This is a genomic window from Flavobacterium sp. HSC-32F16, from assembly GCF_024171645.1.
GTDB lineage: Bacteria > Bacteroidota > Bacteroidia > Flavobacteriales > Flavobacteriaceae > Flavobacterium.
Genome location: NZ_JALKAC010000007.1, coordinates 230,686 through 284,805, shown reverse-complemented (window position 1 = coordinate 284,805; position 54,120 = coordinate 230,686). Strand labels below are relative to the sequence as shown.

39 protein-coding genes (1 of these 39 only partly in view) are annotated in these 54,120 nt (G+C 34.1%); 14 read left to right on the top strand and 25 right to left on the bottom strand.

Features of this window, described 5'->3' with window-relative positions:
• Positions 1-530: 530 nt before the first annotated feature.
• The 11 genes from L1276_RS18850 to L1276_RS18800 form a co-directional block, all read right to left on the bottom strand.
• Positions 531-1,274: a rhamnogalacturonan acetylesterase gene (locus tag L1276_RS18850; protein ID WP_253790563.1), complete on the bottom strand. Its 744-nt coding sequence runs from the start codon at positions 1,272-1,274 to the stop codon at positions 531-533.
• A gap of 93 nt (positions 1,275-1,367) precedes the next feature.
• Positions 1,368-2,714, bottom strand: a complete 1,347-nt coding sequence (locus L1276_RS18845; protein WP_253790561.1) for a glycoside hydrolase family 28 protein — start codon at positions 2,712-2,714, stop codon at positions 1,368-1,370.
• 153 nt (positions 2,715-2,867) lie between these two features.
• Positions 2,868-4,868 (bottom strand): pectate lyase, encoded by a 2,001-nt coding sequence (gene pelA, locus L1276_RS18840; RefSeq protein ID WP_253790559.1) that lies wholly within the window; start codon positions 4,866-4,868, stop codon positions 2,868-2,870.
• Positions 4,869-4,877: 9 nt separating this feature from the next.
• The gene (locus tag L1276_RS18835; RefSeq protein ID WP_253790557.1) at positions 4,878-6,479 is read right to left on the bottom strand and encodes a glycoside hydrolase 43 family protein; all 1,602 of its coding nucleotides are present in this window, start codon (positions 6,477-6,479) and stop codon (positions 4,878-4,880) included.
• 190 nt (positions 6,480-6,669) lie between these two features.
• Positions 6,670-7,890, bottom strand: coding sequence for a glycoside hydrolase family 105 protein (locus L1276_RS18830; RefSeq protein WP_253790555.1), 1,221 nt, complete (start codon positions 7,888-7,890; stop codon positions 6,670-6,672).
• 22 nt (positions 7,891-7,912) lie between these two features.
• Positions 7,913-9,118, bottom strand: coding sequence for a glycoside hydrolase family 105 protein (locus tag L1276_RS18825; protein WP_253790554.1), 1,206 nt, complete (start codon positions 9,116-9,118; stop codon positions 7,913-7,915).
• A 13-nt stretch (positions 9,119-9,131) separates the two neighbouring features.
• Positions 9,132-10,277 (bottom strand): glycoside hydrolase family 105 protein, encoded by a 1,146-nt coding sequence (locus L1276_RS18820; RefSeq protein WP_371924208.1) that lies wholly within the window; start codon positions 10,275-10,277, stop codon positions 9,132-9,134.
• 175 nt (positions 10,278-10,452) lie between these two features.
• On the bottom strand, positions 10,453-11,388 hold the full coding sequence (locus L1276_RS18815) for an alpha/beta hydrolase (protein WP_253790550.1): 936 nt from the start codon (positions 11,386-11,388) through the stop codon (positions 10,453-10,455).
• Positions 11,389-11,492: 104 nt separating this feature from the next.
• Entirely contained in the window at positions 11,493-13,166 is a 1,674-nt protein-coding gene (locus L1276_RS18810; protein ID WP_253790548.1) for a RagB/SusD family nutrient uptake outer membrane protein, read from the bottom strand.
• A 12-nt stretch (positions 13,167-13,178) separates the two neighbouring features.
• Positions 13,179-16,310: a TonB-dependent receptor gene (locus tag L1276_RS18805; protein WP_253790546.1), complete on the bottom strand. Its 3,132-nt coding sequence runs from the start codon at positions 16,308-16,310 to the stop codon at positions 13,179-13,181.
• Between the two features lie 44 nt (positions 16,311-16,354).
• The gene (locus L1276_RS18800; protein ID WP_253790544.1) at positions 16,355-17,782 is read right to left on the bottom strand and encodes a glycoside hydrolase family 28 protein; all 1,428 of its coding nucleotides are present in this window, start codon (positions 17,780-17,782) and stop codon (positions 16,355-16,357) included.
• A gap of 289 nt (positions 17,783-18,071) precedes the next feature.
• On the opposite strand from L1276_RS18800, the gene L1276_RS18795 reads away from it, so the two are divergent.
• Entirely contained in the window at positions 18,072-19,100 is a 1,029-nt protein-coding gene (locus L1276_RS18795) for a LacI family DNA-binding transcriptional regulator (protein WP_253790542.1), read from the top strand.
• Between the two features lie 221 nt (positions 19,101-19,321).
• Here L1276_RS18795 and L1276_RS18790 read toward each other — a convergent pair whose 3' ends face one another.
• From L1276_RS18790 to L1276_RS18755, 8 genes are all read right to left on the bottom strand, one after another.
• Positions 19,322-20,944, bottom strand: coding sequence for a UxaA family hydrolase (locus tag L1276_RS18790; RefSeq protein WP_253790540.1), 1,623 nt, complete (start codon positions 20,942-20,944; stop codon positions 19,322-19,324).
• Positions 20,945-20,980: 36 nt separating this feature from the next.
• Entirely contained in the window at positions 20,981-22,426 is a 1,446-nt protein-coding gene (locus tag L1276_RS18785) for a tagaturonate reductase (RefSeq protein WP_253790538.1), read from the bottom strand.
• A gap of 219 nt (positions 22,427-22,645) precedes the next feature.
• The gene (locus L1276_RS18780) at positions 22,646-23,314 is read right to left on the bottom strand and encodes a bifunctional 4-hydroxy-2-oxoglutarate aldolase/2-dehydro-3-deoxy-phosphogluconate aldolase (protein WP_253790536.1); all 669 of its coding nucleotides are present in this window, start codon (positions 23,312-23,314) and stop codon (positions 22,646-22,648) included.
• A gap of 12 nt (positions 23,315-23,326) precedes the next feature.
• Positions 23,327-24,349, bottom strand: a complete 1,023-nt coding sequence (locus L1276_RS18775) for a sugar kinase (protein WP_253790534.1) — start codon at positions 24,347-24,349, stop codon at positions 23,327-23,329.
• A gap of 115 nt (positions 24,350-24,464) precedes the next feature.
• A complete protein-coding gene (uxaC, locus tag L1276_RS18770; RefSeq protein WP_253790532.1) occupies positions 24,465-25,868 on the bottom strand; it encodes a glucuronate isomerase in 1,404 nt (467 codons plus the stop codon).
• A gap of 24 nt (positions 25,869-25,892) precedes the next feature.
• Positions 25,893-26,684, bottom strand: coding sequence for a gluconate 5-dehydrogenase (locus L1276_RS18765; protein ID WP_253790530.1), 792 nt, complete (start codon positions 26,682-26,684; stop codon positions 25,893-25,895).
• Between the two features lie 5 nt (positions 26,685-26,689).
• Complete coding sequence (gene kduI, locus L1276_RS18760; protein ID WP_253790528.1) at positions 26,690-27,529, bottom strand: 5-dehydro-4-deoxy-D-glucuronate isomerase; 840 nt, start codon at positions 27,527-27,529, stop codon at positions 26,690-26,692.
• Between the two features lie 99 nt (positions 27,530-27,628).
• Positions 27,629-29,098, bottom strand: a complete 1,470-nt coding sequence (locus L1276_RS18755) for an MFS transporter (protein ID WP_253790526.1) — start codon at positions 29,096-29,098, stop codon at positions 27,629-27,631.
• A gap of 396 nt (positions 29,099-29,494) precedes the next feature.
• On the opposite strand from L1276_RS18755, the gene L1276_RS18750 reads away from it, so the two are divergent.
• The gene (locus L1276_RS18750) at positions 29,495-30,424 is read left to right on the top strand and encodes an alpha/beta hydrolase (protein ID WP_253790524.1); all 930 of its coding nucleotides are present in this window, start codon (positions 29,495-29,497) and stop codon (positions 30,422-30,424) included.
• Between the two features lie 87 nt (positions 30,425-30,511).
• Here L1276_RS18750 and L1276_RS18745 read toward each other — a convergent pair whose 3' ends face one another.
• The 3 genes from L1276_RS18745 to L1276_RS18735 all read right to left on the bottom strand — a co-directional run bounded on the left by L1276_RS18745 (position 30,512) and on the right by L1276_RS18735 (position 35,672).
• On the bottom strand, positions 30,512-31,942 hold the full coding sequence (locus L1276_RS18745; protein WP_253790522.1) for a PepSY domain-containing protein: 1,431 nt from the start codon (positions 31,940-31,942) through the stop codon (positions 30,512-30,514).
• A 74-nt stretch (positions 31,943-32,016) separates the two neighbouring features.
• The gene (locus tag L1276_RS18740; RefSeq protein ID WP_253790520.1) at positions 32,017-33,255 is read right to left on the bottom strand and encodes a DUF4374 domain-containing protein; all 1,239 of its coding nucleotides are present in this window, start codon (positions 33,253-33,255) and stop codon (positions 32,017-32,019) included.
• Positions 33,256-33,278: 23 nt separating this feature from the next.
• Positions 33,279-35,672, bottom strand: a complete 2,394-nt coding sequence (locus L1276_RS18735) for a TonB-dependent receptor (protein ID WP_253790518.1) — start codon at positions 35,670-35,672, stop codon at positions 33,279-33,281.
• A gap of 107 nt (positions 35,673-35,779) precedes the next feature.
• Between L1276_RS18735 and L1276_RS18730 the strand changes: the two genes are divergently transcribed.
• The 10 genes from L1276_RS18730 (at position 35,780) to L1276_RS18685 (ending at position 48,866) form a co-directional block, all read left to right on the top strand.
• A complete protein-coding gene (locus tag L1276_RS18730; protein ID WP_253790515.1) occupies positions 35,780-36,811 on the top strand; it encodes an AraC family transcriptional regulator in 1,032 nt (343 codons plus the stop codon).
• A 1,520-nt stretch (positions 36,812-38,331) separates the two neighbouring features.
• Positions 38,332-38,646, top strand: coding sequence for a hypothetical protein (locus L1276_RS18725; protein ID WP_253790513.1), 315 nt, complete (start codon positions 38,332-38,334; stop codon positions 38,644-38,646).
• A 227-nt stretch (positions 38,647-38,873) separates the two neighbouring features.
• A complete protein-coding gene (locus tag L1276_RS18720; RefSeq protein ID WP_253790511.1) occupies positions 38,874-39,563 on the top strand; it encodes a hydrolase in 690 nt (229 codons plus the stop codon).
• A 152-nt stretch (positions 39,564-39,715) separates the two neighbouring features.
• Positions 39,716-41,503: an amidohydrolase gene (locus tag L1276_RS18715; RefSeq protein WP_253790509.1), complete on the top strand. Its 1,788-nt coding sequence runs from the start codon at positions 39,716-39,718 to the stop codon at positions 41,501-41,503.
• Between the two features lie 5 nt (positions 41,504-41,508).
• Entirely contained in the window at positions 41,509-42,879 is a 1,371-nt protein-coding gene (locus tag L1276_RS18710; protein WP_253790507.1) for an alginate export family protein, read from the top strand.
• 94 nt (positions 42,880-42,973) lie between these two features.
• The gene (locus tag L1276_RS18705) at positions 42,974-45,235 is read left to right on the top strand and encodes a CocE/NonD family hydrolase (protein WP_253790505.1); all 2,262 of its coding nucleotides are present in this window, start codon (positions 42,974-42,976) and stop codon (positions 45,233-45,235) included.
• Positions 45,236-45,250: 15 nt separating this feature from the next.
• A complete protein-coding gene (locus L1276_RS18700; RefSeq protein WP_253790503.1) occupies positions 45,251-45,808 on the top strand; it encodes a 2'-5' RNA ligase family protein in 558 nt (185 codons plus the stop codon).
• A gap of 142 nt (positions 45,809-45,950) precedes the next feature.
• Positions 45,951-46,874 carry an AraC family transcriptional regulator gene (locus tag L1276_RS18695; protein WP_253790501.1) on the top strand — a complete coding sequence of 308 codons (924 nt, stop codon included), beginning with the start codon at positions 45,951-45,953 and terminating at the stop codon, positions 46,872-46,874.
• A 223-nt stretch (positions 46,875-47,097) separates the two neighbouring features.
• Complete coding sequence (locus L1276_RS18690; protein ID WP_253790499.1) at positions 47,098-47,823, top strand: SDR family oxidoreductase; 726 nt, start codon at positions 47,098-47,100, stop codon at positions 47,821-47,823.
• Between the two features lie 278 nt (positions 47,824-48,101).
• Positions 48,102-48,866 (top strand): SDR family oxidoreductase, encoded by a 765-nt coding sequence (locus tag L1276_RS18685; RefSeq protein WP_253790497.1) that lies wholly within the window; start codon positions 48,102-48,104, stop codon positions 48,864-48,866.
• A 266-nt stretch (positions 48,867-49,132) separates the two neighbouring features.
• On the opposite strand, the gene L1276_RS18680 is transcribed toward L1276_RS18685, so the two are convergent.
• From L1276_RS18680 to L1276_RS18670, 3 genes are all read right to left on the bottom strand, one after another.
• Entirely contained in the window at positions 49,133-49,591 is a 459-nt protein-coding gene (locus L1276_RS18680) for a hypothetical protein (RefSeq protein ID WP_253790495.1), read from the bottom strand.
• Between the two features lie 90 nt (positions 49,592-49,681).
• Entirely contained in the window at positions 49,682-50,380 is a 699-nt protein-coding gene (locus L1276_RS18675; RefSeq protein WP_253790493.1) for a LytTR family DNA-binding domain-containing protein, read from the bottom strand.
• Positions 50,367-51,413: a sensor histidine kinase gene (locus L1276_RS18670; RefSeq protein WP_253790492.1), complete on the bottom strand. Its 1,047-nt coding sequence runs from the start codon at positions 51,411-51,413 to the stop codon at positions 50,367-50,369. The genes L1276_RS18675 and L1276_RS18670 overlap by 14 nt, the downstream gene beginning before the upstream one ends.
• 174 nt (positions 51,414-51,587) lie before the next feature.
• Between L1276_RS18670 and L1276_RS18665 the strand changes: the two genes are divergently transcribed.
• Together L1276_RS18665 and L1276_RS18660 are read left to right on the top strand one after the other, a co-directional pair.
• Positions 51,588-52,970: a TolC family protein gene (locus L1276_RS18665; protein ID WP_253790491.1), complete on the top strand. Its 1,383-nt coding sequence runs from the start codon at positions 51,588-51,590 to the stop codon at positions 52,968-52,970.
• 12 nt (positions 52,971-52,982) lie between these two features.
• A protein-coding gene (locus L1276_RS18660; protein WP_253790489.1) for an efflux RND transporter permease subunit crosses the window boundary here: on the top strand, positions 52,983-54,120 show its 5' portion. Its footprint extends 2,153 nt past the window's final position; the window shows 1,138 of its 3,291 coding nt (coding positions 1-1,138); it begins with the start codon at positions 52,983-52,985; its stop codon lies beyond the right edge, outside the window.

Here is a 54,120-nt window from a genome sequence, read left to right as displayed (position 1 = left end):
AATTCTTTTTGTTTCCTGCAAGAAAAATTTAAAGTTTTTTTTGAAATTTTTTCAATCTCATTTTCTCTAATTTTCCTTCCAATCTCTCAATGAACCTTCCGTGTTTTGCGGGGTGCAAATGTAAAAAGCATTTTCAAATCTCACAAGCTTTTTCTAATCTTTTTTCTGAAAAAAATTTTCAGTTTTGATCTCTTTTCTTGTCAGCATTTCAGTGAACGTCTCTCGTTGTTGCGGGTGCAAAAGTACCACCTTTATTCAGTTAAACAAGACTTTTTGCAGAGTTTTTTTTAAGTTTTTCTAAACTTTTCCTTAACATTCTGATAACGTCATATTTAACTTTTGAGTCATTTCTGTATTTCATAAGAATTTACCACAAATTCAACTTTTTTTGTTCTTTAAAGTTCTTTGAAAAATTTATTTCCCTTTGTAATTCCTCATAATTCCTGACTTATCTCTCCTTATTATATACTAATCTCTGTAAAATAACCGCTCATGATTCAAGGTATCCTGGGAAAAAACAGCACTCAATCCTATTTGAGTGCTTTTTTTAGCTTTAATAAAGAAGCATCTTCTGTAGTTTTAATAGTATTGACTACAATTTGTGCTATTGCTTTCGCTCCTTCAAGCGAAAGATGAGTATCATCGGCTTTGTCTTTCTCATAGTAAGGATTCTCACCTGCTTTAAAATGCAGATGGAGTTTTTTTGATTTTTCAGGACCGTATGACTGTTCCAATAATTCAGTATAATATTCTAAATCTATAAAAGGAACTTTATATTCCTGAGAAACTAAACGGGTTTCTAAAGGGTAATCGCCATGCGTAGGAACTAAAACTCCTTTTTCATTAAAATTACGTCTGGCAATAGAAGTCAATAAAACTGGAACTGCCCCTTTCTCTCGGCTCTCTTTTACAAAACGTATCAAGTTATACCTATATACAGTATGCGGATTGGTATAACGTGTTGAATCTTCTATTTTTTCGTCGTTGTGACCAAACTCTATAAAAACGTAATCTCCTTTTTTCAGTTTCTTATAAATAGAATCCCAGAGTTTTTCATTAATAAAGCTTTTGGTGCTTCTTCCATTTACAGCTTTATTTACTACTATAACATCATTGTTAAAAAAAGGCTGAAGAACCTGAGCCCATCCATGCTCTGGATTTCGGTCTGGATCTTTCTTATTGGCCATTGTAGAATCACCTATAGTATATAAGGTTGTTTTTTGTGCAAAACAGGTTGTAGAGATTAACAAGAGGGTTACAATATATTTTTTCATGTTCTTTATTTATAATTGCAGAATATCATTATTGTGAGTCCTTCAACTTCGTTTAGGAGGACAACTATTTTTGGTATGGATTGCTTCAATAAATTAATGTTTAGAAACCGCTGTTGGCACGGTTGCTTTTTTACCTATAAAAACATCGGTCATAACTACATTCTCAGCATTTTCGTTAGAGAGGGCATTTTTTGCTTCTTTTATTTCTATGTTATTTAAAGATATGTTTCTGATTTTTTTTTCGGGGAAACCCTGAATCACAATTCCGGATTCTGATGCTTTATTACAAGTAATGTTTGAAAAATGTATATTCGAAATATCAGATTGATAGCCATTTCCTTCTCCATGATAATTAGCTGTCATATAAAGACAGTCTTCAACCTCATCTAATTGTATGTTGCGAACAAAAACATTTTTGATGTAACCGCCACGGTCGGCATTGGTTTTTAAATAAATTCCTCTTTTTAAATATCCGATTGTTTTACAGTTTTCTACAAATACATTCTGTACTCCTGCCGACATTTCGCTGCCTATTACAACCCCATGGAGCCCCTTAAAATTACAGTTCCTAATTACGATGTTCTCGCTTGGCGTTGCTGTATTGGCTCTTCCTTCATGATCTCTTCCGGCTTTAATTGCAACGTTGTCATCACCATTATTAAAATTTACATTTTCGATCAAAACATCTTTTGCATATTCAGGATCAATTCCGTCATTATTATAGTTTAATGATTTGTAGCTGATACCTCGAACTGTAATACTTTGTGATTTTAAAAGGTGCAGACACCAAAACGGCGAGTTCTCTATTCTGACATTCTCAACAAGCACATTTTTACAATTCAAAAACTGAATCATCTGCGGGCGCAAAAAATATCCTTCACCAAATTTTCGATCTTTTAACGGCACATTATTATGGTTCATGTCACGGCTTAAATTTTTTCCGGGGCTTTCTTTTGCTTTAAAGCTCTTCCAAATCTTCCCTCCTTCTCCGTCAATTGTACCTTCACCTGTTAATGCAATATTAGTACAGTCAGCAGCATAAATAAGCGGACTGTAATTATAAAGCATTGTACCTTCCCAGCTTGTTAAGACCAAAGGATAATCCTGAGGGTTGTCGCTGAATTTTATTTTGGCTCCTTTTTCTATTTTCAAATTTACATTACTGACGAAATGAATCGGGCCGTTTACTTTATAAGTTCCTTTTGGAACAATAATAGTTCCTCCACCTTTCTTTTTACAAAGTGCCATTGCTTTATCAAAAACAGCTTTATTGTTTGTAATAGAATCTCCTTTTGCTCCTATTTTGACAATATTAACTTCATAAGCCGGAAATACAGGAAGCTGAATTCTATTTACTATCGAATCGACTTTTGCTGTTGGAAAATCGTTTTTCTGGGCGAATGAAACACAGGAAATTAATAATAGAAGTAGATATTTCATTTTTTTTAAAGGTTCTAAGGTTCTGAGATGGTGATGCTCTAAGGTTTTCTGTAGAGACATACTGTAATGCATTTTTTTAAGGTGCAAGGATGTAAAAGATTCTAAAGCTTAATATAAATTCTCAGCATCTTAGAACCTAAGTCTCTTAGCATCTTAATCTAAATACCAATTTGCAATTGTATCTTTTAAGATATTTTCTATTGAATATTTATCAGCTTCTTTTTTTGTAAGCTGATGTGACCATGTTACTCTTTTCTTTGGCTGAAATCCTTCACCGCTGTTATTGTATTCAGCATAAAAGGCGTTTTTCTCTGCATCGGGTTTTGACCAATTTTCCCAGCCTTCAGGTTTAATCTGTTTTCCCATTTCGCAATTGATAAAAACCGTTTTGGCGTAAATGCGCCAGGGTCTTCCCAGATAAACATCTTTTGCCTCAGGATTTGCAGTCAGCTTACAGTTTTTAAAAACAAATCCGAAAGGTGTTCCTGACGGAGTTGAAGCTGCAGTAATATATGAACTTTTAATACTATGAATGATACAGTTTTCAAATAAAGCTGCAGCTCCTCCAAAGATAAAATCGGTTGTACCTTCTATATAGCAGTCTTTAAAATACTGTTTGGCATTTTTACCTGATAAATATAAGGTATCCTGATTTCCTAAAAGATTACAGTTTGAAATCTTGACACGATTTCCTGTAACCGATAAAGCAATTGCTTGACCTTTATCTCCCGAAGCATTTTTGATAGTTAAATTAGAAGCCGAAAAATCGTCTCCCTCTACTAAAAGGGTCGATGTATAAAAAGTGCTGTTTCGTCCTAAAGCTATTTTCGAAAAATTATCTTCAAATGTAATGATTGTATTTTCTTTGCTCTCCCCTTTTAAAATCACATTGTTGTTCCATTCCGGAATTCGGACTTTTTCATTGTAAATCCCATTTTTTACATAAATTGTAACTTTTTCATAAGGAAAAGCAGGGCAGGCATAAACTGCATCCTGAATTTTAGTAAAATCGCCTGAACCATCCTGCGCCACTGTAATTAAAGTGACATTTTTCTTTTCGGATGCCGAAACCTTTGTACCGTTTTTTACAGCCCAGTCCGGAAATCTCTTTAAGACTTCTTTTGGCGCATCTGTATACCAGGAATAACCGTTTCTTCTTTCAGGACCAATTTGATCAATTGATTTCTTTTTAATTCCGTCACGATCACAAAAAAAAGGTTCATTAGTTTCCAAATCCATAAATCGAGCCCAGATTGGACCTGCATTTACAGCGGAAACCATTTTTTTGTCAATAACTTTTCCTGCGTCATTTAAAACTCTTTTTTCTTCTAGATTTGTAATCTTAGTCTTTTCAAACCATTCAACAGCGCTTTTTACAGCAGTAACTATTTCTCGTGAAGGTTTGTCAATAGACATTAACAGCAAAACAATTTTTGCCGATTCATAACCGCTTAAAGAGGCCAATTCAAAAGCCCTTGCGTTTGCCGGTGCAAAAGTAACTTCATCATGCTGCGCGCACCATGCGGTTAAAACTCCATTTTGTTTGTATTGCGTTTTAATAATGCAGTCAATTCCTTTATCAAAAGCTGTTTTTGTTTTTGATACAATTTCTTTTGATGGTTTAATACTGTAAAAATCTGTTTCTTCACTTACTTCTTTCATCACATTTAAAATGTGCACCATCGAATCATCGTTATAAGTTATATGTGTATAATATCCTTTTTTTAGCGGATAAAATTGAGGCCAGCCCCCATTTGCATATTGCGCTTCCAGTAAATAATTCAACCCTTTTAAAAATGATTCTTTGTATCGCTCATCTTTTACCTGAGCATACATTTTAGACATATAAAACATTTCCTGAGTAGTTGCTCCATTGTCTGTAGTGGTTTCTTTTGTGGTCTTTTTAATTTCGAGCAAATCTTTTTTCTGCGAAGGAGTCAGCTCATTCTGCATTTGGATATTTTTTGGCCAGCCTCCAATATCTCTTTGGTAAAGCAGTACATTTTCGGCAATCTTTTTGGCTTCTTCGGTACCAAACCATGCTGCATCGCTTTTACGAATTATATCCGGCCAGTTTTTATATGTATTTTGTGCCTGAATACCAAAACTCAAAACAATACTAAAAAGCAATAAGATTTTTTTTAACTGAATCATTTTAAAATTTTATTTCGTTACCCTAAACCAGTCAACTGCTACATTTCCTGAATCGTTTGTTACTTTTTCGCTTAAAGCAAAAAGTCCCATTTTAGCACCGATCCATTTTCCTTCGATTGAAGTAAAATCATTTCCAATTGGCTGATAGTTTTTATCATCTAAGCTGTAAAAGAAACTGCAGATACCTCCTTTTTTAACTTTTACTTTTAAATAAATTGTATTGCTTGAAATTAAAATCGGTTTGGTTTCGGTTTCTGAAACTGTTTTATTAAAAGTTCCTGTTTTTTGGTTGAGATACAATTTTCCGTTATCATTTTTAAAACACAAATAACTATAATCTAATCCCATTATGATTAGTCCTGTCGATTCTCCGTTTAATCTTGTATTAAAAGTTAATTTGGCTGTCGCCGAAAATTCTTCAGCAGGAAATTTTTGAAGCAGTAAATTGGGAGCATCAAAAATTCTTTTACTATCCTTAATTGTTGTCATGCAGAACAAGTTCAAATAACCAAGACTTGTAGGAAAACCCCAGTTTATTTGAGAATTTGCCTGCCACTGCCACTGCAATCCTAATTTTGGTTCGTTGAATTCATCTGATTCTGCCGGATTTTCTATCGGATATTTTTTCCCAACATTCGGTTTTTTAAAAGTTGTAACGGGTTCTCCTATTCCATTTTTGTCAAAATCCTGTCCCATAACCGGCCAGTCTTTTTCCCATTTCATAGGCTGTAAATGCACAATTCTTCCGTAAGCGCCTTTATCCTGAAAGTGAACAAACCAATCTTCTCCAGTTTGTGTCTGTACCCACGCCCCTTGGTGCGGTCCGTTTATTTTGGTTGATCCTTGTTCTAAAACTTTTTTCTTTTCATAAGGACCAAAAACATTTTTAGATCTTAAAATAGTCTGCCACCCTGTTGGAACTCCTCCTGCTGGAGCAAAAATGTAATAATAATTATTTCTTTTGTAGAATTTCGGTCCTTCAATTGTGCCTTCGCCGTCATGACCGTCAATTACCATAACTTCATCGTTATTGGCAATTGTTCCTTCGGTATTCATGCTGCACACTACCAATAAGCTTTTAATCTGCGCACGGCTTCCTGCAAATGCATGAGCGAGATATGCTTTCCCGTCATCATCCCAAAGCGGACTCGGGTCAATTAATCCAATTCCTGCTTTTACTAAAAGTGGTTCAGACCAAGGTCCTTCGGCTTTTTTGGCTTTAATCATATAAATTCCAAAATCAGGATCCGGGTAATAAATATAAAATTCATTGTTATGAAAAGTAATACTTGGCGCCCAGACACCGTTTCCGTGTTGTACTTTATTATAAGTTTCAAACGGCGGTTGTTTTGACAGCGCATAGCTCACAATTTTCCAGTTTACCAAATCTTTAGAATGTAAAATTGGCAATCCCGGAATACAGTTAAAAGACGATGCAGTCATATAAAAATCATCTCCAACTCTAACTGCATCTGGATCTGAATAATCGGCATGAATGATAGGGTTTGTATACGTTCCATCTCCGTTATCCGGTGTCCAGACTTGTGCTTCATTTTTTTGAAAAGAAAAAATGGAAAGAAGAAGAATAGCTATTTTTATATTTTTCGTCATACTGATAATTACTTTTAGTTAAACCGGACAGGTTTTAAAAACCTGTCCGGTTTCTATTGAAACCTAATTTTTATCGATAGAATTTTTTTTCATTTCCATCGAAGAAAGAAACTATATGTTTTAAACCCTACAGACCCAAAAGCCTCTGGATTGAAAACCTCTCGAGTTTGTACTCAAGCTTTATTTTATGTTATCTATTCAATTCTAAAGCGGCTAAGATAAAAGGACCGGTTGCTTTAGGATCGTTGTCTTTTTTTCTTTCGTTTACATAATATTCGTAAGAACCATCACGATAAGGAGTTCCTCCCAAACCTGCAACCTGACAACAGTTTGTTAATGTAATACCGCCGTCTTCATCAACTTTTTTGATTAAAACTTTAGTTAATCCGTCAAAAGCTTTGTTGGCTAGTTTTTTATATTTTGCCGGCAGGTATCCTTTATTTACTCCTTTTGCAAAAGCATAGGCAAACATTGATGATCCTGAAGCCTCTAAATAATTTCCTTTTTCTCCTCCTTTATCCGTAACCTGATACCACAATCCTGATTTGTCCTGATATTTTGCCAAAGCTGCAGCTGCATTGTTTAAATATTTTATCAATTCTGGTCTTTTAGGATGATCTTTTGGGAAATAATCTAAAGCATCAACCAAGGCCATTACATACCATCCTAAAGCTCTAGACCAGAAATTTGGTGAATTTCCTGTTTCTTTATTTGCCCAAGGCATTGCTTTGCTTTCATCCCATGCATGGTATAATAATCCTGTTTTTGGATCTGTAGCATGTAACTGAATTAACTCAAATTGTTTTGCAATGTCATCAAAACTTTTTCCGTTTTCAAATGTCAATGTATATTCAGCATAGAATGGCTCTCCCATATATAAACCATCTAACCACATTTGATTTGGATAAATTTGTTTGTGCCAGAAACCGCCGCTTGCCGTACGAGGCTGTTCTGTTAATTGTTTACGAACCAATTGCATTGCTTTTAAATATTTATCCTGTTTTGTCTCAGCATAAATAGCAAAAAGCAAACGTCCGGGAACCACCAAATCGATATTGTATTTGTCCAGTTCGTAAGTTTTAATCGTTCCGTCTTCCTGTACTAATTCATCAACATAACCTCTTATGTAAGCTTTGTAACGCGGATCTGGATTTTTCTTGTTTAACTCTTCAATTGAATGCAGGACCAAGGCATGAACATAGTCCCATTTTGGCTTTTTAGCATCATCAAGCATATAGCTTTCGGGATGACGTTTCATTAAAGTTAAAGCCATTTTATCTGACCATTTCATGTCTTTCGAAATAACGATTTCTTTTTTTGCCGTTTCTTGTGAAGTTACTTTACAGCCCGTTAAAGCCATTACGCAAACTAATAAAACCGACATAAAACTGTGTTTCCTACTGTTTTTCATTTCAAAATATATTTAAATTCTACTATTTTTCTACTTCTAATGCAGCCAAAATAAATGGCCCTAATCCGTGTGAGTTGTCTATTTTTATTTTCTCTTTAATGTAATATTCAAAAGAACCGTCGCGGTATGGATTTCCTCCTAAACCTGCGCTGGCACAAACTTGTGTAATATGGATTTCGCCATCTGCATCAACCTTAACCAGTTTTTTAGTAATGGCATTAAAACCTTTTAAAGCTAGTTTTTTATAAGATACAGGCAAATATCCATTGTTTGCTCCTTTCGCGAAAGCGTAAACAAACATTTCAGATCCTGAAGCTTCAAGGTAATTGCCTTCTTTATTCCCGGCATCTGTAACCTGATACCACAATCCTGATTTATCCTGATATTTTGCCACCGCTTTTGAAATATCATTTAAATACTGAATGAGTTCCTTTCTTTTTGGATGATCTTTTGGCATATAATCCAGTACATCAACCAAGGCCATCATGTACCAGCCAATAGATCGTGACCAGAAATTGGGTGAAACTCCTGTTTCTTTATTCGCCCAAGGCATTTGTTTACTTTCATCCCAGGCATGAAAAAGCAGTCCTGTTTTTTTGTCCAGCGTATGCAGATGTATTTGTTCAAATTGTTTCGCAACATCATCTAAATCTTTTCCGTTGTCAAATTCAACTGTATATCTTGCGTAGAAAGGCGTTCCCATATACAAACCGTCCAGCCACATTTGATACGGATATATTTTTTTGTGCCAAAATCCTCCAGAATTTGTTCTTGGATGCGTTTCTAATTGCTTTCTTAAAGTCTGCATCGCTGTAAAATAACGCTTATCATTTGTTCTTTTGTAAAGCTCAAACAAAAACTTACCCGGATTTACATAATCGATATTATAATCTTCGAGTTTGTAATTCATAATTTCTCCCGAAGGATTAATTACTGTTTCTCCGTATGCTTTGATATAATCTGCATAAACAGGGTTATTTGTTTTTTGATGCAGTTTTTCAAAAGAAGTCATCAGTAAACCTAATTTATAATCCCATTTTGGTTTTTCGTTATTATCGACCTGCCAGGCCTGTGGTGCACGTTTGATAATAGAAAGCGCCATTCGCTCTGACCATTTTAAATCTTTTGAAATAGTACTAGAAGACTGCGCCAAAATTTCATTAAATGAAAACACAATTGTTCCAATTAATACAATCGCGGCAAAACTAAAATGGCTTTTCTTTATCATAATAAATGGTTTGTTATTTATTCAATTCTACTGCACTCAATAAAAATGCCGCTAATGCCGGCGAACTATTATCTTTTGTTTTGCTTTTAGCATAATATTCGTTTGTTCCGTCGCGAAAAGGTTTTCCGCCCAATCCTACATTTGATGAAACATTCGAAATAGTAATCTCGTTATTTTCATTTGTTTTGACAAATTCTTTTACAAATGCGTCAAAAGATTTCTGTGCTGTTTTTTTATACGCCGAATTCAAATATCCTTTATCTGCACCTTTTGCCAAAGCATATATAATCATTCCTGAACCAGATGATTCTAAATAATTCCCCGCCAATTCTGGTTTATCAGCAACCTGATACCATAATCCTGATGCGCTTTGTTCCTTTACAGTATTCTTTGCTATTTCATTTAAATAACTTACCAGTTCTTTTTGCTTTGGATGACTTTTAGGAAAATAGTCCAGTGTTTCAACCAAGGCCATCATGTACCAGCCAATTCCTCTGCTCCAAATTGTTGGCGAAGTTCCTGTTTCGGGATTTGCCCAGCCAATTTCTTTACTTTCATCCCAAGCCTGATAAGGCAATCCTGTTTTTTTATCCAGTATATAAGTATGAACCAATTCAAATTGTTTGGCAATATCATCTAAACTTTTCCCCTTTTCGTACTTAACTGTATATTGCGCATAAAAAGGTTCTGCCATATACAAACCGTCAATCCACATTTGATTAGGATAAATTTGTTTGTGCCAGAATCCGCCGCTTGGTGTTCTTGGCTGGCTTTCAATCTGGGTTCTTAATTGTTTGATAACCGTTAGATAACGATTGTCTTTTGTTTCGTCATATAAATTAAACAGCAGTTTTCCCGGATTTACATAATCAATATTATATTCTTTGATATCGTATTTGGCAATATTTCCGTTGCTGTCAATTAGTTCATCTGCATACTCCTTAATATAATTGAGATATTTTTTGTCTTTGGTTTTCAAATACAATTTTTCAAAAGCAGACAAAGTGAGACTCATTTTATAATCCCATTTTGGTTTCTCCGTTCCGTCGATCTGCCAGGCTTTCGGATATTTATTCAGAATTGTCGCTGCCGTTTTTTCTGACCATTTTGAATTGGCAGAAACTACAATTTTATTCTGATCATCATTGTTCTGACTCATTGTAAAAATGCTGTACAACAAGAAAAACGCAAAGACTGCTTTTTTATAATATTTTTTTGCAGAAATTTCGGCATACGCTTTAGCAGTTTTGATATCGTATTTTTGAGCACTTACTGATGCTAAACCAATTAAAAATAAAGCTGCAACTGTGATTTTTGTATTCATTTTATTGTCATTATTTGAATGTCTTTTTTAAAAAATTAGTTGCAAAATCAACGGTTTGATCGAACCAAGGCTGAAAAAACCAAAAAGAATGAGGCGAATTTTCAATTGTATGAACCTCACTGTAAATTTTATATTGATTTAAAACCTTTATCATGTCATCTCTCCCGGCATGAAACCTCGGAATACTGCTGTTTATAAACAATATAGGAGGTGTGTTTTTATTAGTATGGCTTAAAGCCGATGCATTTTTCCAGTTCTCTGTTCTTTCTTCATAAGAACCTCCAAGCCAAAACGATGCCATTTCTCCCTCAGAAGATTCCGGATGTCTAAATGCTAATACGCCGTCTACATTAATAATAGCATTTACTTTTGATGTTGCTTTACTTGTATTTGAAGGATCATCAAAAGCTGAATTTCCATTTGTTGTACCAATCAAAGCTGCCATTTGGGCTCCCGAAGAGCAACCTAAAACCGCAATTTTGTTTGGATCTACTTTGAATTTCTTTGCATTATCTTTTATAAATTTAATCGCATTTTTTACATCATACACGCCGTATGGATATTTTGCTTCTAGCGATAATCTGTATTCTATTGTAAAACAAGAATAGCCTTTTGAAGCTATTTCCTGTGCCAGAGGATTCATTTGGTTTTTATTTCCTGACCGCCATCCACCGCCATGAATCATAATAACTGCCGGATTTTGTTTTTGTTTAGTATTTACAAAAGCATCTAAATGCAGTGTTCTGTCTTTTGATGTAAAATAAACCACATCGTTAATTTCATTGACATTTTCATTTTTAGCAATAACCGGAATTGTTATCGACGGATATTTTTTTATCAATTTATTATAGGTGCTCCTTACTGTGTACGACGTATCGACACTGTAAGTGCTCTGTGCATTTACTGCAAAAGAAAACCATAATAAAACCAATACAATTTTTCGCATTAAAATCAATTTACTTTTTAGTTAAGAAAGGAGCCGGGCGCTTTGCCCAGACTCCTTTTTAACTACTTCAAAAAAACAAATAGTCTCAAAAAACTATCAAATTACTAATAACCAAGATTTTGAGGAAAACTTTTATTTTGGTTTAAGTCCAATACCGTTTGCGGGATTGGTCTTAAAATTTTAAGCTGACCGTCTATACCAACAAAATTGGCCGCTTTAATTTTATAATTATGAGCAGAAGCTCTTGCAACTAAAGTTCCGGTACGTTTTAAGTCAAACCATCTTTTGTATTCGCCTAATAATTCTCTTCCTCTTTCATCTAAAATATAATCGATGTTGAATTCTCCAAGTGTTGCATTTGCTACACCGGCTCTTCTTCTAACTTCGTTTAAACGATCTAAACCAGTTGAAGGCACGCCAGCTTTTAAATACGCTTCGGCAGCAATTAAATAAGTTTCACCTAACCTTGATACGATAATATCTCTTGTACTAACAGGTCCCGTGCTAGAAGGTGTAGTTGGATCCGGATCGTCAAATTTCTTAACCGGAATAGTATAACAGTCTAAATTTTTAATTAAAGTATGTGCTGCAGAATATTCTCCCCAAGGATGATACACAAACGTTGCTGCTTTTCTAGAAGCATTTGCTGTTTCCCAAGTTAATCTGTCTGCTGGAGTAAACCATTTTGGCTCGTAAAAGTGTCTTACTTTTAATGAAGCCGGGTTTGAACTTCTATAATATGGATAATACAAAATAGTTTTTGTAACTCCATTTGTTGTCTCAGGTCCTTCAACAATTTCTGTCATAAAAGTAGCATCCCATCTTTTATCTCCTTTTTCATATAAACCTAAAGCATAATCTGTAGGACATAAATTGTAACTTCTTAACGGAGCTCCAGTTTCAGCTCCTCCTAAGTATGAACTAAAATAGTAAAACTGATTGTTTCCTAATTTCGTTGGATCTGTACTTGTTGAAGCTTTGTCATATTGCACAGAAAAAATCGTTTCGGCATTTAAATCGTTTCCAGGTTTAAATAACTGGTCAAAAGCAATTGCTAAAGTCTGTCCTGCAATCGCAGCATCAGCATAAGCGGCGGCTTTAGAAAAATCATCGGCTTTGCCAAAACTTTCATATCCTTTCGTTAAGTACACTTTTGCTAATAAATCATTAACGGCTCTTTTGTTTACTTTTCCTGCTGTACTATACGCTGCAGTTCCAACATTAGCTAAAGCGAAATCTAAATCGCTGATAATTTGTGTGTATACTTCTTCGGCTGTATTTCTTGTGAAAGATAAAACCGGTGTTATAATGTGTTCATTTACAACAGGAACACCTCCATAAGTCTGCACTAACAAAAAGTAAGCTTGTGCTCTTAAATATCTGGCTTCACCTACCTGTGCATTTAAAATTGAAGTCTGATCCGTTATAGTTGAATAGTAAATAGTTTTATTTACCGACTGAATTAACTGATAACATGGTGTATACAAATCGGCCACATTATCTGATGAAGGTATTAAAAGTGTATACTGACTTAAACCTGCAGGTTCCGGTGATCTTCCCTCTGCGTACATATCTGTTCCAGCTTCAAAAAGCCACGGATTTCCTCCATAAATGCTTTTTAGCCATGCATAGTTTGTATTTACTAATAACTGAAATCCAGATGCAGTTTTATACGTTGCATCAGCAGGTACAAACGAACGGCTGTCTTCTTCAATATAATCACTGCATGAACTTACCGATACAGCAATTATTCCTAACATTATTATTATTTTTTTCATTTGATATCTTTATTAAAATTTAACACTTAATCCCAATTGCGTAGTTACAGATGCCGGACGGTTTACACCAAAAGGCGAACCTGCCCATTCCGGATCGTATCCATCAAAATCTGTAAATACAAATGGGTCTAAAACATTCACATAAACTCTTAAATTACTGATTTTTAATTTTTTCAATAATTCAGAATCCAATGTGTATCCTAAAGATATATTTTTGATTTTCACATAAGAAGCATCTCTGTAATACCCAAATAAAGAAGTCCAATAAGCTCCTGCCCCTGTTGCTACAGGTCCTGGTCTTGGGTTTGTATTGTTAGCATTTGCCTCAATTCCTGTACCATTAGTTGGAATAAAATAATCCATTGCTAATTTCTGACGCCCTCTATCGCTTACATCGGCAAAGTTTTGGTGAAAAGTACTCAAAACAGTCTGCCCCTGACTAGTGATAACTGAGAAATTAAAATCAAACTGACCAACAGTTAATTTTGAATATAAACTTCCCTGCCACTCTGGATTTGGATTACCAATTACCGTTCTGTCATCCTGATTAAATTTACCATCTCCGTTTAAGTCTTTTGGTCTTGCCTGTCCCGGAGCCATTCCGTAAGATGCTGCCTGAGCCGCTTCGCTTTCCTGCCAAACTCCATCATACACATAATTGTAATTAGGGTTTAACGGCGCACCAAGAATCAGTTTATTACCAATATCACTTACTTTATCCTGATTGTAAATTGATTCTAATTTATTTACGTTTTTAGTAAATGTAAAAGTCGTTTCCCAATTTACTTTTTCAGTTTTAATATTTTTTGTAGTCAATAAAACTTCAACTCCTTTATTGCTTACAGAACCCACATTCGCAAATGTATTTTTCCATCCTGATTCTGCAGGTAACTGTTGTTTGTAAATTAAATCATCTGATAATCTGTCGTAAACATCTACACTACCTGAAATTCTGTTTTTTAAGAATCCAAAATCAAGACCTAAGTTGTATTCTCTTGTTTTTTCCCAAGTTAAATCCGGATTAGCTAAGTTTTCTGACTGCCATCCTGAAACAACATTTGCACCTGCAGCATAAAAAGTCTGCTGGTTTAATAATGCCTGAGAAGTGTAAGGTGCCACATTATCATTTCCTGTGTAACCTAAACTGGCACGCAGTTTTAAATCTGAAACTACTGAACTATTTGCTAAGAAAGATTCTTTGCTGATTTTCCATCCTAATGCTACAGAAGGGAAACTCTGCCATTTATTTCCTTGAGATAAAACAGAAGAACCATCCCATCTTGTAGAAGCTGTAACTAAATATTTGTCCTTAAATGCATAGTTTAAACGAACTGCATAAGAGTTTAAAGTATTTTTTGCAAAAGAAGATTTTACTACATAACTCGTTTGCACACCAGATCCCATATTGTCTGATCCTACATCAAAAGGCTGATTGTTAGAATACAAAGAAGAAAATTCATCTTCATTCGAGTACAAACTCTGTAATAATAACAAACTAAAATCGTGTACATCATTAAAAGTATGTTTTAAATCAATTTGGTTATCCCAGGTATAATTAAAGTTGTTTGAATTTTCAAGAGTTGCAGAATTTTTTCCGTTTAGTGTTACACCAGCGTTTGTTTGCGCTGTGTAAGCCTTTGAACCTTTTGTATCCATGATTCCCGCTGAAAATGTTGTTTTGAACGAAAGCCATTTTAAAGCTTGGTACTGGAAAAATGCATTACCAACTGTCTGCCATGTTTTTTCTGTTTGAGAAGAGTTGGCAATCTCCATTAAAGGATTAACAGTTGATGTTTTATTAATAGCCCATGAACCATCAGGATAAGTTAACTTACCCGGAAGAAAAAACTGCGTTCCAACCAGCTCATTACCTTGTGCATCAACCGCCCAAGGAGACATTAAAGGACTTAGTCTAAAAGCATCCTGCATTGCTAAATCACTACCTAATTGATTGTCTAATCTTGCAATTGTAACATTTACTCCAGTCGTAAACTTATCATTAATTTTATGGTTTAATCCTAATTTGAAAGAATATTTATCTGTTGAATCATTATCGATAAGACCTCTGTCGCTTTGAATACCAAAACCTAAGTTATAACTCATACCTGAATCTGAACGGCCCGAAATGTTTAAGTAGTTATTTTCAGTCATTCCTGATTTCAGTACTGCATCATACCAGTCAAAATTATAACCGTTGTTTGCACGAGATACTAATAATGGACTTTGGTTTCCTGCTAAGGCTGCTAATTGTGCAGGAGTTTGAGTTGAAGGCGTAGCACTCATATAAGCAACCTGATGAAATTTCCACCACTCTTCTCCTGACATCATTTTTGGTAATCTTGCCGCAGATTTATTTCCGTACGAAGTATCAAAAGTTACGCTGATACCTGCTTTTGCGCTCGTACCGCTTTTTGTAGTTACAATGATAACTCCATTTGATCCTCTGGACCCATAAATTGCCGCTGAAGATGCATCTTTTAAAACATCCATTCTGGCAATATCCTGCGGATTCAAGAAATCAATTCCATCCATAGGAACACCATCTACAACATATAATGGCGAAGAACCTACCATGCTTGGATTACTTGAATCAGCAATTAAAGAGTTATTTCCTCTAATTACAACTTTAAATCCATCACCTGCACGCCCAGAAGAAGATGAAATCTGAACTCCCGGTGTACTTCCCTGAATAGCTTCTAAAGCATTAGTTGTGTTTCTTTCTGTAATTGTTGCAGCATTGATTGTACTGACAGATCCTGTAAGGTCTGTTTTCTTTACAGAACCGTATCCCACAACAACAACTTCATTTAAAGAATTCGATTGTTCTGCAAGGCTTACGTTTATTTTAGTTTTTCCGGCAACGCTTACTTCCTGCGTTTGAAAACCTAAATAGCTGATAATTAAAACAGCTTTGTTACTGGTTACATTTATTTTAAAACTTCCCTCAAAATCTGTAGAAGTTCCGTTTTTGGTTCCTTTTTCCTGGATATTTACACCTGGCAGTGATAATCCGGCGGCATCAGTGATTTTCCCTTCTATTGTGGCAGATTGAGCACTCACTGTATGGCTCACCAGGAAATTCAGGAAAAATAAAAATACTAGATTGTATTTTATTTTTTTCTTTAATTGTTTTTTAATGTTCATAATTTTGTTAAGTGGTTTTTTGGTTAATAGTTATTAGTGTTTAGTCATTCTACTTTTTTTTCATTTATGTAGGTATTTATAAAATTGATATTCTTTACATTTTTCAATAAATAGATGGAGTCTACTTTTTGGATTTTTACATTTTTAAGCGTAATATTTTCTACAGGTGATTCTTTGTAACCTTCAGCCCAAACGCTGTATTTGCCTCCATTTTTTACGTTTACATTTTCAAGATTTATGTTTCTGATTACTGGTATAAAGTTTCCCGTTTGTGACCCGTAAACATTATAAAACATATTCAGTTTCAACACACATTCTTTTACCGTTCCTACTTCAAGGTTTCTTACATATACATCTTCGATGATTCCGCCTCTTTTTGAATTGGTTTTAATTCTAATGGCACGATCCAGATTCGGACTGTCCATTACACAGTTTTCTACAAAAACATTATTTACTCCCGCAGATATTTCGCTTCCAATAACAACACCGCCATGACCATCAATCATTTTACAGTTTTGTACTATAATATTTTTACTCGGAATCGCAACTCTTCTTCCATCAGCATCGCGTCCCGCTTTTATAGCAATACAATCATCTCCGGTATTGAATGTGCAGTTTTTTATTACAATGTTTTGAGAATATTCAGGATCGCAGCCGTCATTATTTGGTCCGTGGCTGTTTACTGTTACTCCGTCAATAACCATATTGTTGGTTTTTATAGGATGCAAAATCCAAAAAGGAGAATTGATAACCGTAATATCTTTTACCAAAACCGTATTACATTCAAAAAACTCAATAAAATTAGGACGCAGATATCTTCCGTCTCCAAAAATTCTTTGTTCAACCGGAATTCCTTTTTCGGCCATATCAACCAGAACTTCTCTGTTTGCCGGATCATTTTGAGATGGAATTCCTTTTTTCCAGCCGTATCCTTTTCCTCCAGACCAAATCCACCAGTTTGTACTGTCTGCCTGACCATTTAAAGTGCCTTTTCCGGTTATGGCCACATTGGTTTTATTCTTAGCATAAATAAGCGGTGAATAATTCATCAATTCCGTTCCTTCCCAAGAAGTATGAACGATTGGATAATCTTTTGGATTTAAGCTGAACAAAATTTCAGCATTATCTTCTAAATGCAGGTTTACATTATTTTCTAAATGAATGGCTCCTGTTAAGTATTTCCCATTCGGAACCAAAACTTTTCCCCCTCCATTTTCAGTGCAGTTTTGAATTGCTTTTTCGAATGCAGCAGTGTTTAAAGTTTTGCCATCTGCAACAGCCCCATAATCATCAATATTGTACGTTTTATTTTGAAAATTAGTTTTTGGCAGGTTTTTTATGGTTAATTCCATTCTTTTCCAAGGATCAGATTCTGAAACGGCAGTAATTTTTTTTGAGCATGATGTAGTCAAAATGACTGTTATACTAAAAAAAACAACTGATTTAAACGCTATAACCTTATCTATAATCATTTGGGTGGAATTTATAATTTAACAAGGCGAAAACATCAACAATTATGTAATCGATTACACGAAATTAGAAAATATGTTCCAACGAACCAAATTTATTTAGAAATAAATTGTATTTTTAATTTTTATTAAGAATTATAATTACATTTAATGCAAAAAATATTATAATTTATTATCATTGTAGAATATAAAACGTTGTAGTAAATTGATATGGTAATCGATAACATTACGCATTAGATTATTAAAAAAAACGTATTTTTGTCATAGAATTTAACTTGTAAAACCCTTTTTAATGAGCGAAAAAGTAACCATTTATGATATTGCCGAAAAATTAAATATCACTGCAGCTACTGTTTCCAGAGCGTTGAATAACAACCCGAAAATAAAAGAAAGCACTCGTGAGTTGGTTATTAAAACTGCCGCCTCAATGAACTATAAGCAGAATAAACTTGCTTTAGCATTAAAAAGCGGCCGAAGTAATAATATTGGAGTGATTGTACCGCGTATCGACAGCAACTTTTTTGCTTCGGTTATTCGTGGCATTGAAGAAGAATTACAGCCTCACGGTTATCAGGTAATTATCTGCCAGACTCATGAAAGCAAACAAAGAGAAAACGAAAACCTATATACTTTAATTGATGCTCAGGTTGATGGCATTTTGATGTCGGTTACAGATGTAACCAGCGAAAATGATGATGCCTTTAATAATGTATTAAAAAAGAATGTTCCGTTGATCTTTTTTGACAGAAGCAAACATATTGACGGCGTAAGCTCTGTAACTATTAATGACTTTCGAGGCGGTTATTTAACCACCAAACATTTAATTAATGAAGGATGCAGATATATTGCGCATTTTTCCGGAGATCAGTCTCTGGAAATTTTTAAAAACAGGTTTTTAGGCTACAAACAAGCTCTTTTAGATCACGGAATTGATTTTAATGAAGAATATGTCGTACCAGTTAAAAGTATGGTCGATGCCGGAAAAGAAGCGGTTGACAAACTTTTGCAGCTAGAAATACCGCCTGACGCAATATTTTCGTCAAGTGACTTTGCCGCTTTAGGAGCTATTCAGGAATTAAAGGAAAGAAATATCAGTATTCCTAATGAGTTTTGTGTTGCCGGTTTTAGTAACGAGCCTTTTACCAAATTTATGGAATTATCGATTACTTCTGTAGATCAGTCACCACTTGAAATGGGAAAAATGGCAGCGCGCGTTTTCCTAGAACAAGTCGATAAAACAGATACTATTAAAATAGAAAAAAAGGTGGTTTTGGCCCCGGAATTACATATCCGTAAATCGTCTTCGAGAACCAACTTTTAATATATTTACCATATAAAAAATAAGCTCATTTAATAATGAGCTTATTTTTTTTTCATTAAGAGATATTAAGCAAATAAAGTATTGTGCTTAATAAAACCTAATAACTTAATGTTTTTTTTATCTATCTTTTTACCATTTTCTCTTTAGTAGCTTAATACTATATAATAAAAAAAAGACGCACTTCTGTGCGTCTCTCTTGGATATATTTGTTAAATCTCTTATTATAAAGAAACTCCTCTTTTCCAGGGAATGAAATCATTTTGATTTAAAAGTGCTGCTTTGGTTTTAATTGTTCCACTTGCAACATCAATAATAAACTCTAACATTTCATCTGCCATTTCATCAATTGATTTTTCACCAGTGATAATTCCTCCAGTGTCAATATCAATAATATCCGACATTTTATTTGCTAATTGCGTATTTGATGAAATTTTCACAACCGGAGCAATTGGATTTCCTGTCGGAGTTCCTAAACCTGTTGTAAACAATACCATATTAGCACCAGAACCAACCATTGCTGTTGTACATTCAACGTCGTTTCCTGGCGTACAAAGTAATGTTAAACCTGGCTTAGAAATATATTCACCGTAATCAAATACTCCTGTAATTGGCGAAGTTCCACCTTTTTTAGCAGCTCCTGCCGATTTCATTGCATCGGTAATCAAACCGTCTTTAATGTTACCCGGAGACGGATTCATATCAAATCCTGAACCAGCATCAACAACTGTTTTTTCATACCACTGCATTAAGTCTAAGAAACGTTTTCCGCTTTCGTCTTCAACACATCTGTTTACTAATTCCTGCTCAACACCGCATAATTCAGGAAATTCAGAAAGGATTGTAGTACCGCCTAAAGCAGCCAATAAATCTGAAGTTACTCCTAAAGTAGGGTTTGCAGAAATTCCAGAGAATCCGTCTGATCCACCACATTCTAAACCAATTCTTAATTTAGATAATGGAGCTGGTTCTCTTTTTATTTCATTTGCTTTTTTAATCGCTTCAAAAGTATCTTTTACAACACTGCTCAACATCGTTTCGATCGTTCCAATAGCCTGCTGATCGTAGATCAAAACTGGCTTTTTACTGTCTGGATTAATCGCATCTAAAGCATCTTTGAAAATCTGAATTTGTAGATTCTGACATCCTAAACTCAAAACTGTAGCTCCGGCAACGTTTGGATTGTTTACATAACCCGCTAATAATTTAGCCAGACTATGAGAATCTTGACGAATTCCGCCGCAACCACCTTGATGCGTGATGAATTTTACCTGAATATTGTTGAATAAATTAGCATCATTTGAAGCCGCTTCATTTCCTGCTCCTCCTGTTTCTGACTTTACCAAAGAACGTAACAATAACTGATAATCATTTTCTTTTGGTTTCATCAATTCTTTCTCAAAAATATCTTTTAAGATTTCGATGTTTCTGTTTTCACAAAATACCAACGGAAAAAACAACCAAACATTTTCAGTTCCCACTTGTCCGTCTTCTCTATGATAGCCCTGCCAAGTTCTGTCTTTCCATTTGTCAATATTTGGAGCATTCCAGCCAATCGTTTCTGTTTTACCAGTAACTTTATCGCTTTCGTGTTTTACATTTGCAGTAGAAAGCAAACCTCCTCTTTCAATTCTTGCACTTGCTTTACCTACTAAAACTCCGTACATAATGATTCTGTCTCCTACATTAAAAGGAACCATTGCAATCTTATGTTTCATTTTTACATCAGACTCAACTACAACTGATTCTCCCTCAAAATCAATTACTTCGCCTGCTGTAAGATTCACCAAAGCAACCGCAACATTATCGGTTGGGTGAACTTTTATTAATTTTTTCTGCGTTGCCATAATTAATGCTTGTTCTTTGTTTTTTTTATCTTTTTTCTATTTTATTCTTTCTTGAAACTTGGCAAAACCAACTTCAATACCATTTGCATCAATTTCTTCAAGAGCAATTGTAATCGCTTTTGTTAATGAAGGAATTTCAGTTAAATCTTCATCCCAGAAGCTTTTATTCTGCAAAGTAAGTCTTGCTATTTTTTCATAATCATCAGATTTCCATAAACCATCAAAGAATGAAACAATATCTTCACCATCTTTAACCGGCAAACTTTGACCATTCCAAGTTCCTTTGTAGAAACGAATTAAACTTGCTAATGAAAAAGTCAAATTAACAGGCAATTTTTTGTTAGCCTTATAATATCCTAATAAACTAGGTAAAACTCTTACTTTGAATTTCGATACAGAATTTAAGGCAATATCGGCAAGTGCATGTTTGATAAATGGATTTTTAAATCGGTCCATTACTTCCTCAGAATAGGCCGTAATTTCATTTTTGTCCATATCAAGAGTTTCACTAATTTCACCAATAACGCTATTTACAAATTTTCCGGTAAAATCTCCGTTAACAGTTTCCATTACTAATTTATTACCATGCAAAAGTGAAAAAGGAACCATTGCCGTATGCGCACCGTTTAAAATACGAACTTTAATCATTTTAAAAGGACGTATATCATCAACGATTTTTACATTCAAATCTGTTTTGTGAAAAGGCAATTTTGCTTTTAGATCCTCTCCACCTTCAATAGCCCAAAGGAAAAAAGGTTCTGCCGCAACAATTAAATTGTCCTCATAATCTAATTTATTATTGTATTCTTCAATTTCAGCTCTTGGATATCCAGGAACAATTCTGTCAACCAAAGTACTATGATACGTACAAGCATCTGATACCCAAGTTTTAAATGCATCTTCTAATTTCCATAGATCAACATATTGTAAAATATATTTTTTAAGGGTCTCAGAGTTATAATCAATTAATTCACAAGGAATTATTGTAACTCCTTTAGCAGCATCTCCATTAAAATGCTTAAATCTTTCATATAATAAAACCGTCAATTTTGCAGGAAATGACACTGGTGGCTGCATGTCTGGAGTATCACTTTCAATAAATTCAATTCCAGCTTCTGTAGTATTAGAAACAATAAACTGAAGTTCTTCTTCTTTGGCTAAAGCCAAATAATTTGCAAATTCAGTATATGGGTTTATAGTTTTTACAATGTTATTAATTAAGACAATATCTTGTATCTTTTCACCTTTTTTAATTCCGTTCATAAACAAGGTATAAAGACCGTCCTGATCATTAATCATATTTACCATACCGTCTTTCAAAGGCTGAATTACTGCAATACCGGCATTAAAATCAACTTCTTTATTTAGTTTATCAAAAGCATAATCAACAAAGGCTCTTAAAAAGTTACCTTCTCCAAACTGAACTACCTTAATTGGCTGTAACTTTTCTAATCCTGTATTTATTCTATTTAATTTTTTCATTTTAAACTTTCTTTAATGCGTTATAAATAACCATTTATAAACCTTATCTCTTCATTTATGCCTTTTAAATTGTAAAAGAAACATTACACCCGATTGAATAAAACAAAGCTGGCTGTGAGGAATGGCTGGCTGAATTTTTCAAGCGTAATGCTCTATTACAATCTCTAAAAATCTAAAAAAAACTTATAAAATAAGGAGTTGGCATGATTACCCCTTAATCTATTTTCTTATATTTTTTATGATGTCAAGAACCTCGCTGACTCTTGCACTTAAACCATCAAAGTCTTTATTTTCTAATATGTCTTTTGATATCAATTGCGAACCTAAACCAACACAGGTTGCTCCTGCATTTAACCATGAGCTCAAACTTTCAACAGTTGGATAAACTCCACCAGTAGGCATAATGTTTGTCCACGGGCAAGGTCCTTTTATGGCTTTAATAAATTCCGGACCATACGTATCGGCTGGAAATAATTTTACAATTTCACATCCTAATTCTTCTGCTCTGGCAATTTCACTAAGCGTGCCGCATCCTGGTGACCATAACACTTTTCTGCGATTGCAGGCAATTGCGATATCTTCTCTAAATACAGGAGTTACAATAAAATTTGCACCTAAACTCATATACAATGAGGCCGAAGCTGCATCTGTGATAGAACCAACTCCTAAAATCATACCCGGAAGTTCTGCTAAAGCGTATTTATTTAAAGCTCCAAAAACTTCATGTGCAAAATCGCCTCGGCTTGTAAATTCCATCAATCTTGAACCTCCGTCGTAACAAGCTTTTAAAACTTTCTTGCTTAATTCAATATCCGAATGAAAAAACAACGGCACCATTCCGTTATCTTTCATTGTCTGCGCAACCTCTATTCTTGAATATTTTGCCATATCTATAATTAATTATCTTGATACTAATGCAGAACCATCACCATCAATCATATTTTCAACTTCTTTTAAAGTAACCAGATTGTAATCGCCTGCAATAGTATGTTTTAAACAACAAGCTGCAACGGCAAAATCTAAAGCTCTCTGGTTATTATTTTGATATTCTAACAGTCCGTAAATTAATCCTCCCATAAAGGCGTCTCCGCTTCCTACTCTGTCTACAACAGGAGTTACTTCTTTTACTGCTGCCTGATAAATTGCTTTCCCGTCAAACAAAACACCGCCAATTCTCTGGTGAGATGCACTTACGGAATAACGAAGTGTCGTTGCTGCCACTTTTAAATTAGGAATTAATTGAAATAATTTTTCATATAAAACCGGAAGTGATTTTTCATCCTGATAATTCGGATTCACTTTTGGAATTCCTAACATAAAATAGGCTGTATCAATATCACCTAAAATAACATTGCTGTATTGCAGCATTTCCGGCATAACCTCACTTGGCGTTTTACCATACTGCCATAATTTTGATCTGTAATTTAAGTCGCATGAAATTTTAATCCCAAGCTTATGAGCCACTTTAATAGCTTCTAAACAAGCTTCTGCAGCACTTTGAGAAATAGCCGGCGTAATACCGCTCCAATGAAACCATTCAGCACCTGCTAAAACTTTTTCCCAGTCTACCATGCCTTTTTCAATAGTTGCCATGGCACTGTGCGCACGATCGTAAACAACATTACTGCCGCGTGTTCCGGCTCCGGTTTCCAGAAAATAGATTCCTAAACGATCTCCTCCATAAACAATGTTTTTAGATTCAACGTTCATTTTTCGCATTTCTTTCAATGCCGATAAACCTATTTCGTTTTGAGGCAATCTTGTAACAAATTCAGCATTTACACCGTAATTCGCCAAGGAAACACATACATTGAATTCACCGCCTCCGTATGTAGCACCAAATGCTGTAGACTGCGAAAAACGTAAATGTCTTTCTGTCGATAAACGAAGCATGATTTCTCCAAATGCAACTACTCTACTCATTATTTATTTATTTTTTTGCCACAGATTTCAAAGATTATAAGGATTAAGAAAACTTAGCGGGCCTTGCGTAAATCTTTGCTCCCGATAGCTATCGGGATTGCGGTTAATTTATTATTTAAAACTTAAAATATTCTTTAGCATTGTTGTATGAAATATCAGAAACTAATTTTCCGATCCATTCCATATCATTTGGCAATTCACCACGTTTGATTTCGTCTCCTAAAAGATTACATAAAATACGTCTGAAATATTCGTGTCTTGGGAATGATAAGAAACTTCTAGAATCTGTCAGCATTCCAACAAAACAGCTGATTAATCCCATATTTGAAAGCGCATTTAACTGCTTTGTCATTCCGTCTTTTTGATCTAAAAACCACCATCCAGAACCAAATTGTACTTTTCCGCGAACACTTCCGTCGTTGAAGTTCCCAATCATAGTAGCCATAACTTCGTTATCAGCCGGATTTAAGTTATAGATAATTGTTTTTGTCAATTTGTCTTTGCTGTCTAAAGCATTTAAAAAGCTTGACAATTTTTGAGCCTGAGGATAATCTCCAATAGAATCCCATCCTGTATCAGGACCTAAAATTCTGTGCATACGAGCATTATTATTACGCAATGCACCTAAGTGAAATTGCTGCACCCATCCAAATTCATGATATGTTTCAGATAGGAATACTAAAACAGCACTTTGGAATTTTAAAGCTTCTTCTGGCGTTATGATTCTGTTTTCTCTTTTCTTTTTGAAGATTGAACTGATTTCAGATTCTGTAAATTCTTCAAAATAAATTTGATCTAAACCGTGATCACTTAATTTACATCCGTTTGCATTAAAGAATTCAATTCTGTTTCTTAATGCCGTTTGTAAATCAGCAAAAGTATTAATTGCAACTCCGGACACATCCCCTAATGTGTCCAGATATGCATTATAACCATCATTAGCAATTAAGATGGCTTTATCAGGTCTGAAAGCCGTACTCATTTTAATTCCAACCGAATTGTTCGCGAATTTCTGATGAAACTCTAATGAATCAATTGGATCTTCTGTAGTACAAACTAATTCAGCTTTTACTTTTTTAAGAAGATTCTGCGTGCTGTACGCCTGAGAATTAATTTTCTCAGTAGTTTCGATATAAATTTTCTCAGCCGATTTTTCATTCAAAAGATCATAAATATCAAAATAACGAGCTAATTCTAAATGCGTCCAGTGATACAAAGGATTACGCATTGTGTACGGAACTGTTTTTGCCCAGTTTAAGAATTTATCTTTATCTGAACCGTTTCCTGTAACAAACTGCTCATTAATTCCTAATGTACGCATTGCGCGCCATTTGTAATGATCGCCGTTGATCCATACATTCGTAATGTTATCAAAAATCTTATCCTCTGCAATAAACTGCGGATTTAAGTGATTATGGTAATCAATAATTGGCTGGTTTTTAGAGTAATTATGATATAACTCTTCAGCGTATTTATTTTCTAATAAAAAATTGTCGTGTATGAATGTATTTGCGCTCATGTCTTTTTAAATATAATTTGAGAATTATTCTTCGTTTGAAGGTTTTCCAATTGTAGCTAAGATTCCGCCGTCAACATATAAAATGTGTCCGTTTACAAAATCACTCGCTTTGGATGATAAAAATATTGCAGCTCCGGCTAAATCACTTGGATCTCCCCATTTTGCAGCAGGAGTTCTGCTTATGATAAAATCGTTAAACGGATGTCCGTCAACTCTAATAGGTTTTGTTTGTTCTGTAGCAAAATATCCCGGACCAATTCCGTTGATCTGAACATTGTATTTTGCCCATTCTGTTGCCATATTTTTCGTCAGCATTTTTAAACCGCCTTTTGCAGCTGCGTAAGCCGAAACTGTATTACGGCCTAACTCGCTCATCATAGAGCAAATGTTGATTATTTTTCCTTGTCTTCTATCAATCATTCCTTTGGCAACATGTTTAGAAACAATAAACGGACTTACTAAATCAATATCAATAACTTCTCTAAAATCTTCAACTTCCATTTCAAGCAGCGGAATTCTTTTAATAATTCCCGCATTGTTGATCAAGATATCGATTGCTCCTACTTCACTTTCAATTTTCGCAACAGCTGCCTTTACTTCCTGCTCTTCGGTTACATTAAATTTGTAACCTACAGCATTAATTCCTTCAGCTTTAAGCGCTGCAACAGCATCGTCAATTTTTTGCTGAGAAGAATTTCCATTCACCACAATTGTGGCTCCCGCCTGACCTAATCCTTTTGCCATTGCCATTCCCAATCCGTGTGTACTTCCTGTGATTAAGGCAACTTTTCCTTTTATATCAAATAAATTTGTCATGTTTCTTATCTTAAGTCTGTGATTTTACAAACATCCATATCTCCGTAATCTAAGTTTTCACCAGCCATTCCCCAGATAAAAGTATAGTTGCTGGTTCCTGAACCTGAGTGAATTGACCAAGGCGGAGAAATTACTGCCTGATGATTGTTCATCCAGATATGTCTTGTTTCCTGAGGCTGTCCCATAAAGTGACAAACTGCTTGGTTTTCTGGAATATCTAAATAAAAATAAACTTCCATTCTGCGATCGTGTACGTGTGCAGGCATGGTATTCCAAACACTTCCAGGTTTTAATTCTGTCATTCCCATTTGCAATTGGCAGGTTGTAACCACACTTCCAATAATCATTTGGTTTACTGTACGGTGATTAGCTGTTTCCATTGTGCCCAACTGTAATTTATTCGCTTCAGCTAAACTTACTTTTTTAGTTGGGTAAGTAGTATGAGCTGGTGCAGAGTTTAAATAAAATTTAGCTGGATTACTGCTGTCAGCACTTTTAAAAATTACTTCTTTATTACCGCTTCCAATGTATAGTGCATCTTTAAATCCTAATTCATAAGTTGTTCCTTCAACCACAACAGAACCGCTTCCTCCTACATTGATAATTCCTAATTCTCTTCTTTCTAAAAAATAAGGTGCTTTAAGCGGATCGATTGTTTCCAAAACCAAATCACCTTTTACAGGAACCGCAGAACCAGCAATATATCTGTCGTAATGAGAATAAACCAACACAACTTCATCTTCCTGCATTAAATCATCAATTAAGAATTCTTCTCTTAACTGTTGTGTGTCATATTTTTTAACTGCTTCTGGGCTTGACGCGTATCTTGAACTATATTTTGTCATAATTTTTATTTTAATGTAATCGATTGCACAAAATTAATTTTTTATATTCAAATAGCATAATTGAAATGAAAAAATTATGCTATTTAGACAAATTATCTTTTACAAATTCGTAATTGGGCTGTATTTAGGAACAAGAGATTTCATTACAATCCATCCTGTTAAATAACAAACAGCACAAATTGAAAAAATTATAAAGTATCCTGCTTCAATTCCTTTAAATCCCATAAAAACCATTTCAGTTTCTTTAGCATGATCAAACAATAATCCTGATCCTTTGTTAATTAAAGTTGACCCTACTCCTCCTGCTAAACCTCCAATTCCAGTTATAGTTGCAATAGCCTTTTTAGGAAACATATCTCCTACTGTAGTAAATATATTGGCTGACCAGGACTGGTGTGCCGCTCCTGCAATCCCGATGATAATTACCGGAATCCAATAACTAATATACCCTAAAGGCTGCGCAATTAAGGCTAACAATGGAAAGAAAGCAAAAATTAACATGGCTCTCATTCTTCCTTCATATGGATTCATTCCTTTCTTTTCAACAAAGTACGTTGGAAGCCATCCGCCAATAATTGACAATAATGTAATCATGTATAAAACAAACAATGGTAAAGCCGCTTCTGTAGAATCCATTCCGTAAACAGAGCTTAAATAAGCCGGAGTCCAGAATAAGAAAAACCACCAAACGCCGTCTGTCATAAATTTACCAAAGGCAAAAGCCCATGTTTGTTTGTATTTAAAGCATTCAACAAAAGAAACTTTTGAAGTTGTTTCCGGCACATAACCTTCTAATTTGCTGTCTGCAATATCATCCTGCTGAATATAAGCTAATTCCTCTGCACTTACTCTTGGGTGTCTTTCTGGTTTATCGTACATGAAAACCCAGAATCCCATCCAGATAAAACCTAAAGCTCCAATGATAATGAAAGACATTTCCCATCCAAATGATTTGGCAATAAACGGAATTGTAATTGGAGCTGCCAATGCACCCACTGTGGCACCAGCGTTAAATATACTTGTAGAAAATGCTCTGTCTTTTTTAGGGAAATATTCTGCTGTAGTTTTGATTGCTGCAGGAAAGTTTCCAGCCTCACCAACTGCCAAAACAAAACGAGCAAAAATAAACAAAGCCACACTTACGTTAATTACAAGTGCCGTATCGTTTATTGTACTTATAATTTCTTTTGAACCATGAAATCCTACCAGCCATTCTCCAGTAATAATTCCTGAAGTGGCAATACCGCAGAATGCATGCAAACAAGCTCCCACAGACCAAATTCCAATTGCCCAAAGAAATCCTTTTTTAGTATCAAGCCAGTCTACAAATCTTCCGGCGAATAGTAAAGAAACTGCATAAAAGATAGAGAATAAAGCCGTTATATTTCCATAATCGTTATTTGTCCAATGAAATTCCGGCGCAATAAAATCACTCCAAGTTAAAGAAAGAACTTGTCTGTCTAAATAATTAATGGTTGTTGCAAAAAAAAGCAGAGCGCATATACTCCAACGATATTTTCCTGCAGATTTGACGTTTTTATTTACTGTAACAGCATCGGTTTGACTCATGGTAACGGGTTATTATAGTTAGATATTTTTTTTTGGAAAATCTCCTGCACATTACGCATTATTTAAAAACATTAAAATCAATATTTTAATTTTATAAAACCGTAATAATGTAATCGATTGCACAAATATAGTTTTTAATCTTTATATTCCAAATAAATTATATATAAAATTATTTTATCTATTAAATTTAATATATTGCGTAAAAAAAAGAACACAAAATTACACATTAAACAATATATATGTTAAAAGGATATAGGCGAAATTTATCCGCTTTTAGGGGTAAAATTGTCCTGAAACAAGATAGTATTTAAAGAGTTTTATCTTATCTTGCCGTTTTTAAAACAAAAGTTACAAACAACCAATAAACTACTGTAATACAACTAATTATAATAAAAATTGAAAAACACAAAAAGCCTTTATTTATTGACTGTCCTGCTTTTTTCGGGAATAGTATTTCACTCGAATGCACAAAATCAGGCTGTTCCACTTTGGAATAAAATTCCTGACGAAATCAAATCAACTGAATATAAAGAGAAAGAATCCATAAAAGATGGAAAGGTGCAAAGTACCAGTTTAGTTACAATACCCACTTTAACAGCGTTTTTTCCGGCTGTAACAAAACCAAATCAAACGGCAGTTATTATTCTTCCGGGTGGAGGCTACCAGCATTTGGCCATTGATAAAGAAGGAACAAAAGCAGCGCAATGGCTGAACAGTCTAGGGATTCCGGCATTTGTATTGAAATACAGACTTCCGAGTGATTTAATTATGAAGAATAAAAATGTAGGCCCGCTTCAGGATGCGCAGGAAGCGATACGTTATGTAAGACAAAATGCAGCAAAATGGAATATTGATCCCAGCAAAATCGGTATTATGGGATTTTCTGCCGGAGGACATTTAGCCTCTACAGCATCAACACATTATGATGATAAAGTTTATGAATCGGCATATAGAGTAAGTGCCCGCCCTGATTTTTCTCTTTTAATATATCCGGTTATTTCAATGGAAAATCAAACAACACATAAAGGATCTCAAACTAGTTTATTAGGAAATAATCCATCTCAGGATTTAATAGATTCATTTTCAAACGAGAAGAAAGTTACAGCCCAGACACCGCCCGCTTTTTTAATTCACGCTACAGATGATACCGTTGTACTGCCGGAAAACAGTATAAACTATTATTTAGCCCTCAAAAAAAATGGAGTTGCAGCGGAGTTACATTTATATGAAAAAGGAGGACACGGTTTTGGTTTAGGTGTAAAAGACACTAGTAAATTCTGGACCAGAGATTGTGAAGAATGGCTGAAAACAAACGGTTATAACTAAAAAAAGAAAAGGCAAAACCTGGGTAAGTTTTGCCTTTGATCAAAAAAAAAACAAAAAAAGAAATTAAAAACCAATTTTAATTTTTCCTTAAGCAGTAACTTCTTGTTCTGCATTATTTTTTTTAGGAACCGGAACTGCTTTTGCCGCCACTTTAGGTTTTGCTGCCGGTTTCTTTTTACCAAATTTCTGTTTTCCCCACCAAATAATAAATCCCGTAATGGGTAAGGTTGCAGAGATTAAACTGGCAAAAAAAGCGATAAATTTTCCAGTAAGTCCCAGTACGCTTCCTACGTGAATATCATAATTCATTCTGCGGATTTTGTCTGGTATATTTGCCTCAATATATTTTCCTGAAAAAGGCGTTTTAATTGAGATTTCTTTTAAACTCTGCTGATCAAAATTATACCTGTCCATATTATAGTAGGTATTTTTTTGTTTGTAAACGAAAGCTCCAATAGGATCTGCCGGTTTAGATGGAATAGAAATTAAAATTCCCGAAGCCTGCGGATTTTCTTTTTGCATTTTAAGCAATACTTTGTCGGCGGTAGTAATATTAAAAGTCTTAATATTTGTTGTATCAGATTTAGGCGATTCGCGGTTTTCAACTAAAGGTTTTCCTCCAGATGTAACCCAGTATAACGATTTACTCCACCAGCCAAAACTCCAAACCAAACCGGTAACGGCAATAAAGAAAAGAAAAATACAGCTGTAAAAACCCAGTACATTATGAAAATCATAATTAACACGTTTAAAGCTCGCATCCCACTTAATTTTAAAACTCTTATCGATTATTGATTTTATCCATTTGGTTGGCCACCAAAGCACAATACCTGAAATTAAAAGCACAACAAAGATTAAAATTGCAACACCTACAATAGGTCTTCCAATATCATAAGGAAGCCACAAAGCGCGGTGTCCGTTTAATATCCATCTGAAAAAATCCGGCGAATCTCCTCTTGAAAAAGATTTTACACTTAATATTTCTCCTGTATACGGATTCATATAAATGCTCGTAAAAACACCGCTTCTTCTCTTTCTTGGTTTTTCTTCCTTATCTTTACCTTTATCTTTCCCCTGAGGTTTTAATTCAGTTTTTCCTTTTTCGCTTTCATTTTTAGCGGTTTCTTTTTTACGATTTCCTTCTCCTCTTTTATGTTCTCTTCCACCTTTTTCTTTATCTTCTTTTTTTTCAATAAAGTAACCCACAATTGCAGCTTCGTCTTTAGATCCAAAAGTTACACTTGTGGCATGATTGCCTTTCATGGTTTTATCAGCAATTGTAACTAACTGCGAGGGTAATAAAAAAGCTTTTTCCTGAGGCTCTACAAAACGCCAGTCTTCGATAAAATCTTTTATTTCATGCTCAAAAACATAAATACAGCCCGTAAGGCTGACAATAACTACAATGATTCCAGATGCTAAGCCAAGCCATAAATGCAGCCAGGCCATAACACGCTTGAAAAGCGATTTTTTACTTTTTTTCTTATTATTGGGTTTTGGTTTTGACGAAGAAAACATAATTGGATAGATAAATAGGATAAATAAAAAAACCGCAAGTCCTCATTAAAATAAGGACTTACGGCAAAAAAATATTAGTATTTTAGTTTCTGAATTGCAGTAATCTGACCTCCTTCAACTTTCATACCTTGTGCAGCAACAGCAGTTGTACCGTTGATAGAGTAAATCCAGTTTCCATCAGGTGTATTTACACCAAGAACAGCTGAATTTCCATCTTCTGTTGTAATATTATAACGAGTAGTAGCATTTGACAATACAGAAGGCATACCAGTAACCCATTTAAAAGTTTGGTTGTATACATCAGCTACAGCTAACTTAACAGTTCCAGAATTAGTTCCAGCAGTTCCGTACATTAACAATAAGAACTTACCATTTGAGATATAACTTGTTGAAGAAATTTTATAACCTCCTGATTTTTCCTGAACATTAAAGAAATAAGATTTGTCAAATTCTGTGGTTCCTTTAGCAATTTTAACTACAGCCGAAGGTTTTGTAGAAGTAACTACACCATTAGCTGTTCCAATAGCTCCGGAAAATCCGTAGGCATCTCCTTTTTCATCCTGAAACAATCCATTAGTAAAATAAGCTCCTAAGTAACTTGTACGATTATCTTTAATTACTTTTTCTAATTTTAAATCTGGATAACTATATACAGCTACCCAAGTACTATCAGCATGTCTTGTTCCAAAAGTATCTGGAGCAATACCATTAATTTTCATGTAAGGCATAAATACTTTATCTCCTACCTGAGTTGCCCAAGTAAAATGCGCTCTTTCTGCTAAATCTGGATTTTTATTTCCAATTAAAAGCCTGGTATCTTGTTGTACTGTTCCTGTAAGTACAGATTGTTCTGCATCAACTTTATACATATAAGAAATTGAAGCGCCGCTTCTAGGTACTTTTACCATTAAAATATCTTTGTTAACTGGTGCAAAAACCTGGACTGTCTCAGCTTGGAAATTTGAAGTCTTAGTTAAAACTCCATTCGTAGTCAAACCATATGTAGTAACAGCTCCTGGATTTCCCTGACCGTAAAGGAAACTAAAAAATTTATTTTGCGTTGATAAATAATAACGATAAGTACCGTCTTGTTCTAACCCATTTCCTGCTGTGGTAATTGATCCTTTTGAAACGTCATCGGCAGTTAATAAATAATCCGCGACTCCTGTTGCTCCTGTAGAAACGGTAACTATATATTTTGATTTTCCTGTTTCTCCACTAGCTCCTTCATTTTGCTCATCGTTACTCTCACATGAAGCAAAAGTGAAAGCAAATGCTGCTAACAGTAAAGGTAATTTGGTAATTGTTTTCATAAGTATTAAAATTTATATTAAAATTATTTATTCGACTTGTTAAAGAAGTATCTAAATTTTAGATAAAAAGCACGACTAGGTTTTTGAAGTGAAAAATTATCTACAAGTTCATTATCCAGTAAGTTTTGACATTCTAAAGCGACGTTGTATTTTCCATTAGCCATAGTGTAAACCAAGTTTAAATCATGCTTAAGCTGTGTAGGAATATCGTGCTTACCACTCGTACCCCCTCTACTTGGCCAGTACAAATAATAGGCATGTACATAAAGAAGATTATAACCTACAGATAAATTATTTCCTTTTTTAAATACATCGTTAAAAAAAACTGTTGCATCTAGATTACTAAACAAATAAGGGATATTGGGTACCCTGTCTTTATAGTAATAGGAAACATAATTTTGCTCTGGTTCATATTTGGTCATATTGCGTATATCTTGGTAAGTCATATTAATACCAGATGTAAATCGCTTTTTGTAAGAGTATCGAATCTCTCCATCAATACCTTTTGTTCTAACACTTCCTTGATTAACAGTTACAGTTTTGTTCTGATTATTATTAAATTCAGTACGAATAAAATCAGCAGCATCACGATAGATACCATTTACATCAAATGTTAACGCATTAACGTCACTAAAACTAGTTTGATAACTAAAACCTAAATTAATATTGTTACTTGATTCTGGTTTTAAATTATTATTTCCTTGTAAATTATCATTGGGATCACCAAAAATTTCATTCGATGTAGGTAATCTATAGGTTTTTTCATAAGAAGCCTTAAGCTGTACATTTTGCTTTAAATAATAGCTGCTTGCTCCTCCGTAACCCAAAGAAGATGACTTATCATTTAACTCCATATAGGCAACATCTCCCCAGTTTCCAGAAGGATTATAACTTCTAGTTAGAGTAGTCTTTAAAGTATAATTTTTCACAAATAATGAGGTGCTCCATTTTTGATTGTAGTCAAATTTGTAGCCAGCTGCCAAAATATTCTTTTGCAGCTTTTCAGGCTGCTGGTAAGTTACAGACTCAGGATAAAGTTCATCACTTCCTTTACGGTCAAATGTGTTAAATGTATTGTTTATTAATAACGAATGACGTTCGCCAATAGCATAGTTCGCATTGAAAGTGGCTATTCCATTATTGTTTTTAAATTTATACAGGGATCTACCAGCTTCTCCACCTGGACCTGCATTTTGTGTATATTGCCCAAACCAATTGTATCGTCTATTTACGGTATCTACAGTTTGCTCATAACCAAAATTAAAATTTCCAGTTACATCTACATTCAACCCTTTTGTAAACAAATCTTTTACTTGATATTTTAAAGTAGGCATCAAAGTATTTCCTCGTCTATATCTTTCGCCAAATACTGCTACCATTCTGGCTCCAGTTTGAATATCGGCCTTATTTTGTCCGGCTGTAAAACCAATCATTAATTTATCGGCATATTTTTTACCCGTAATTCCAATATTAAAAATTACTGTTTCATTATGGTAATTATCATGAAATCTTCGTACTCGTGTTTCTGGATAATATTTACCGGTTTCCAAATCATTAGTTTCAACATTTACCCAATAATTATTATCAGAATAATTTTGAAATGCATTTATCTCTGTGGTAAAACCACTTTTTGAAGTATAGCCTGCGTTTATGGCTGTTTTAAACGTGTTAAATGATCCAAAGGAATAAGAAGCATCCACATAAGTTCGAGGTTTGCTATTTGTTACGATATTAACAGCTCCTCCCAAAGCGTCTCCACCCAGCCAAATAGGCACAACACCTTTATAAACCTCTACACGATCAGCCAGGTTAATTGGAATATTATTGATTTGAAAAGACGACCCAAAATTATCCATTGGTACACCGTCAATAAAAATTTTAATTTGGTTCCCAGAAAACCCATTAATCGATAATTCTGATCGCGATCCTACACCTCCAGCTTCACGAAAACGTACCCCGGATACCCTATCTAAGGCATGTGCCAGATCTAAAGTGGAATTATGCAGTTTTTTTGCATCAACTGCCGTTACGTTATAAGCTTGTTTATTGACCTTGTCAACTGTCGAACGCCCAATTACGGATACGTTTTCTAATTCCTGCAATTCATTATCTAACTGAATTCGAATGTTTACATTACTTCCTGATACTTCTATTTGTTTTCTACGGCCTGCAAATCCAATTGCAGAAATTTTTAAAGTATACTTTCCAGGCTTAACATTCTTAAAAACAAACTTCCCATCTTCATCCGAAATCACGCTCAAGTCAGTTTTTTCTACAATAACTGTTGCAAAAGGAATGGTTTGACCAGATTTTTCAACAACCTGTCCAGACAATGTGAAGCCTTGATTTTGCTGCGCTTTTGCAAAGAACGAAAAGCAGAAAAATAAAATAAAAAATAAAATTTTATGAGTTGACATATCTTTAATTAGACTAATTATAAATAACTTTGGCGCAAAAGTACTCTCAACTGCTTTAAAAAAGTTAGGGAAAAACGGATTATTATTTTGTAAAAACGGATTATATTTTGAAGATCAAATCGAAACTATCAGCCCATGAAAAACCAATTATCAATATCGAAATTAAAGACCAATACGATCCAAAAAGTATCCTTACAGAAGAAATTATCGACATAAAAAAGGAAGCAACAGATGAAATAAAAAGTCACATTTTATCTACTGATGGAATGGTTCTTATTGATACTCAATTATGTCTTTCTAAATCGCAGACAGATATTTTTGAAATTAATGAAGAATGTGTTGTAATGGATTTTGTAAACTCAGGCAACATCCAAACCAATATTGAACTGCTCGAAGCCGATAAATACATTAAGGAAAGCACCCATAATATTTTTTATACAACAAAATTTAAAGCTACTTATACGATACCCGCATTTGAACAAGTCAATTATTTAGCGATTATTTTCTCAAAAGAATTTTATTATAACATCATTAATGAAGACTGGAAAGTCCATGAAAAATTCTCTAAAAACATACTATTAAAAAAATCCGGTTATTTAACTTCAAAATATATTCCCTTTACTCCTGCTATACAATGGATAATATCTGAAATTAGAAACTGTAACCGAAAAGGAGCTTTAAAAAAGATGTTTATTGAAACCAAAATCAAAGAACTTTTAATACATCAGCTCGAAGCTATTATTACAGAACCCAAACTAAAAGATAAAATTGACGACGAGGATTATTCTAAACTTCAGGAAGCAAAATTGATTCTGGAAAAAGATTACGTCCACGCCCCAAGCCTGACCGAGCTTTCAAGAATGATTTCCTTAAATGAATTTAAATTAAAAAAAGGTTTTAAAGCCTGTTTTGGAACAACTGTAAAAACCTTCATCATTAAATTAAGAATGGAATATGCTAAAGAATTATTTAAGGACAAAGCCTCAACAGTAAGTGAAGTAGCATATAAATGTGGGTACAAAGATATTTCTCATTTCTCGGCCGCATTTAAGAATTTCTACGGCTCCTCGCCTCAAAAATTTAAAAGAAACTGGGAGGTTGTTTATTTCTGGCTTATTGGGCTTTTGGTTTTAGGCTAAAAAAAAGGTTTTTAGATTAAAGTTAAATTCATAACCAAATCTAAAAACCTATAAAAAAATTTAGACATTCTTATATCATAACAATTTCTACAAGTTACCCACGATCAAATGAATATGTCCAATTTTAAAATTAAAAATCGTCTCTCCAAAAACATTTTTAACCACAGAAACCTTTTGAGAACAAATAAAAAGGTAAACATTATTCCCTGATTTCTATGCAGCAAATCTAATGGCAGTTTTTTTAATTTCTATACGGTTTCCCACATTCAGCTAAAGTTTTTTGAAAAATTTATATAAGATGCTATCCCAATAGCTATTAGGACTAAATTATTTTATACATAAATATTCTTTTCTTATTCTAGATTAACTGCTGCATCATTGCAGAGGCAATATCTTTGCCACACAAATTACACGTTCTGTCAAAAACTGAAACCAAATAGAAAAGAAAAACTCAGAATCTTAGTGCCTTAGCATCTCAGAATCTTAAATAAAAATCCTTTCTTATTCCAGGTTAAGTTGAAGCAAAAACAAAACAAATAAATTTGCATAGTAGATTACAAGTTCTGTCAAAAACTGAAACCAAATAGAAAAGAAAAACTCAGAATCTTAGTGTCTTAGCATCTCAGAATCTTAAATAAAAATCCTTTCTTATTCTAGATTAAGTTGAAGCAAAAACAAAACAAATAAATTTGCATAGTAGATTACATGTTCTGTCAAAAACTGAAACCAAATAGAAAAGAAAAACTCAGAATCTTAGTGCCTTAGCATCTCAGAATCTTAAATAAAAAATCCTTTCTTATTCTAGATTAAGTGGAAGCAAAAACAAAACAAATAAATTTGCATAGTAGATTACAAGTTCTGTCAAAAACTGAAACCAAATAGAAAAGAAAAACTCAGAATCTTAGTGCCTTAGCATCTCAGAATCTTAAATAAAAATCCTTTCTTATTCTAGATTAAGTTGAAGCAAAAACAAAACAAATAAATTTGCATAGTAGATTACATGTTCTGTCAAAAACTGAAACCAAATAGAAAATAAAACTCAGAATCTTAGTGCCTTAGCATCTCAGAATCTTAAATAAAAATGTTTTCTTGTTCTAGATTAAGTGGAAGCAAAAACAAAACAAATAAATTTGCATAGTAGATTATATGTTCTGTCAAAAACTGAAACCAAATAGAAAAGAAAAACTCAGAATCTTAGTGCCTTAGCATCTCAGAATCTTAAATAAAAAATCCTTTCTTATTCCAGATTAAGTTGAAGCAAAAACAAAACAAATAAATTTGCAAAGTAGATTACAAGTTCTGTCAAAAACTGAAACCAAATAGAAAATAAAACTCAGAATCTTAGTGCCTTAGCATCTCAGAATCTTAAAAAAAAAATATTTTCTTGTTCTAGATTAAGTGGAAGCAAAAACAAAACAAATAAATTTGTAAAGTAAATCAGAAGTTCTGTCAAAACTAATTTTCAAAGTAAAAAAAACTTAGAACCTTAGTGTCTCAGAATCTCAGAATCTTAAAAAAAAATGAAAACACTTGAATTCTTATTACTCGGAAAAAACGAAGCAATTCTGGCCATTTTACTTCGCCTTGTAAACGCATATGAAGATTGGAACGCAGTTTCTTTCAACGATGAAAAAGAAGCACAGGAATATTTTCAGAATCACAAAATTGACATTGTTCTATTGAGTTCCGGAATCGAAGACCATGTCGAAAAAGAGTTTACTTTATTTTGTTTAGAACAACAGCCAGAAGTAGAAGTAATTGAACATTTTGGAGGAGGAAGCGGTTTATTAAAATCAGAAATTCTCCACAGATTACATCAAAAAGGAAAAATTTAGGCACCACATTTTTCTCTTTTAAAAATTCATTAAAAGCTTAACGAAAATCATTTAACGAATATCCAATTTTAATAACGATATATCGCCAGGATCACTATTGCCTTTTCTGAAAAACCTTTTAAAATCAATACATTAAAAACAAGGCATTTAATTTGAATGCAAAACACTGAAAATCAATATCAAATAATTTTAAAAAACCTTTTTATTCACAACAAAATCAAATTATCATGAAAAAATTAATCCTTACAGCAGCTTTATTATTTGTAACATTTATCGGATTCGCACAAAAACCAAGTCCGGCGCAATTAGATCCATTCAACCATACTTTAGTATTAATTGATTATGAAAGCCAAATGGCCTTTGCAGTAAGCAATATTCCAATTGATCAGCTTAGAAACAACACCGCTTTAGTAGCCGGAGCATCAAAAATATTCAAAGTTCCAACCATTGTAACAACCGTTGCAGAAAAATCATTCAGCGGACCTGTATTTAAAGAAATTGAAGAATTCTACCCTCAAAAAACATCCAACTATATTGACCGTACTTCAATGAATACCTGGGAAGATGTTCCTGCACACAAAGCGATAGTGGCAAAAGGTAAAAAGAAAATCGTTTTGGGAGGTTTATGGACAAGCGTTTGTATCGTTGGACCGGCATTATCAGCAATCAACGAAGGATATGATGTTTACGTAATTACAGATGCAAGCGGCGATATTTCTAAAGAAGCACACGAAATGGCTGTAACTCGTATGGTTCAGGCTGGTGCACACCCAATAACTTCATTACAATATTTACTAGAATTACAACGCGACTGGGCTCGTCAGGAAACTTACGTACCTGTAACCGATTTAGTTAAAAAATACGGCGGTGCTTACGGTGTAGGTGTTCAATACGCTCACGAAATGTTAAAACACTAAATTTCATTGAACGCAGATAAAACGGATTTAAAATTCAAACCATTACATAAAAAAAATCTGTGTAAATCAGCGTCTAATTTTATTCCATCAAAAAAGGCTGTGTAACCGCACAGTCTTTTTTTCTCCCAAAACCAACTCAAAATACCACCACCATGAAACTCTCTTTCAAAATAGCAGCTTTTCTTTTAATCATTTCCCTTCCCATTTTTGGGCAAAGCAAAAAAGCGACACTCATCGTTCATCATGCTGTAATTCACACTTTGGACAATAAAAATACAATCGTTGAAGCTATGGCTGTCGCCGATGGCAAAATCCTTAAAACAGGAAAAAACAGCGAAATCTTAAAATTAAAAGACAAAAAAACAACGGTAATTGATGCTAAAGGAAAAACCATTATTCCGGGAATATTCGATTCTCACATGCACATTATCAGAGGCGGAAGATTCTTTAATACCGAATTACGCTGGGACGGCGTTCGTTCTCTAAAAAGAGCTTTGGCCATGCTGAAAGAACAAGCGCAAAGAACTCCAAAAGGACAATGGGTTCGCGTTGTAGGCGGATGGAATGCTTATCAGTTCGAAGAAAAGAGACTCCCTACTTTAGCCGAAATCAACGAAGCAACAGGCGATGTTCCAACATTTATTCTTCACTTGTACGGACACGCTTATTTGAACAAAGCAGGTTTAGAAACTTTAAAAATCGACGCCAATACGCCAAATCCAAATGCGGGATTGATTGAAAAAGATCCAAACGGAAACCCAACCGGTTTATTAGTTGCAGAACCAAATGCTTTTATTTTATACTCTACGCTTGCTAAACTTCCAGAATTGACACAAGAAGAAAAATTCAATTCGACTAAACAATTTATGACCGAAATGAACCGTCTTGGCGTAACAGCCATTATGGATGCCGGAGGCGGATTTCAGAACTTTCCAGACGATTACGGCGTAACAAACGGTTTATGCAAAGACAGCGATTTAACCATTAGAATGCCTTATTATTTGTTTGCTCAAAAAGCAGGAACTGAATTAAACGATTACACAAAATGGATGCAGACAGTCGAAATTGGTGAAGGCTGTGACGACGATCATCATTCAGATAAAGTAGAATATCACGTTCAGGGTGCAGGAGAAAATTTGGTAATGAGTGCCGGAGATTTTGAAAACTTCGACAAACCAAGGCCAGAATTAAGCCCGGCGATGGAAGGTCAATTAAAAGAAGTTTTATCTTTATTAGTAAAAAATAGATGGCCCTTTAGAATTCACGCTACTTATAATGAAAGCATTACACGTTTTTTAAATGTTATTGAAGACATCAATAAAGAAACGCCTTTAAACGGACTTTTATGGTTCTTTGATCATGGAGAAACGGTTTCTTTAGAAAATTTGAAACGCATCAAAGCTTTAAACGGAGGATTAGCAATTCAGCACAGAATGGCATATCAGGGAGAAAGTTTCATTAAAAGATATGGGAAAACCGCTGCTGCGAATACGGTGCCGCTAAAGAAAATATTAGAATTAGGAATTAAAGTTGGAATGGGAACTGACGGAACCCGTGTAGCAAGTTACAATCCGTGGGTGGGTTTATATTGGTTAACTACAGGAAAAACATTGGGTGGTTTAAAATATATGAACGACGAAAATATTGTAGACAGAACAACCGCTTTAAAATTATTTACTTACGGAAGCGCACAATTAATCAATATTGAAAAAGACAGAGGAATGCTTACAGCAGATAAATTAGCCGATTTTGCGATTCTTTCTGATGATTATTTTTCAACTTCTGAAGAAAATATCTTAAACATCGAATCTAAACTTACAGTCGTAAACGGAAAAGTAATATATGCCGATAATGACTTTAGAACTTTTGCAAACGAAAAACCAAAAGCAATTCCAGACTGGAGTCCGGTAAATTACTTTGGAGGTTATCAAAAAAACTAAACAAAATGAAAAACACATTCTTCTTATTGTTGCTTTTGGGAATCTTTTTTTCGGCAAACGCACAACAAAAACCAGTTTTCCAAAAGCTGCGATATGAAGATGATTTGAGATATCTAAAAGCCGATTCGACTAAAAACTTTTACGAGAAAATCAAATATATTCCATTAAGCAGAAATGAAAATTATTATGCATCCGTTGGCGGTGAAGCAAGATTGCAATACACCTATACCATAAATGATAAATGGGGCGACGAATCTGATGAAGGCGATGGTTATTTACTTTCTCGTTATCTGCTTCATGCCGATGTTCATTTAGGAGTTTTTAGAACTTTTTTTGAATTACAAAGCAGTTTAGCCAACAGTAAAACAGATCCAAGTCCGGTAGATCAAAATCAATTAGATATTCATCAGGCCTTTTTGGATATAGATTTTATTCGAAACGAAAAACAGCAGTTAACACTGCGCTCCGGAAGACAAGAAATGATGTATGGTTCACAGCGCTTAGTCGCCGTGCGTGAAGGTCCTAACAGCCGACTTGCTTTTGATGCTGTAAAACTATTTTATAAAAACAAAAATTGGCAGACTGACGCTTTTTACACGCATCCAATTGCGAATAAACCCGGAACTTTTAATGACAGCTTTAATGAAAATGCACAGTTTTGGGGAAGTTATACTGTAATTCATAAAGCGCCTTTTATTCAAAATATCGATTTTTATTATTTAGGTTTATGGAAAAGCCGATCTGTTTTTGATGATGCCGCAGGAGAAGAAAACAGGCAGTCAATTGGAACCCGAATCTGGAAAAACAAAGGAAATTGGAAATACGATTTTGAAGGCGTTTATCAATTTGGAAACATCAGTCAAAAGACAATCTCAGCCTGGACAATTTCTTCTTTTGCCTGTTATACTTTCGAAAACATAAAATTTAAGCCGGAAATAGGACTTAAAACCGAGATCATTTCAGGAGATAAACATTCTGATGATAATCATTTGGAAACTTTTAATCCTTTATATCCAAGAGGCGCTTATTTTGGATTAGTAGCTTTAATTGGTCCGTCCAATTTAATTGATGTTCACCCTTCAATCAGTTTAACTTTATCAGATAAATGGGGCTTTGGCATTGATTATGACATTTTCTGGAGACAAACCATAAGCGATGGATTATATGCACCCAATATGCAGCTTTTATATTCTGGAGAAAATACAAACGAACGTTTTATAGGTTCACAGTTAATTTCGAATTTAGATTATGAGGCAAATGATTATTTAGCCTTTACATTAGAAACAGGATGGTTTAATACCGGTTCATTTTTAAAAGAAGTGGGTTCAGGAAAAGACTACTTTTATGCAGCGTTAACCGCTCAATTTAAATTTTAAATATAATAAAACGTGTTTATCGATTAATAAGAAATTTATGCTACTTTTGAGCACACAAATTTAAACCAATACCTCAAAACGTAAGTTTCTAAAGATGAAAAAAAACATCATTCTATTATTAATTTGTTTTTCCTTTCAAATAGGAACTTCACAAAAAATTTATTTCGAAAAAAGCAATTACAAAGACAGTCTGACTCTCAGCAAAAGTATGCCGGTTCTTGCCAAAAAGGTATTGCCGCTTTATAAAAACCCAAGCAGAGCTTCTTATTTAGACTATTATGCCAGAATACAATCTGTTGCAGGCGATTATAAAGGAATGCATCAGACATTTGTAACCAATGCACAGGAAATTTTAGGTGACAGTATTGCCAACAGACCTTTAGGGTTTATCTATAAAACTTATGGAAAAACAGCTTTAAAAGAACCTAAAACAAAAGCTGATTTTGAAAAGACTTTTACAGCGGAGTTTTACAAATTATACAATACTTTAGATTACGAAGGAAAGAGCTGGGCCGAAGGATATTATGAATTAAAACTATCCGACGTTAAAAACGATTTTGAAGTACAGCTCAAAGCAGTTCAGGATAATGACAGCATTAGTGTAAAAGATGCCGCGCAGTTATGCCGACAGTATTCCCGCTATTTTATTTTGAGTAAAACACTTTCTCTTGCCTCTAAAATAATTACAAAAATAGAAGCCGATACTTATATAATAGATCGTGATATCATTATTACTTTACCAAACGGAAGCACAATTTCGGGTGCTATGGTTAGAAAGAAAAACATAACCGAACCACAGCCTGTTGTAATGCAGTATACTATTTATGCAGGAAATGAAGTCAGTAACTGCAAAGAAATAGCCAATATGGGGTATGTTGGTTTTGTTGCCAATACACGAGGCAAACGTTTAAGCAGTGATCCAATAGAACCTTACGAACACGATGGCGACGATGCTTATCATATTCTGGACTGGATTAGTAAACAATCGTGGTGCAATGGTAAAATTGGAATATACGGAGGCAGTTATTTAGGCTTTAGCCAATGGAGCGCTGTAAAAAAAGTACATCCTGCTTTAAAAACAATTGTGCCTTTGGTTTCTGTAGGCGCAGGAATTGATTTTCCCATGCAGAACGGCGTCTTTATGAGCTATGCCTTAAAATGGATTCATTTGGTTGCCAATAACAAATTGACGGATATCAACACCTTTTTAAACAATAAAAAATGGGACGAAGTTTTTACGCAATATTATAAAACCGGAGCTAGTTTCCGATCTTTAGATAAAATTGAAGGCAATCCTTCGCCTTTATTTCAAAAATGGCTGGAACATCCTGCTTATGACAGCTATTGGCAGAATATGACACCCCAAAAAGAAGCTTTTGCAAACATTAATATTCCTATTTTAAGTACAACAGGTTATTATGATGACGACCAGCTTGGAGCGATGTATTACTACAATCAGTACCAAAAATATAATAAAAGCGATAATTATTACCTTATAATCGGGCCTTATGATCATGGCGGTTCACAAGGAACTCCTAGAAAAGAATTAGGCGGTTACACTATCGATGAAGCAGCAAATATCCCTATTAAAACAATCATTTTTCAATGGTTTGATCATATTTTGAAAGGTGCAAAACGCCCCGAAATTTTAAAAGATAAAGTAAACTTTGAAATTATGGGTAAAAATGAATGGAAAAGCGTTTCTTCATTAGACAAAATGCACAATGAAAATCTGACCTTTTATTTAAACAACAACAATTCAAAATATTCATTGCAAAAAACAGCACCAAAAAAAACTGTTTCTATTAATCAGACTGTTGATTTTACAGATCGGGCTGAAAATAACATTTACAATGATGACTTCGTAAATGGTTTTCCTAAAGTTATAGATTCAATTTTAAAACCAGAAAAACATCTTTTGGTTTTTGAAAGCGATGCCCTTGAAACTTCAACTATAATTAGTGGTTCATTAAAAACATCATTAAAAATAAGCACCAACAAAAAAGATATTGATGTTGAAATACAACTTTATGAAAAAACAGCAAAAGGCCAATATTTTGCTTTAACCAATAATTTACAAAGAGCCAGTTTTGCAAAAGACAGAACCAAAAGACAATTATTGACTCCAAATAAAATTGAAACAATAGATATTGAACAAACCTTTATAATTTCTAAAGAATTAGAAAAAGGAAGTTCGATTGTAATAGTATTAGGTGCTAACAAAAATCCAAACTGGGAAATTAATTACGGATCGGGTAAAAATGTTAGTGACGAAACCATTGCTGATGCTAAAGAGCCTTTAAAAATAAAATGGTATTCTGACAGCACTATTACAATTCCTATTTTAAAATTGTAAAACAGTTTGTATCAAATGGAGAAAACATATTCGGTTGTATTTTATTCTAAAACATTGGTTGAGCCTGTTAAAAAATTGAAAGACTTTTTAAAAAGCAAAATAGAATGGTACAACAGTTGTAATTCTGAAGCGCATATTACGATTTGTGAATTTAAAATTGATGAATCAAAGCTTGATTCCATCAAACAAAAGCTTGCTAAAATTTCGGATACTTTTACTCCTTTTCAAGCATATTTAGATCATTTCGATTCTTTTCTTAATGCTGGTGCTTTTTTTATTGGTGTAAATGAAGATTCAAAAAATCGTTTTGTCCCAATCATGAAAAAGATTCATGAAACTCTAAAGTCTTTAAAGCATAAAAGTGATAATCCGCATCTGTCAATCGGCAGGAAACTAACACCTGAGAATCTTAAAATAGCTTCTGAACTCTTTACCACGATTGATCTTCAATTTGAATGCAATGAAATTGTTTTACGAGAATTTGACCCAATAAAAAAACAGTTTTTTGTAATTGATGCTTTTCCTTTTGGAAGTAATCCTGAACCTGAGTTTGTACAAGGAAGTTTGTTTTAAAGGTTTTGCCGCAAAGACGCTAAGACACAAAGATTTTTGATGTCATTATGGCTTTACAAAATAAACTTTCTGCCTTAGTGCCTTCGTGGCAAAAAACACAAGACCATTTTTTTCGTATATTTGAATTTTACAATTCACAAATATGAAATCCCTAGATTCATTTTACAAAGACATAACCGAAGGTTCCACTATTGAACCTAATTCTTTACTCCCAAATGACATTCAGAAAGAGATTGGTCATTTTAATGTTTTTGATATTCAAGAACTTCTGGAGCGTATGAAAGGAAAACCTGGAATGCCTTATGACAGAAGAGCTTATTACAAAATTAGTTTAATTCGAGGTCACAATAAAGCGGAATATGCCGACAAAGTAATCGAAATTGAAAAACAGGGATTGTTATTTGCAACACCAAAAATTCCGTACAATTATTTACCGCAAGACACCAATCAAGGCGGACAGTTTTGTGTTTTTACCAGTGAATTTTTATCCAAAAGTAAAAGCGGAATTGATCTGGATGAACTTCCAATTTTTGCTTCAGATGGTTATCCTATTTTTCAATTATCTGATGAAGAAGTCGAAGAAGTCGCTTTGATTTTCAAAAAGATACAAAAAGAAATCAATTCCGATTATATTTATAAATACGATTTAATCCGAAATTATGTTGCCGAATTAATTCACTTCGGACAAAAATTACAGCCTATAACAGCTTTATATTCTAAACACAATTCAGCTGCGAGAGTTTCTTCTTTATTTGCTGAATTATTAGAAAGACAATTCCCAATAGAATCTCCAAATCAAAGATTAGAACTGAGAACTGCCAAAGATTTTGCAGAAAGATTATCGGTTCACGTGAATCATTTAAATAAGGTTTTAAAGGAAAACACCGGAAAAACTACAACAGAATTAATTAGTTCCAGATTAACAAATGAAGCGAAAATCCTTTTAAAACAAACCGATTGGAATATCTCTGAAATCGCTTATTCACTTGGATTTGAAGAATTAGCGCATTTTTCTAATTTCTTTAAAAAACAAACTTCGTTTACGCCGCTGGCTTTTAGGAGTTAGTTTTTGTTTCAGGTTTCAGGTTTCAGGTTTCGAGAACTTTGTCAAAGTTTCAGCGCAACGTTATTGGAATTTGGACTCGAGCGATAGCGAACAGGCGAAGCAATTTAAAAATTTTGAATTTATCACTCGTGATTTGAATTTCGCAAACATCGGTTTGATATTTACAATTTCCCATCTCTACTTCACTCCTACCTTTGTCTTATCAATTTAAAAGATCGAAAAGATGAATTTATCAAACAACAAAATACTAATAACTGGAGGAGCAAGCGGTATCGGATTTGGACTTACCGAACGATTTATTCAGGAAAACAATATTGTGATTATCTGTGGCAGAAGAGAATCAGTTTTAAACGAAGTAAAAGCAAAATTTCCTTCGGTTATTACAAAAATCTGTGACTTGTCAATTGAAAAAGAGCGCATTGCACTTTACGAATGGATTTCTGAAAATCATCCTGATTTAAATGTATTAATCAATAATGCAGGAATTCAAAACTGGATTTCAATAACTGATGACAATTTCTACGAAAGCATGAAAGCTGAGTTAAACACAAATATCGAAGCTCCATTGCATTTAACTTCTTTATTTATTCAGTTAAAATCTTTAAAAACGGTAATGAATGTTACTTCCGGACTCGCATTTTCACCTTTTGCAAAAGTTCCAGTTTATTCGGCTACAAAAGCATTTTTCAGATCGTTTACGCTTTCACTTCGTCATTTATTAAAAGAAAAAAATATCGAAGTAATCGAAATTATTCCACCTGCACTAAACACAGATTTAGGCGGAATTGGTCTTCACGACGCACATCCAAGCGTTAGCAGTTTTATCGAATCTATTTTTGAACAATTAAAAGAAGGAAGACAAGAATTGACTTTTGGAACCAGCGAGACGAGATTAAATGCAAGCGTTCCAGAATTAAAAGCGTCATTTAACGCATTACACGGTAACTGAAATTAATTTTTAAACACATAGAAACATAGCTATTGTAAACACATAAAAGGCATTTCATTTATTAAAACAAACATAGAAATGCAGCTAAAAAAAAACTTAATTTATCTAAATCTCACATTACTATGTGTTAGAAACTAGTTTCTTTTTACAATCTTTTCAAATCAAAATAAAATCTATGTTTCTATGTGTTTAAAAATAATCATATCGTATAGGTCTTCGACTTCGCTCAGACTGACAGAAAAACAACAACAAATAATTCACAATTAACAATTATAAAAATGGCAGTAAATACAAAAATAGCTCTTGTTACAGGTGGCAGCAGAGGTTTAGGAAAAAATATGGCAATTGCAATTGCAAAAAAAGGTATCGACGTAATTATTACTTACAACAGTAAAAAAGAAGAAGCTGATTTAGTGGTAAAAGAAATCGAAAATTTAGGTCAGAAAGCGGCTTCTCTTCAATTGAACGTTGCTGAATCTGGAACTTTTGATTCTTTCTTTAACGAAGTAGAAGCAACTTTAAAAAGCACTTTTAAAACCGATAAATTTGACTTTTTAGTAAACAATGCCGGAATCGGAATTCACAATTCTTTCATTGGAACAACAGAAGCTGAATTTGATCAATTGACTAATATTCAATTCAAAGGACCGTTTTTCTTAACTCAAAAAGGATTGAACGTGATGAATGACGGCGGCGGAATTGTAAACATTTCTACCGGTTTAGCAAGATTTTCATTCCCTGGTTATGCAGCTTATGCTTCGATGAAAGGGGCAATTGAAACCTTAACAAAATATCAGGCGAAAGAATTGGGTGCAAGAAAAATCAGAGTAAATGTAGTCGCTCCAGGCGCTATTGAAACTGATTTTGGCGGCGGAGTGGTTCGTGACAATGAGCAAATGAACCAGCAAATTGCTTCTGTAACAGCTTTAGGAAGAGTTGGATTACCTGATGATATTGGCGGCGTTGTTGCCTTTTTATGTACCGAAGATGCGCGCTGGATAAACGCACAAAGAATTGAAGCTTCTGGCGGAATGATGCTTTAATTGTTGATGGTTGGTGGTTGATGGTTGGTGGTTTAACCGAAAAGAACGCTAAGGTTTGCGCAAGGATCGCAAAGTTCTCTGACAAAGCTTTGCGAACTTTGCGTTTATGCATAAATCTTAGAAAAAAACCTTGCGCACTTTGCGGTTAAAATACACAAAGAGCATCAACCTGAAACAAAAAAACTAAAAACAAAACCCGATAAGCTTTAAAAAAACTTATCGGGTTTGCCGTTTCAAATATAATTGAATTAGTAAGTACTCTTTTTTTAGTCTTTTTGGATTGAGACATCAAATCCGCCGTTTTTATCAAAAACAACATCGTAGAATTTTGAATCTTTTTCTACACCTACTTCATAGGTAGTTTTGCTTTTATCATCTACCACAACTGCTATTTCTTTTATGGCTTTGGCAGGATAATTTTTCTTTAAATAACTCTGTGCTTTAACAGGCAGTTTACTTAACGGAATTTGCTGTTCGTATGCTTTTAAAACTCCCAGATTATCATAAACCGCAAGGGCTTTGGTATTTTTATCTGCATTAAACTTCGCTTCGTATCTAATTTCGTCATCATCATCTCCAACATATTTTAAAGACCAGACGGCTGTTTTATTTGGATATTCTTTTTCAAAAGTAAACCTCACTTTTTCTGGCGGCGTTACAATAGTATTTTGTCCAATTATAAAACTGCTCCAGAATAAAACTATAAGTAAGAATACGTTTTTCATGACCTTAATATTTAAATTGAGAATCGAAAACCTCATACTAAAAGTATTACTTTTAAAATAAATATCAAATATTTTTTATTAAAAATAATATTACTTTTTTAACCTGTCGGTTAATTCCCTTTTGTAGGTTATTCCAATAGGTAATTTTTCATTTTTAATGACCACAAAATCTTTTTCTGCCGCTTCAATTTTATCCAGAGCCACAATATAAGATTTATGAATACGCATAAAATTTTTCTCCGGCAGGCATTTTTCGAACTCAGTTGTCGTGATGGATGCCAGATAAGTTCGTTTGGTTGTGTGCAGTTTGACATAATTCCCAAAACTCTGTGCAAATAAAAGCTGGTCTAATTCTATTTCAATAAAATAGCCGTCTACTTTTACTTTTACTGCGTTTATATCAATTTCATCTTCTTTTCCTTTTACTGCTTCTGTCGAAAAAAAACGATCAATTGCTTTTAAAAATCTCGGAAAATAAATGGGTTTTAATAAATAATCAATCACCCCGTAATCATAACTTTCAAGCGCAAATTCAGAATAAGCAGTTGTTAGAATTGTTTTAGGATGATTGGGAATGATTTTTAATAATTCCATTCCGGAAATCTCCGGCATATTAATATCCAGAAACATTAAATCGACTTTATTTTCTCTTAGATAATCCATCGCTTCAATGCCGTTATAGCCTTGAAAAACCAATTCTAACTGCGGATTCTGTTTTATATAATTAACTAAAACATAATGCGCAGCGGGCTCATCATCAACAATTATGCATTTTTTAGGATCTCTCATTAGCAAATCTTTTCAGCTGCAGTTTTAAATCAACTATATACGTATTTTTATTATCCTGAATATCGAGATTGTAGTTTTTTCCGAAAATCAAATTCAGTCTTTCAATTGTATTTTTCAGACCAATTTTAGTAGAAACCACTTCTGTTTTCTTCGGAATAGAATTTACAACATGAAGATGAAGCTGTCCGTCTTCAACGGTTATAAAAATCTGAACAAAACATTTTTCGATGGCGCAGGTTCCGTGTTTAAAAGCATTTTCAATAAAAGCAATTAAAAGCATCGGCGAGATTTTATAAGCATTTTGATTGTCTACTTTAGAATCAAAAGTAATATCGCATCGATAGCCAACCCGTTCTTTTTCGAGCTGAACGTAACTGTTTATAAATTCCAATTCATCTTCTAAAGATACACATTGTTTGCTGTTACTTTCTAATTGATAACGCATTAGCTGTGAAACCTTCATGATCAAATCCGGTGTTCTGTCCGGAAATTCTAAACTAATTCCGTAAAGCGTATTAAAGGTATTAAATAAAAAATGCGGATTCAATTGTCCTTTTAAAGAATTCAGCTGCATTTGATTAAAAAGCAAAGCTTCTTCGGTACGTTTTCTGTGGATTCTATAAAATTTAAAAACAATAATGGGACTCAAAATACAAACCAAAGTTCCTAAAACGCTCGCCAATTGGTACATGTAACTTCGCTGATGCGAGTTTTGATACAAATGGCAATTGCTGAACATATTGAGCATCGTAATCTCATATAAAACAATCGAGAAAACAAAAACTCCAAAAAGCGTTAAGAATATATAAGTTGCGGGACGGCGTGTTTTAAATAATATTGGAAGAAGAAAAAAACGATTAAACTGAGCGTGCATGTAAAGAATGAAGTAGAAAAAAATGCCCATTAAAACGGAAGTTAATGAACTAAATAACATCCAGTCGTTTTTTAAGGTGTAAATCGTAAAGGAAAACCCGACGACGGCAATTTCCTGCCACCATTTGTTATCCAGTATATTATCAAATTTTATGCTCATTTTTTTAACTTAAATAGTTTACAAAGTACGGACAAATATTTAATTAATAATTCTTTAAAATGACCAATTGAATTGGTCATTTTTAATTGCAGTACATCACTTAACCTGACTTTTATCAGCGTAAGAGAAATAAATTTGTTTCATCAAAAACTATTTATATTACACCTTGAGTTTATGTATTTCAAAAAAATTACCTTATTATTTTTGATTTTTGCCTCAATTGGTTACGCTCAAAACCTGTCTTTAAAAGAAGCAGTAAAAACAGGTCTTGAAAACTACGGTTCTATCCGGGCAAAAAACAATTACACCAATGCATCAAAAGAGACTCTAAAACAATCTCGTCGTGATTATCTGCCAAACTTGAATTTATCGGCACAGCAGGATTACGGAACGGTAAACGGACAAAACGGACCGCTTTATGGTTTTGGAGGTTTAGGAGTTGCTTCATCAGGTCTACCTCTTCCTGAACAAAACTGGAATTCGGCGTTTGGTGCGCTTTATTTAGTCAACATGAACTGGGATTTTTTCACCTTCGGAAAAACACAGGAAAAAATCAATTTATCTAAAATTGATGTTCAGGCTAAAGAAAAAGATTTAGAGCAGGAAAAATTCCAGCAGGAAATCAAAATTTCGGCGGCTTATTTAAATCTTTTGGCAAGCCAGCGCTTATTGATTTCACAGCAAAAAAACCTTAACCGTGCTGAAGTTTTTAAAAGAACAGCCGCCGCAAGAGTTAAAAACGGATTGTTAGCCGGAGTCGATTCTACATTGGCTACAGCCGAAGTTTCAAAAGCAAAAATTGCTTTAAATTTAGCAAAGAATTTCGTTAAAGAACAAAACAACAAATTAGTCGATTTAATGGGCGTTGCGCCGCAGGATTTTGTTGCAGATACGCTTTTTGTAACGCAGATTCCGAAAGAATTGATTCAAGGAAATGCGACAAACGACAGTCTTCATCCGTTATTACAATTGTATAAAACGAAAATCGATTACAGCAATCAGCAGGTTAAATTATTCAAACGTTTTTACTATCCAACGATGAGTGCTTTTGGAGTTTTACAAACCAGAGCTTCAGGATTTGACAATACTTATGCGTCAGATCAAACTGCTTTTAGCAGAAATTATTGGGATGGCGTAAATCCAGATCGTACCAACTATTTAATTGGAGTTGGAATTACGTGGAATTTAACCACACCTTTTAGATCAAGCAAACAAGTGAGCGCTCAGAAATTTGTTTCTCAAGCTTTGCAGGAAGAATACAATCAGGCAGATAGAGAATTGAAATCGCAATTGAATTTTGCCGAAGATAAGATCAAAATTACGTTAGAAAATTATGCCGAAGCGCCGATTCAGGTTGACGCGGCAAAAAGAGCTTACATTCAGAAATCGACTTTATACAAAAACGGTTTAACCGATCTGACCGATTTGACACAAACGATGTATGTTTTAAACCGTGCCGAAATCGACCGTGATATTGTCAACAATAATGTATGGCAGTCGTTCTTACTGAAAGTAGCCGCAACGGGCAATTTTGACTTATTTATAAATGAATTTTAATTATAACGTCTAATGAATTTAATACGTTTTGCACTCCGCAAACCCATTTCCATATTAGTATTGGTTGCGGGTCTATTTTTCTTCGGAATTGGTGCCATCAAAGACATTAAGGTAGACATTCTGCCAAAAATGAATTTGCCGGTTATCTATATTGCACATCCGTTTGGAGGGTATACGCCAGACCAAATGGAGGCTTATTTTGCCAAAAACTACGTGAATGTTTTACCTTTTTCGAATGGTATCAAATCGGTAGAAACCAAAAATATTCAGGGGTTAATGATTATGAAATTAACCTATTATGAAGGAACCAACATGGCTCAGGCTGCTGCCGAGTTAAGTGCGCTTTCGAACAGAATTCAAGCGGCTTTTCCTCCGGGAACACAGCCTCCTTTTATCATCCGTTTTGATGCTTCTTCACTTCCAATTGGTCAATTGGTTTTGAGCAGTAAAATACGTTCAAACAACGAATTACAGGATTTAGCCAACGTTTATGTTCGTGCTTCGTTTACGGCAATTCCAGGTTTATTATCGCCAGCACCTTTCGGCGGAAGCCCAAGAACTATTGAGGTAAACGTTGATCCAGATTTATTGCGTTCTCATAATATGACGCCAGACCAAATCGTAGATGCGATTCGTTTGAACAACCAAACGGCTCCATCTGGAAACGTGCGTATGGGCGACAAAAACTATATTACGCCAACCAATAATACGATTAAAGAAGTTAAAGATTTTGAACAAATTCCGTTATTCAAAGGCGGTGTTCAAAACTTAAAATTAGGCGATGTTGCGTCTGTAAAAGACGGTGCTGATATTACGGCAGGTTATGCTTTGGTAAACGGAAAACGTTCGGTTTACATTAGTATTGCAAAAGCGGGAGACGCTTCGACTTGGGATGTGGTTCAGAAATTAAAATCAGAATTGCCTAAAATTCAGAGCACACTTCCTGAAGATGTAAACATTACGTATGAATTTGACCAATCGGTTTATGTAATCAACTCGGTTAAAAGTTTGATTACAGAGGGAATTATCGGTGCGGTTCTTACAGGTTTAATGGTTTTATTATTCTTGGGAGACCGTCGTGCGGCTTTAATTGTAATTATGACGATTCCGATTTCGATTATTTCTGGAGTTTTATTCCTTAAATTATTCG

What these genes read in the sequence shown, in the direction of transcription:
- L1276_RS18695 (WP_253790501.1), top strand. Translation starts at nt 45,951, where the DNA reads ATGAAATCCCTAGATTCATTTTACAAAGACATAACCGAAGGTTCCACT.
- L1276_RS18845 (WP_253790561.1), bottom strand. Translation starts at nt 2,714, where the DNA reads ATGAAATATCTACTTCTATTATTAATTTCCTGTGTTTCATTCGCCCAG.
- L1276_RS18720 (WP_253790511.1), top strand. Translation starts at nt 38,874, where the DNA reads ATGAAAAAATTAATCCTTACAGCAGCTTTATTATTTGTAACATTTATC.
- L1276_RS18850 (WP_253790563.1), bottom strand. Translation starts at nt 1,274, where the DNA reads ATGAAAAAATATATTGTAACCCTCTTGTTAATCTCTACAACCTGTTTT.
- L1276_RS18665 (WP_253790491.1), top strand. Translation starts at nt 51,588, where the DNA reads ATGTATTTCAAAAAAATTACCTTATTATTTTTGATTTTTGCCTCAATT.
- L1276_RS18795 (WP_253790542.1), top strand. Translation starts at nt 18,072, where the DNA reads ATGAGCGAAAAAGTAACCATTTATGATATTGCCGAAAAATTAAATATC.
- L1276_RS18790 (WP_253790540.1), bottom strand. Translation starts at nt 20,944, where the DNA reads ATGGCAACGCAGAAAAAATTAATAAAAGTTCACCCAACCGATAATGTT.
- L1276_RS18765 (WP_253790530.1), bottom strand. Translation starts at nt 26,684, where the DNA reads ATGACAAATTTATTTGATATAAAAGGAAAAGTTGCCTTAATCACAGGA.
- L1276_RS18835 (WP_253790557.1), bottom strand. Translation starts at nt 6,479, where the DNA reads ATGACGAAAAATATAAAAATAGCTATTCTTCTTCTTTCCATTTTTTCT.
- L1276_RS18675 (WP_253790493.1), bottom strand. Translation starts at nt 50,380, where the DNA reads ATGAGAGATCCTAAAAAATGCATAATTGTTGATGATGAGCCCGCTGCG.
- uxaC (WP_253790532.1), bottom strand. Translation starts at nt 25,868, where the DNA reads ATGAGCGCAAATACATTCATACACGACAATTTTTTATTAGAAAATAAA.
- L1276_RS18745 (WP_253790522.1), bottom strand. Translation starts at nt 31,942, where the DNA reads ATGTTTTCTTCGTCAAAACCAAAACCCAATAATAAGAAAAAAAGTAAA.
- L1276_RS18685 (WP_253790497.1), top strand. Translation starts at nt 48,102, where the DNA reads ATGGCAGTAAATACAAAAATAGCTCTTGTTACAGGTGGCAGCAGAGGT.
- L1276_RS18670 (WP_253790492.1), bottom strand. Translation starts at nt 51,413, where the DNA reads ATGAGCATAAAATTTGATAATATACTGGATAACAAATGGTGGCAGGAA.
- L1276_RS18725 (WP_253790513.1), top strand. Translation starts at nt 38,332, where the DNA reads ATGAAAACACTTGAATTCTTATTACTCGGAAAAAACGAAGCAATTCTG.
- L1276_RS18700 (WP_253790503.1), top strand. Translation starts at nt 45,251, where the DNA reads ATGGAGAAAACATATTCGGTTGTATTTTATTCTAAAACATTGGTTGAG.
- L1276_RS18800 (WP_253790544.1), bottom strand. Translation starts at nt 17,782, where the DNA reads ATGATTATAGATAAGGTTATAGCGTTTAAATCAGTTGTTTTTTTTAGT.
- L1276_RS18780 (WP_253790536.1), bottom strand. Translation starts at nt 23,314, where the DNA reads ATGGCAAAATATTCAAGAATAGAGGTTGCGCAGACAATGAAAGATAAC.
- L1276_RS18715 (WP_253790509.1), top strand. Translation starts at nt 39,716, where the DNA reads ATGAAACTCTCTTTCAAAATAGCAGCTTTTCTTTTAATCATTTCCCTT.
- L1276_RS18680 (WP_253790495.1), bottom strand. Translation starts at nt 49,591, where the DNA reads ATGAAAAACGTATTCTTACTTATAGTTTTATTCTGGAGCAGTTTTATA.
- L1276_RS18805 (WP_253790546.1), bottom strand. Translation starts at nt 16,310, where the DNA reads ATGAACATTAAAAAACAATTAAAGAAAAAAATAAAATACAATCTAGTA.
- L1276_RS18785 (WP_253790538.1), bottom strand. Translation starts at nt 22,426, where the DNA reads ATGAAAAAATTAAATAGAATAAATACAGGATTAGAAAAGTTACAGCCA.
- pelA (WP_253790559.1), bottom strand. Translation starts at nt 4,868, where the DNA reads ATGATTCAGTTAAAAAAAATCTTATTGCTTTTTAGTATTGTTTTGAGT.
- L1276_RS18810 (WP_253790548.1), bottom strand. Translation starts at nt 13,166, where the DNA reads ATGAAAAAAATAATAATAATGTTAGGAATAATTGCTGTATCGGTAAGT.
- L1276_RS18705 (WP_253790505.1), top strand. Translation starts at nt 42,974, where the DNA reads ATGAAAAAAAACATCATTCTATTATTAATTTGTTTTTCCTTTCAAATA.
- L1276_RS18815 (WP_253790550.1), bottom strand. Translation starts at nt 11,388, where the DNA reads ATGCGAAAAATTGTATTGGTTTTATTATGGTTTTCTTTTGCAGTAAAT.
- L1276_RS18775 (WP_253790534.1), bottom strand. Translation starts at nt 24,349, where the DNA reads ATGAGTAGAGTAGTTGCATTTGGAGAAATCATGCTTCGTTTATCGACA.
- L1276_RS18710 (WP_253790507.1), top strand. Translation starts at nt 41,509, where the DNA reads ATGAAAAACACATTCTTCTTATTGTTGCTTTTGGGAATCTTTTTTTCG.
- L1276_RS18820 (WP_371924208.1), bottom strand. Translation starts at nt 10,277, where the DNA reads ATGAGTCAGAACAATGATGATCAGAATAAAATTGTAGTTTCTGCCAAT.
- L1276_RS18735 (WP_253790518.1), bottom strand. Translation starts at nt 35,672, where the DNA reads ATGTCAACTCATAAAATTTTATTTTTTATTTTATTTTTCTGCTTTTCG.
- L1276_RS18740 (WP_253790520.1), bottom strand. Translation starts at nt 33,255, where the DNA reads ATGAAAACAATTACCAAATTACCTTTACTGTTAGCAGCATTTGCTTTC.
- L1276_RS18755 (WP_253790526.1), bottom strand. Translation starts at nt 29,098, where the DNA reads ATGAGTCAAACCGATGCTGTTACAGTAAATAAAAACGTCAAATCTGCA.
- L1276_RS18830 (WP_253790555.1), bottom strand. Translation starts at nt 7,890, where the DNA reads ATGAAAAACAGTAGGAAACACAGTTTTATGTCGGTTTTATTAGTTTGC.
- L1276_RS18690 (WP_253790499.1), top strand. Translation starts at nt 47,098, where the DNA reads ATGAATTTATCAAACAACAAAATACTAATAACTGGAGGAGCAAGCGGT.
- L1276_RS18825 (WP_253790554.1), bottom strand. Translation starts at nt 9,118, where the DNA reads ATGATAAAGAAAAGCCATTTTAGTTTTGCCGCGATTGTATTAATTGGA.
- kduI (WP_253790528.1), bottom strand. Translation starts at nt 27,529, where the DNA reads ATGACAAAATATAGTTCAAGATACGCGTCAAGCCCAGAAGCAGTTAAA.